46 protein-coding genes and 1 pseudogene (1 of these 47 cut by a window edge) are annotated in these 57,176 nt (G+C 74.4%); 18 read left to right on the top strand and 29 right to left on the bottom strand.

All coding sequences use genetic code 11. The features are described 5' to 3' along the window. The 3 genes from gap to ACH4SE_RS13090 form a co-directional block, all read right to left on the bottom strand. Positions 1–23, bottom strand: partial view of a type I glyceraldehyde-3-phosphate dehydrogenase gene (gene gap, locus ACH4SE_RS13100; RefSeq protein ID WP_398543432.1) — the 5' end (the start) only. The gene continues 976 nt to the left of window position 1, outside the view; the window shows 23 of its 999 coding nt (coding positions 1–23); the start codon lies at positions 21–23; its stop codon lies beyond the left edge, outside the window. Positions 24–148: 125 nt separating this feature from the next. Next, positions 149–1,105, bottom strand: coding sequence for a GlxA family transcriptional regulator (locus ACH4SE_RS13095; protein ID WP_398543431.1), 957 nt, complete (start codon positions 1,103–1,105; stop codon positions 149–151). Positions 1,106–1,167: 62 nt separating this feature from the next. Further along, a complete protein-coding gene (locus tag ACH4SE_RS13090) occupies positions 1,168–2,403 on the bottom strand; it encodes an alpha/beta hydrolase family protein (RefSeq protein ID WP_398543430.1) in 1,236 nt (411 codons plus the stop codon). Between the two features lie 186 nt (positions 2,404–2,589). Between ACH4SE_RS13090 and ACH4SE_RS13085 the strand changes: the two genes are divergently transcribed. From ACH4SE_RS13085 to metE, 6 genes and pseudogenes are all read left to right on the top strand, one after another. After that, complete coding sequence (locus ACH4SE_RS13085; protein ID WP_398543429.1) at positions 2,590–3,576, top strand: oxidoreductase; 987 nt, start codon at positions 2,590–2,592, stop codon at positions 3,574–3,576. Positions 3,577–3,747: 171 nt separating this feature from the next. After that, entirely contained in the window at positions 3,748–4,128 is a 381-nt protein-coding gene (locus ACH4SE_RS13080) for an MmcQ/YjbR family DNA-binding protein (RefSeq protein WP_398543428.1), read from the top strand. A gap of 148 nt (positions 4,129–4,276) precedes the next feature. After that, positions 4,277–4,375 (top strand): annotated as a pseudogene (locus ACH4SE_RS13075) (SAM-dependent methyltransferase); the annotation flags it as partial. A gap of 148 nt (positions 4,376–4,523) precedes the next feature. Next, positions 4,524–5,351: an alpha/beta fold hydrolase gene (locus tag ACH4SE_RS13070; RefSeq protein ID WP_398543427.1), complete on the top strand. Its 828-nt coding sequence runs from the start codon at positions 4,524–4,526 to the stop codon at positions 5,349–5,351. A 76-nt stretch (positions 5,352–5,427) separates the two neighbouring features. Beyond that, the gene (locus ACH4SE_RS13065; protein ID WP_398543426.1) at positions 5,428–6,675 is read left to right on the top strand and encodes an NAD(P)/FAD-dependent oxidoreductase; all 1,248 of its coding nucleotides are present in this window, start codon (positions 5,428–5,430) and stop codon (positions 6,673–6,675) included. 116 nt (positions 6,676–6,791) lie between these two features. Continuing rightward, entirely contained in the window at positions 6,792–9,107 is a 2,316-nt protein-coding gene (gene metE / locus ACH4SE_RS13060) for a 5-methyltetrahydropteroyltriglutamate--homocysteine S-methyltransferase (RefSeq protein WP_398543425.1), read from the top strand. A 70-nt stretch (positions 9,108–9,177) separates the two neighbouring features. Here metE and yicI read toward each other — a convergent pair whose 3' ends face one another. Continuing rightward, the gene (gene yicI, locus ACH4SE_RS13055; RefSeq protein ID WP_398543424.1) at positions 9,178–11,481 is read right to left on the bottom strand and encodes an alpha-xylosidase; all 2,304 of its coding nucleotides are present in this window, start codon (positions 11,479–11,481) and stop codon (positions 9,178–9,180) included. 167 nt (positions 11,482–11,648) lie between these two features. Further along, on the bottom strand, positions 11,649–12,728 hold the full coding sequence (locus ACH4SE_RS13050; RefSeq protein WP_398543423.1) for a LacI family DNA-binding transcriptional regulator: 1,080 nt from the start codon (positions 12,726–12,728) through the stop codon (positions 11,649–11,651). A gap of 347 nt (positions 12,729–13,075) precedes the next feature. On the opposite strand from ACH4SE_RS13050, the gene ACH4SE_RS13045 reads away from it, so the two are divergent. Beyond that, on the top strand, positions 13,076–13,789 hold the full coding sequence (locus ACH4SE_RS13045) for a hypothetical protein (protein WP_398543422.1): 714 nt from the start codon (positions 13,076–13,078) through the stop codon (positions 13,787–13,789). A gap of 78 nt (positions 13,790–13,867) precedes the next feature. Here the strand turns inward: ACH4SE_RS13045 and ACH4SE_RS13040 are convergent, their stop codons facing one another. The 7 genes from ACH4SE_RS13040 to ACH4SE_RS13010 all read right to left on the bottom strand — a co-directional run bounded on the left by ACH4SE_RS13040 (position 13,868) and on the right by ACH4SE_RS13010 (position 21,157). Further along, positions 13,868–15,175 (bottom strand): aspartate aminotransferase family protein, encoded by a 1,308-nt coding sequence (locus tag ACH4SE_RS13040; RefSeq protein ID WP_398543421.1) that lies wholly within the window; start codon positions 15,173–15,175, stop codon positions 13,868–13,870. A 33-nt stretch (positions 15,176–15,208) separates the two neighbouring features. Next, entirely contained in the window at positions 15,209–16,225 is a 1,017-nt protein-coding gene (locus ACH4SE_RS13035; protein ID WP_398543420.1) for a ketoacyl-ACP synthase III family protein, read from the bottom strand. Between the two features lie 41 nt (positions 16,226–16,266). Further along, positions 16,267–17,835 carry an amino acid adenylation domain-containing protein gene (locus tag ACH4SE_RS13030; RefSeq protein WP_398543419.1) on the bottom strand — a complete coding sequence of 523 codons (1,569 nt, stop codon included), beginning with the start codon at positions 17,833–17,835 and terminating at the stop codon, positions 16,267–16,269. Continuing rightward, on the bottom strand, positions 17,828–18,562 hold the full coding sequence (locus ACH4SE_RS13025; protein WP_398543418.1) for a thioesterase II family protein: 735 nt from the start codon (positions 18,560–18,562) through the stop codon (positions 17,828–17,830). The genes ACH4SE_RS13030 and ACH4SE_RS13025 overlap by 8 nt, the downstream gene beginning before the upstream one ends. Positions 18,563–18,597: 35 nt before the next feature. Next, entirely contained in the window at positions 18,598–18,873 is a 276-nt protein-coding gene (locus ACH4SE_RS13020) for a phosphopantetheine-binding protein (protein WP_398543417.1), read from the bottom strand. 11 nt (positions 18,874–18,884) lie between these two features. Further along, positions 18,885–19,829, bottom strand: a complete 945-nt coding sequence (locus tag ACH4SE_RS13015) for a chlorinating enzyme (RefSeq protein WP_398543416.1) — start codon at positions 19,827–19,829, stop codon at positions 18,885–18,887. A gap of 311 nt (positions 19,830–20,140) precedes the next feature. Beyond that, the gene (locus ACH4SE_RS13010; RefSeq protein ID WP_398543415.1) at positions 20,141–21,157 is read right to left on the bottom strand and encodes a LacI family DNA-binding transcriptional regulator; all 1,017 of its coding nucleotides are present in this window, start codon (positions 21,155–21,157) and stop codon (positions 20,141–20,143) included. 521 nt (positions 21,158–21,678) lie between these two features. Here ACH4SE_RS13010 and ACH4SE_RS13005 point away from each other — a divergent pair. After that, entirely contained in the window at positions 21,679–23,025 is a 1,347-nt protein-coding gene (locus ACH4SE_RS13005; RefSeq protein ID WP_398543414.1) for a ricin-type beta-trefoil lectin domain protein, read from the top strand. A gap of 72 nt (positions 23,026–23,097) precedes the next feature. Here ACH4SE_RS13005 and ACH4SE_RS13000 read toward each other — a convergent pair whose 3' ends face one another. Together ACH4SE_RS13000 and ACH4SE_RS12995 are read right to left on the bottom strand one after the other, a co-directional pair. Further along, positions 23,098–23,748 carry a TetR/AcrR family transcriptional regulator gene (locus tag ACH4SE_RS13000; RefSeq protein ID WP_398543413.1) on the bottom strand — a complete coding sequence of 217 codons (651 nt, stop codon included), beginning with the start codon at positions 23,746–23,748 and terminating at the stop codon, positions 23,098–23,100. A gap of 235 nt (positions 23,749–23,983) precedes the next feature. Further along, positions 23,984–24,880: an alpha/beta fold hydrolase gene (locus ACH4SE_RS12995; RefSeq protein ID WP_398543412.1), complete on the bottom strand. Its 897-nt coding sequence runs from the start codon at positions 24,878–24,880 to the stop codon at positions 23,984–23,986. Between the two features lie 111 nt (positions 24,881–24,991). On the opposite strand from ACH4SE_RS12995, the gene ACH4SE_RS12990 reads away from it, so the two are divergent. From ACH4SE_RS12990 to ACH4SE_RS12965, 6 genes are all read left to right on the top strand, one after another. Further along, entirely contained in the window at positions 24,992–27,157 is a 2,166-nt protein-coding gene (locus ACH4SE_RS12990) for a BTAD domain-containing putative transcriptional regulator (protein ID WP_398543411.1), read from the top strand. Positions 27,158–27,380: 223 nt separating this feature from the next. Continuing rightward, positions 27,381–27,875 carry a MarR family winged helix-turn-helix transcriptional regulator gene (locus ACH4SE_RS12985; RefSeq protein WP_398543410.1) on the top strand — a complete coding sequence of 165 codons (495 nt, stop codon included), beginning with the start codon at positions 27,381–27,383 and terminating at the stop codon, positions 27,873–27,875. 175 nt (positions 27,876–28,050) lie between these two features. Next, complete coding sequence (locus tag ACH4SE_RS12980; RefSeq protein ID WP_398543409.1) at positions 28,051–28,254, top strand: cold-shock protein; 204 nt, start codon at positions 28,051–28,053, stop codon at positions 28,252–28,254. Between the two features lie 87 nt (positions 28,255–28,341). Continuing rightward, a complete protein-coding gene (locus ACH4SE_RS12975; protein ID WP_398543408.1) occupies positions 28,342–29,976 on the top strand; it encodes a DEAD/DEAH box helicase in 1,635 nt (544 codons plus the stop codon). Between the two features lie 554 nt (positions 29,977–30,530). After that, a complete protein-coding gene (locus ACH4SE_RS12970) occupies positions 30,531–31,526 on the top strand; it encodes a LacI family DNA-binding transcriptional regulator (protein WP_398543668.1) in 996 nt (331 codons plus the stop codon). Between the two features lie 107 nt (positions 31,527–31,633). Continuing rightward, a complete protein-coding gene (locus tag ACH4SE_RS12965) occupies positions 31,634–33,403 on the top strand; it encodes a beta-galactosidase (RefSeq protein ID WP_398543407.1) in 1,770 nt (589 codons plus the stop codon). 247 nt (positions 33,404–33,650) lie between these two features. On the opposite strand, the gene ACH4SE_RS12960 is transcribed toward ACH4SE_RS12965, so the two are convergent. The 5 genes from ACH4SE_RS12960 to ACH4SE_RS12940 form a co-directional block, all read right to left on the bottom strand. Continuing rightward, a complete protein-coding gene (locus ACH4SE_RS12960) occupies positions 33,651–35,150 on the bottom strand; it encodes an RICIN domain-containing protein (RefSeq protein ID WP_398543406.1) in 1,500 nt (499 codons plus the stop codon). 240 nt (positions 35,151–35,390) lie between these two features. After that, entirely contained in the window at positions 35,391–36,152 is a 762-nt protein-coding gene (locus ACH4SE_RS12955) for a carbohydrate ABC transporter permease (protein ID WP_398543667.1), read from the bottom strand. Positions 36,153–36,211: 59 nt separating this feature from the next. After that, entirely contained in the window at positions 36,212–37,195 is a 984-nt protein-coding gene (locus ACH4SE_RS12950) for a carbohydrate ABC transporter permease (protein WP_398543405.1), read from the bottom strand. A 30-nt stretch (positions 37,196–37,225) separates the two neighbouring features. Then, entirely contained in the window at positions 37,226–38,479 is a 1,254-nt protein-coding gene (locus ACH4SE_RS12945) for an extracellular solute-binding protein (RefSeq protein WP_398543404.1), read from the bottom strand. Positions 38,480–38,607: 128 nt separating this feature from the next. Beyond that, positions 38,608–40,611: a glycoside hydrolase family 127 protein gene (locus tag ACH4SE_RS12940; RefSeq protein WP_398543403.1), complete on the bottom strand. Its 2,004-nt coding sequence runs from the start codon at positions 40,609–40,611 to the stop codon at positions 38,608–38,610. A 336-nt stretch (positions 40,612–40,947) separates the two neighbouring features. Between ACH4SE_RS12940 and ACH4SE_RS12935 the strand changes: the two genes are divergently transcribed. From ACH4SE_RS12935 to ACH4SE_RS12925, 3 genes are all read left to right on the top strand, one after another. Then, positions 40,948–41,970 (top strand): LacI family DNA-binding transcriptional regulator, encoded by a 1,023-nt coding sequence (locus tag ACH4SE_RS12935; RefSeq protein ID WP_398543402.1) that lies wholly within the window; start codon positions 40,948–40,950, stop codon positions 41,968–41,970. 75 nt (positions 41,971–42,045) lie between these two features. After that, positions 42,046–43,047: an MDR family NADP-dependent oxidoreductase gene (locus ACH4SE_RS12930; RefSeq protein ID WP_398543401.1), complete on the top strand. Its 1,002-nt coding sequence runs from the start codon at positions 42,046–42,048 to the stop codon at positions 43,045–43,047. Positions 43,048–43,068: 21 nt separating this feature from the next. After that, positions 43,069–43,443 (top strand): MerR family transcriptional regulator, encoded by a 375-nt coding sequence (locus ACH4SE_RS12925; RefSeq protein ID WP_398543400.1) that lies wholly within the window; start codon positions 43,069–43,071, stop codon positions 43,441–43,443. Between the two features lie 59 nt (positions 43,444–43,502). On the opposite strand, the gene ACH4SE_RS12920 is transcribed toward ACH4SE_RS12925, so the two are convergent. The 10 genes from ACH4SE_RS12920 to ACH4SE_RS12875 all read right to left on the bottom strand — a co-directional run bounded on the left by ACH4SE_RS12920 (position 43,503) and on the right by ACH4SE_RS12875 (position 56,155). Continuing rightward, a complete protein-coding gene (locus ACH4SE_RS12920) occupies positions 43,503–44,015 on the bottom strand; it encodes a hypothetical protein (RefSeq protein WP_398543399.1) in 513 nt (170 codons plus the stop codon). After that, complete coding sequence (locus tag ACH4SE_RS12915; RefSeq protein ID WP_398543398.1) at positions 44,012–44,887, bottom strand: hypothetical protein; 876 nt, start codon at positions 44,885–44,887, stop codon at positions 44,012–44,014. The genes ACH4SE_RS12920 and ACH4SE_RS12915 overlap by 4 nt, the downstream gene beginning before the upstream one ends. Beyond that, positions 44,884–46,497, bottom strand: coding sequence for an AMP-binding protein (locus ACH4SE_RS12910; protein WP_398543397.1), 1,614 nt, complete (start codon positions 46,495–46,497; stop codon positions 44,884–44,886). Before ACH4SE_RS12910 ends, ACH4SE_RS12915 begins: the two co-directional genes overlap by 4 nt. Positions 46,498–46,507: 10 nt before the next feature. Further along, positions 46,508–46,867, bottom strand: coding sequence for a DoxX family protein (locus tag ACH4SE_RS12905; RefSeq protein WP_398543396.1), 360 nt, complete (start codon positions 46,865–46,867; stop codon positions 46,508–46,510). A 110-nt stretch (positions 46,868–46,977) separates the two neighbouring features. Continuing rightward, positions 46,978–47,271, bottom strand: coding sequence for an acyl carrier protein (locus ACH4SE_RS12900; protein WP_398543395.1), 294 nt, complete (start codon positions 47,269–47,271; stop codon positions 46,978–46,980). A gap of 50 nt (positions 47,272–47,321) precedes the next feature. Then, complete coding sequence (locus ACH4SE_RS12895) at positions 47,322–49,067, bottom strand: acyl-CoA dehydrogenase (RefSeq protein WP_398543394.1); 1,746 nt, start codon at positions 49,065–49,067, stop codon at positions 47,322–47,324. Next, positions 49,064–50,932: an acyl-CoA dehydrogenase family protein gene (locus tag ACH4SE_RS12890; RefSeq protein WP_398543393.1), complete on the bottom strand. Its 1,869-nt coding sequence runs from the start codon at positions 50,930–50,932 to the stop codon at positions 49,064–49,066. The genes ACH4SE_RS12895 and ACH4SE_RS12890 overlap by 4 nt, the downstream gene beginning before the upstream one ends. Positions 50,933–50,935: 3 nt before the next feature. Further along, positions 50,936–52,672 (bottom strand): fatty acyl-AMP ligase, encoded by a 1,737-nt coding sequence (locus tag ACH4SE_RS12885; protein WP_398543392.1) that lies wholly within the window; start codon positions 52,670–52,672, stop codon positions 50,936–50,938. A 716-nt stretch (positions 52,673–53,388) separates the two neighbouring features. Continuing rightward, entirely contained in the window at positions 53,389–54,216 is an 828-nt protein-coding gene (locus ACH4SE_RS12880; protein WP_398543391.1) for an alpha/beta fold hydrolase, read from the bottom strand. Positions 54,217–54,631: 415 nt separating this feature from the next. Next, positions 54,632–56,155, bottom strand: coding sequence for a beta-ketoacyl reductase (locus ACH4SE_RS12875; RefSeq protein ID WP_398543390.1), 1,524 nt, complete (start codon positions 56,153–56,155; stop codon positions 54,632–54,634). Positions 56,156–56,606: 451 nt separating this feature from the next. On the opposite strand from ACH4SE_RS12875, the gene ACH4SE_RS12870 reads away from it, so the two are divergent. Further along, positions 56,607–57,035 carry a hypothetical protein gene (locus ACH4SE_RS12870; protein ID WP_398543389.1) on the top strand — a complete coding sequence of 143 codons (429 nt, stop codon included), beginning with the start codon at positions 56,607–56,609 and terminating at the stop codon, positions 57,033–57,035. Positions 57,036–57,176: the final 141 nt, after the last annotated feature.

Below are 57,176 nucleotides of genomic sequence, written 5' to 3'. Positions count from 1 at the left end.
CCGTTGATGGCGATGCGAGTCATGAGTGGTGTCCCTTCGTCCCTTCGTTGCACCACCAGACTCGCCCGACCGCCGCGCTCGCGGCCGTGGCCCGAGCGCCATGGTTCGAAAGGATCGCGCCAGCGGATCGGGCCGGCCGCAGGGGCCGCTACTCGCCCCGGCCGAAGGTCCGCCGGTACTCGGTCGGGGTCGTGCCGAGGATGCGCTGGAAGTGCAGCCGCAGGTTCGCGCCGGTGCCGAGCCCGACGTCGTTGGCGATCTGCTCGACCCCGCGCTTGGAGCGTTCCAGCAGTTCGCGCGCCAGGTCGACACGGGCGCGCATCACCCACTGCATGGGTGTGTAGCCGGTGTCCTCGGCGAAGCGCCGGGAGAAGGTGCGCGGGGAGACCGCCGCGTGCCGCGCGAGGATCTCCAGGGTGAGCGGCTCACCGAGCCGGTGCAGGGCCCATTCGCGTGTCGCGGCGAAGCGCTCGCCGAGCGGCTCGGGCACGCTGCGCGGCACGTACTGGGCCTGCCCGCCGCTGCGGTAGGGAGCGGCGACCAGCCGCCGGGCCGCGTGATTGGAGGCGGCGACGCCGAGGTCGCCGCGCAGCACGTGCAGGCACAGGTCGATGCCGGAGGCGGCGCCGGCCGAGGTGAGCACGCTGCCCTCGTCGACGAACAGCACGTTCTCGTCGACCCGGACGAGCGGGTGCTTGCGCGCGAGGGCGCGGGTGTAGTGCCAGTGCGTCGTGGCCCGGCGGCCGTCCAGCAGCCCCGTCGCGGCGAGCGCGAACGCCCCCGTCGAGATGGCGGCCAGCCGTGCGCCCCGGGTGTGGGCGGCGACCAGCGCCTCGACGACCGCGCGGGGCGGGTCCTCGCGGTCCGGGAAGCGGTAGCCGGGCACGAAGACGGTGTCGGCCCAGGCGAGCGCGTCCAGCCCGTCCGCGACGTGGTAGGCGAGCCCGTCGCCGCCGGTCACCAGCCCGGGCGCGGCCCCGCACACGCGTACCTCGTACGGCATGCTCTCCCGGGTCGTGAAGACCTGCGCGGGGATCCCGACGTCGAGGGGTTTCGCCCCCTCCAGGACCAGCACGGCGATACGGCGCAGGCGGGAGGACGGCACGCCACCAGGGTACGGGCCCGCGGGCGGCGGGCCGGACGCGCTGCGGCGCCCGGCGGGTCGGGTCAGGAGAAGGGGCGGACCTCCGGGTACAGCGGTGAGGGGCCGTCGAAGAGGCCGTGGTCGTCGCGGCCGCGCAGCCAGCGGTCGAAGAAGGCGGCGAGGTGAGCGCGCTGGGCCCGGACGGCGCGGTGCGGCGCGAGCGTGCCGAGGTTCGCGGTGACGGCGCTCGCGGGCAGGTGCAGGCGGCGGGCGATCTGCGGGAGGAGCGTCTCGGCGTCGGTGAAGGCGGCGTGCCCGGCGCCGGCCAGGCTGAAGCCGCGGTGCCAGCCGCGGCTGCGCCGCCACAGCGCGTCCCAGCAGGGCACCGTGGAAGGGGTGTTGCCGTCCTTGCCGGCGAGCAGGAAGGGGCGGTCGAGGCCGCCGGCCGCCACCGGTGAGAGGTAGCCGGTGTCGGGGTCGTCCTGCACGTACGCCGTCACGCCGTCGAAGTTGGCGCCCGCCGCGATGCGCGGGTCGTCGTACATCGCCTGGAGCGCGGTGAAGCCGCCCGCGGAATGGCCGAAGACCCCGGTCCGTCCGAAGTCCGGCACCCCGCGCAGCGCCCGCGGCAGCGCGTCCGGCAGCAGGTCGAGCACCGACCGCAGGTCGGCGACGCGCACCTCCACGACCTTGCGCAGCAGGACGGCGACCCGCGCCGGGTCGGCGTGCGCGGGGTCGGGCACGGCCTCGGCGAACTCGGCGGGCAGCACGGTCCGTTCGACGCGGCCACCGGGGAACTCGACGGCGGCCGCGTCGTAGGTGTGGTCGACGCAGAGCACGGCGTAGCCGCGGGAGGCCAGGTCGTCGCACAGGGTGCTGTTCAGCGAGCGCGGGTCGCCCGCGCCGGGCGAGTACAGCACCAGCGGGAAGCGCCCCGGGAGCGCGGGCGCCCCGGTGCGCGCGAACGTGCGGGTGGCGGCCCAGTCCACCTCGGCGGCCGGCACCCCGGTGTAGCCGGCGAACGCGGCGAAACCGGCCGCCTCCCCCGGGAGCATCTGCGGCGCCCCCGCGCCGCGGCCGCACCGCGCCGGATAGCGCAGGCTCACCATCAGCTCGCGCCGCCGCCCCGGCACCCACGGATCGTCCCGCGCCGCGTCCACCAGCCGCAGCGCGACCGTCCCCACCCCGTACGGTCCGCTCGGCGCGGGCAGCCGGAGCCGCCCCGTCCTCCCCGGTTCCGCGGCCGCGGCGGGCGGCGGGAAGGCGGCGGACAGGGCCGCGGCTGCGGCCCCCACTGCGGCGGAACGGCGTGTCAGCACGATGACTCCCGTCGGGCGAGGCGGATGTGCACCCCTCATCCTGGCCGCCCCGCACCCGGCGCCCCATCCGGCAGGCCCGCCGGCCGCCCCGGGGGAGAACCCGAACACCCCGGGCGGCGGGCGGGACGAGTCCGCCGTCCGCGAACGCACCTGGGCCTGCGGCGTTCACGGTGCTTGGGTGAGGGCATGGAGATCCTGGTGCTGGGTGGAACGGCGTGGCTCGGGCGCGAGCTGTCGCGGCAGGCGGTGGGGCGGGGGCACGCGGTGACGTGCCTGGCCCGCGGGGAGAGCGGGGACGTCGCGGAGGGGGCCCGCCTGGTGGCCGCCGACCGGCGGGACGACACGGCGTACGGGCCGCTGCTCGACCGGGAGTGGGACGCGGTCGTGGAGGTGTCGTGGCAGCCCGGCTTCGTCCGCGGGGCACTCGAGGCGCTCGGCGGCCGTGCCCGGCACTGGACGTACGTCTCCTCCGGCAGCGCCTACGCCTCGCACGCGGTGCCCGGCGCCGACGAGTCCACGCCGCTGCTGGCCCCGACCGGCCTGGACGAGGTCGGCAGGGAGCTCTACGGCGAGGCCAAGGTCGCCTGCGAGCTGGCGTCGGCGGCCGCGGTGGGCGACCGGCTGCTGATCGCCCGCGCCGGCCTCATCGGCGGCCCGGGTGACGCGAGCGACCGCTCCGGCTACTGGGTGGCCCGTGCCGCGCGTGACCCGCAGGGGCCGATGCTGGTGCCCGACATCCCCGACGGGCCGACCCAGACGGTCGACGTGCGGGACCTCGCCGGCTGGCTGCTGGACGCCGCGCAGGCCCGCACCACGGGAACCTTCGACGCGGTCGGGCCGGTCGTCCCGTTCGGCGAGTGGCTGGAGCTGTCCCGCACGGTCGGCGGGCACACCGGTCCGGTGGTCACCGCCACCTCGGAGTGGCTGCTCGCGCAGGGCGTGGCCGGTTACATGGGGCCCGAGTCGCTGCCGATGTGGCTGGCCGAGCCGGGCTGGGAGGGCTGGTCGGCCCGCAGCGGGGCCGCCGCGCGGGCCGCCGGGCTGCGCCACCGGCCGCGGGCGGACATGCTGGCCGACACGCTGCGCTGGGAGCGCGGGGAAGGGCTCGACCGGCCGCGCCGGGCGGGCCTGAGCGCCGGGCGCGAGCGCGAGCTGCTGGCGGCGCTGGGCTGAGGGGCCGCGGCTCGCTCCGGCACGGCGGGCCCGGAGCGGCCCGCGGCCCGCGGTACGGCTGCCGTCCGCGCGGGGACGGGAGCCGGCGGGACCGCCGGTGCCGGGGCCCGCGCGGGGCGGTCCGGCGGCGTCCGGCCGCCGCTGTCGGTGCCCCACGGCACACTGGCTCCCATGACACCCGACGCGCTCAAAGCCATCTGCCTGGGACTGAACGGCGCCGCCGAGACCTTCCCCTTCACCCTGGAGACCTCGGTCTTCAAGGTCGGCGGGAAGATCTTCGCGATCACCGCCCTGGACGCGCGGCCGCTGAGCGTGAGCCTGAAGTGCGATCCGGAGGTGGCGCTGCAACTGCGCGCGGCACACCCGGAGATCACCGGCGGCTGGCACCTGAACAAGCGGCACTGGAACACGGTGCGCCTGGACGGGGCGCTGCCCGACGGCCTGGTGCGGGAGATGATCGAGGACTCCTACGACCTCGTCGTGTCCAGCCTCCCGCGCGCCGAGCAGCTGCGGCTGGACTGGCCCGGGGTCCGCACCCCCGGCGAGCGCTGAGCCGGGGCGGTCCGGCGCGCCCCCGGCCCCACGGGCCGCCGCCCGCGCAGGATGGAGGGCGCGCCCCGCCGCCCCCGTCCCGTGAAGAGGTGCCGCCGTGCCCGACGTCCCGCAGGCCGCACCGTGACCGCCGGCTCCCCCGGCCCCGGCGATCCGCTACCTCGACTCCCCGGACTGCGCCGCCCTCTCGGCCGGCATGCTCACCGCCTGGGGCTGGAAGCCCGAGCGCCGGCAGCGGGGCGGCTGACGCTCGCGTTGCGGGAGCGGCGGACAGGCGCAGCATGGAAGGAGCGGCTACCGGGCGGCGGACGGGGGACGGTGCGCGCCCGGCCCGCGGCAGCGCCGTGACGGGCGCGGCGCGGGGGGAGACGCGAGCGACCGAGAGGACACCTTCCATGCCCTACGTGACGACGCGTGACGGGGTCGAGATCTTCTACAAGGACTGGGGCCGGGGCCGCCCGGTGGTCTTCATCCACGGCTGGCCGCTGAGCGGCGACGCGTGGCAGGACCAGCTCAAGGCGGTGGCCGGTGCGGGCTTCCGCGGCATCGCGCACGACCGGCGCGGGCACGGGCGGTCGACACCGGTCTTCGACGGCTACGACTTCGACACCTTCGCCGACGACCTGAACGACCTGCTCACCGCGCTGGACCTGCGAGACGTCACGCTCGTCGCGCACTCCATGGGCGGCGGCGAGCTGGCCCGCTACATCGGGCGGCACGGCACGGAGCGGGTGCGCTCGGCGGTGCTGCTCTCGGCGATCCCGCCGATCATGCTCCAGGGGCCGGACAACCCCGAGGGGGTGCCGCAGAAGGTCTTCGACGAGATCAAGGCGGGCATCCTCGCCGAGCGCTCGCAGTTCTGGAAGGACACCTCGGTGGGGTTCTTCGGGGCGAACCGCGAGGGCAACAAGGTCACGCAGGGCAACAAGGACGCCTTCTGGCTCATGGCGATGGACGAGACGATCGAGGGCGGCGTGGCCTGTGTGGACGCCTTCGCGGCCACCGACTTCCACGCCGACCTCGCGAAGTTCGACGTCCCGACGCTGGTCGTGCACGGCGACGACGACCAGGTCGTGCCCTTCGCGGCAACGGGTGCCAAGACGGCGAAGCTGGTCAAGGACGCCGAGCTGAAGGTCTACGAGGGCGGCTCGCACGGCATCGCCCTGGTGCCCGGCGACAAGGAGCGCTTCAACCAGGACCTGCTGGAGTTCCTGGCGCGGTGACGCGCTCCCGTCCCCCGGCGGCGCGGCGGGCCCGCGCCACGCCGGGGGACGGTCGGCCCGGCGGACGGAGACGGTGATGGCGGCGAAGGCAGCGGTGGACGCGGTGGTGGTCGGCGCCGGTCTCGCGGGGCTCGCGTGCGCGCAGGACCTGGTGGCCGCCGGGCTGCGGGTACGGGTGCTGGAGGCGTCCGACGGCGTCGGCGGGAGGATGCGCACGGACGTACGGGACGGATTCCGCCTCGACCGCGGCTTCCAGGTGGTCAACACCTCCTACCCTCAGCTGCGCCGCCGCGTGCGGCTCCGCGAGCTGCACGCGCGGCCGTTCAGCCCCGGCTTCCTGATCCACTCCCCGCACGGCACGCTGCGCTTCGCCGATCCGACGCGGGCCCCGCGGCAGGCCGCCGGCCTGCTGCCGGGCCGGCTCGGCTCACTGCGGGACGTGTCCGCGCTGGTGGTGCTGTGCGCGCGGGACCTGCTCACTCCGCCGCGGGCGCTCAAGCGGCGGCCGGACGTCACGACCAGGACCGCGCTCGCCGACGCCGCGATCGGCGAGGAACTGGTGGAACGCCTCTTCCGGCCGTTCCTGTCGGGGGTGTTCCTGGAGGACGAGCTGGAGACGTCCGGCCGCTACTTCCACCTGGTGTGGCGCTCGATGATGCGCGGCACCCTGTGCCTGCCCGAACGGGGCGTCGCCGCCGTCCCCGAACAGCTCGCCGCCGCGCTGCCGGAGGGCGCGGTGGCGCTGGGCACGCCGGTCGAACACCTCACCGGGGAAGGGGTGCTGACGGCGTACGGGGACGAGCAGCCGGCCCGTACCGTGGTCGTCGCGACCGGACCGGCGGCCGCCGCGGAGCTGCTGCCGGGGCTCGCGGTGCCGCCGGCCCGCGCGGTCACCACCTTCTACCACGCCGCCCCGCGGCCGCCGCTGGCCGAGCCGACGCTGGTCGTCGACGCGCAGCGGCGGGTGCTGAACACGGTGGTCGTCAGCGAGGTCGTGCCCGAATACGCACCGCGCGGCCGGGCGCTGGTGGCCACCTCCGTGCTGGGCGCGCAGGCATCCGCCGCGCGGGAGGCGGAGGTGCGCGGCGTGCTGGCCGAGCTGTACGGGACGGACACCGGCGGCTGGGAGCCGGTGGCCGCGTACCCGCTGCCGCAGGCCCTTCCGGCGATGCCGCCGCCCTGGCCGCTCAGCCGGACCACCCGCCACTCCCCCGGCGTCCACGTCTGCGGCGACCACCGCGCCACCGGCTCCGTCCAGGGCGCCCTGGCCTCCGGCGCCCGGGCCGCCCGCGAGATCCTCGCCGACCGCGCCGCGGAGGGGTAGGACGGCGTGCCGACCGCAGGCAAGGGGGGACGGGCGCGGACAGCACGCCCGCGCCTTCGTCGCCCCGCCGGGATCCCGGGGATCCGTCCGGTGTCCGTCCGGTGAAGGAGGTTTCCGTGACAACCGAGCCCGCAGCCGCGCCCGCACGGGCCACCGTGTACGGCTACCCCCGCCAGGGTGCCGGCCGGGAACTGAAGAAGGCCGTCGAGGGCTACTGGAAGGGCCGCGTCACCGCCGCCGAGCTGCACGGCACCGCGGCCGGGCTGCGCCGGGAGAACTGGCGGCAGCTGGCCCGGGCGGGCGTCGACGAGGTGCCCACCGGTGACTTCTCGCTCTACGACCACGTTCTCGACACCACCGTCATGGTCGGCGCGATCCCCGCGCGGCACCGCGACGCGGTGGCCGCCGGCCCGCTCGACGGCTACTTCGCCATGGCCCGCGGCACGCAGGAGGTCGCGCCGCTGGAGATGACGAAGTGGTTCGACACCAACTACCACTACCTGGTGCCCGAGCTGGGGCCCGGCACCGAATTCCGCGCCGACCCGTCCGAGCAGCTCGCCCAGCTCGGGGAGGCCCTGGCGCTGGGCCTGACCCCGCGGCCGGTGCTCGTCGGCCCGGTCACCTACCTGCTGCTCGCCAAGCCCGCGCCCGGCGCCCCCGCGGACTTCGAGCCGCTGAGCCTGCTGGACCGGCTGCTGCCCGTCTACGCCGGGGTGCTCGCCGGACTGCGCGCCGCGGGCGCCGGGTGGGTGCAGCTCGACGAGCCCGCCCTCGTCCAGGACCGGGACGCCGCCGAACTCGGCGCCGCCGCCCGCGCCTACCGGGAACTCGGATCCCTCACGGACCGCCCGAGACTGCTGGTCGCCTCCTACTTCGACCGGCTCGGCGAGGCCCTGCCGGTGCTGGCCGCCGCCCCCGTCGAGGGCCTGGCCCTGGACTTCACCGGCCCCGCGGCCGCCAACCTCGACGACCTCGCGGCGGCCGGCGGGCTGCCCGGCAGGCGGCTCGTCGCGGGCGTCGTCGACGGCCGCAACATCTGGGCCACCGACCTGCGCGGGGCCCTGGCCACCCTCGGCACCCTGCTGGGCCTGGCCGGCCGGGTCGACGTCGCCGCGTCCTGCTCGCTGCTGCACGTGCCGCTCGACGCCGCCGCCGAGACCGGTCTCGACCCGCGGGTGCTGCCCTGGCTCGCCTTCGCGCGGCAGAAGACCGCCGAGATCGCGACCCTCGCCGCGGGCCTGTCGCGCGGCACGGACGCCGTCGCCGCCGAACTGGCCGCCAACCGGGCCGCGCTCGACTCGCGCGCACGGTCCCCGCTCACCCGCGACCCGGCCGTCCGGGCGCGGGCCGCCGCCGTCACCCCCGCCGACTCCCGGCGGGCGCAGCCCTACGGCGAGCGCACCGCGGCCCAGCGGGCCCGGCTGCGGCTGCCGCTGCTGCCGACCACGACCATCGGCTCCTTCCCGCAGACCGGCGACCTGCGCGCCGCCCGCGCCGACCTGCGCGCCGGCCGGATCGGCACGGCCGGCTACGAGGAGCGGATGCGCGGCGCGGTCCGCGAGGTCATCGCCTTCCAGGAGAGGACGGGCCTGGACGTCCTGGTGCACGGGGAGCCCGAACGGGGCGACATGGTGCAGTACTTCGCCGAGCAGCTCACCGGCTACCTGGCCACGCAGCACGGCTGGGTCCAGTCCTACGGCACCCGCTACGTGCGCCCGCCGATCCTCGCCGGCGACGTCTCCCGCCCCGCGCCCATGACCGTGCGCTGGATCTCCTACGCCCAGTCGCTCACCGACCGGCCGGTCAAGGGCATGCTCACCGGGCCCGTCACGATGCTCGCCTGGTCCTTCGTCCGCGACGACCAGCCGCCCGCCGACACCGCCCGGCAGGTGGCCCTGGCGCTGCGCGACGAGGTCGCCGACCTGGAGGCCGCGGGCACGGCCGTCATCCAGGTGGACGAGCCCGCGCTGCGCGAGACGCTGCCGCTGCGCGCCGCGGACCGGCCGGCGTACCTGGCGTGGGCCACCGAGGCGTTCCGGCTGGCCACCGCCGGGGTCCGCGCGGACACCCAGGTCCACACGCACATGTGCTACGCGGAGTTCGGCGACATCGTGCAGGCCATCGACGACCTCGACGCCGACGTCGTCAGCCTGGAGGCGGCCCGCTCGCACATGCAGGTGGCCCGCGAGCTGGCCGCCCACGGCTACCCGCGGGAGGCCGGTCCGGGCGTCTACGACATCCACTCGCCCCGCGTCCCCGGCCCGGACGAGGCGGCCCGTCTGCTGCGCACCGGGCTGGAGGCGATTCCCGCCGACCGGCTGTGGGTCAATCCGGACTGCGGCCTGAAGACCCGCGGCTGGCCGGAGACCCGGGCCTCGCTGGAGAACCTGGTGGCGGCCGCCCGCGCGGTCCGCGCCGAACTGGCGGGCTGACCGGCGGCGGGCGGCCGGTGCCCGCGGCGGCGCGCTTCACCGCGGGCACCGGATCCGGCCCGACCGCCCGTCAGGCCCAGCGCGCCGCGAGCCTGCCGGTCCCGGCCGCGCAGCGGTGCAGCGTGCCGAGCGCGTGCGGCTCGCCGTGCCCGGGGGTTTCGACGCCGGCCAGCAGCACGTTCCAGGGCAGGCCGCTGCCGGTCTCGACGACGATCTCGTCCCCGGTGCGGCTCACGGTGAAGGTGACCGGCGCCGAGCCGTCCGGCGCGGGCACCCGTGTCACGGTCGTGGAGCCGTCCCGCGGCGCGTACACCCGCAGGGTCACGCCGTCGGCCCAGTCGGAGACCGGCCCGTCCGAGGAGGCGCCGAAGGGGATCACCGCGCCGGGCCGGGCGAGCAGCGGCAGAGTGTCGAGCGGGTGCGTCTCGCGCCGCCAGCCCGGGCCCTCGACCCGCTCACCGGTCAGCACACCGGTCCAGGTGCCCGCGGGAACGTAGTACTCCACCGTGCCGTCCTCGCTGAAGACCGGGGCCACCAGCAGGTCGCCGCCCAGCATGTACTGGCGGTCGAGGGTGGCGCAGGCCGGGTCGTCGGGGAATTCCAGCAGCATGGCCCGCATCACCGGCGTGCCCGCGTCCCGCGCCTGCTCGGCGGCCCGGTACAGGTACGGCATCAGCCGGTGCTTGAGCCGGGTGAAGGCCGCGGTGACCGGTACGGCCTGCTCGCCGTACTCCCACGGCACCCGGTAGGAGCGGCTGCCGTGCAGCCGGCTGTGCGAGGACAGCAGGCCGAACTGCACCCAGCGGGCGAAGAGTTCGGGGGTCGGGGTGCCCTCGAAGCCGCCGATGTCGTGGCTCCAGAAGCCGAAGCCGCCCAGGCCCAGCGACAGTCCGCCGCGCAGCGACTCGGCCATCGCCTCGAAGGTCGACTCGCAGTCGCCGCCCCAGTGCACGGGCATCCGCTGCCCGCCGGCGGTCGCCGACCGCGCGAAGAGCACCGCCTCGTCCTCGCCGCGCTCCGCGCGCAGCAGGTCGAAGACCGTCTCGTTGTAGAGCTGGGTGTAGTAATTGTGCATCCGCTGCGGGTCGGAACCGTCGGACCAGACGACGTCCACCGGGATCCGCTCGCCGAAGTCGGTCTTGAAGCAGTCCACGCCCTGGTCCAGCAGGACCCGCAGCTTGCCGGCGTACCAGGCGCGGGCGTCGGGGTCGGTGAAGTCCACCAGGCCCATCCCGGCCTGCCACTGGTCCCACTGCCACACGCTGCCGTCCGGCCGCCGGACCAGGTAGCCGCGCGCGGCGCCCTCGGCGAACAGCGGGGACTTCTGGGCGATGTAGGGGTTGATCCACACGCAGATCCGCAGGCCCCGCTCCTTCAGCCGGGCCAGCATGCCCTCCGGGTCGGGGAAGACCCCGGGGTCCCAGGTGAAGTCGCACCACTGGTAGGAGCGCATCCAGAAGCAGTCGAAGTGGAAGACGCTCAGCGGGATCCCGGCGTCCTCCATGCCCTGGACGAAGCCGGTGACGGTCTCCTCGTCGTAGTCCGTGGTGAAGGACGTGGACAGCCACAGGCCGAAGGACCAGGCGGGCGGCAGCGCGGGGCGGCCGGTGAGGGCGGTGTAGCGGGCGAGGACCTCCTTCGGGCCGGGCCCGTGGACGACGTAGAACTCCACGGACTGGTCCTCGACGCTGAACTGCGCCTTGCCGACCAGCTCCGAGCCGATCTCGTACGACACCCTGCCGGGGTGGTTGACGAAGACGCCGTAGCCGCGGTTGGTGAGGTAGAAGGGGACGTTCTTGTAGGCCTGCTCGCTGCTGGTGCCGCCGTCCTCCTGCCAGACGTCGACGCTCTGGCCGTTCCGGGTGAACGAGGTGAAGCGCTCGCCGAGGCCGTAGACGTACTCGCCGACGCCCAGGGCCGCCCGGCCGACCATGTGGTGGCGGCCTTCCGCGTCCGTCACGAAGCCGAGGCTCTTCTCGCCGAAGGAGGTCAGCGGGGTGCCGCCGGCGCTGAAGCCGAGGTGCCAGGGCTGCTCGGTGTCGATCCGCAGGGTCAGCTCGCCCGAGGTCAGCTCGACCACCGAGTCCTTGCGGACGGCGCTCCCGTACCGGCCCTCGCCGGGCAGCGCGAACTCCGGGAGCCTGCGCACGGCGCCGGCGTGGTGGGTGGACCGCACGCCGATCACGCCCTCGGCCGGCGACCAGCACTCGACCGTCAGCAGCGGGCTGTTGAGGGTGTCGCCGCGGTGGCCGACCGCGCGGACGGCCGCGGACAGCGTGACGCGGTCCTCGGTGACGCTCGCGTCGGCGACCTCGGCCGCGAAGCGGGCGGTGACACCCGGCCGCATCAGCCAGTAGCCGTCGGTGAACTTCATGGAGGTCTCCTGCTCTGTTGCTCCGTGGCCGTTTCGGACGCGCGGCCGGCCGCACTGTCGAATCGATTTCCTGACCGTCCCGGCAAGGTTAGGCACTGCCGGGCGGGTCGACAAGGGCGTTCCGTGCGGGACCGGCCGGACGCGCGACGGCGGCCGGCCGCTAGGGGTCAGGCCGGGGGCGGGCGGAGCCCGTCGCCGCCCAGCAGTACGGGCGCGAGGAGTACCTGCCGGGCCGCCTCGCCGGGCGGCGCCGCCGCCTGGCCGCGCGAGCGCCCCCGGCCCCTGGCGGGGCGGCGCGCGTCGGCGTCCTCGACGGCCAGCTCCACGGCGGTGGCGCTCATCGCGGGCACGGGGAGCTCGATCCGCGGCAGCCGGGCGCACGACGTGTCCTCCGGCAGCGAGCCGATGACGACCACGGCCAGGTCCTCCGGCACCCGGCGGCCGAGCGCGCCCGCCGCCGCCAGCACGTGGCTCCAGGCGGTCGGGTGCTGCACCACCAGGGCGGTCGGCGGCCCTTCGGGGGCGGCCAGCAGGGCGCGCAGCAGCCCTGCCGCCTCGTCGGCGTCGTCCACCGCGTGCCCGACCCGGACCGCGGCGCCGGTCTCCCGCGCGCCGCGCCCGGCGCCGGCGATCCCGTAGAGCGCGGCGCTGCGGCGGGCCCGCACCTCCTCCTCGGCCGAACCGAGGTAGACGACCTCCCGGTGCCCGGCCGCCGCGAGTTCGCGGACGGCGAGCACCGCGGCCCGCTCCCAGTCCAGGTCGATCCACGGCAATGCGGCCTCGTCCGCCGGGCGCCCGATCAGCGCGGCCGGGAAGTCCAGCTCCCCGACCACCCCGATCCGCGGGTCCTCCAGGTCGACGGCCATGATCACGGCGGCGTCCGCCAGCCCGCTCACCGCCACCCGGCGCAGCCCCGACGCCTTGTCGCCGGAGGTGGCCAGGAGCAGGTCGTAGCCCAGCCGGTGGGCGGCGTCGGCGGTCTCGATCGCGAAGCGGCCGTCCACCGCGTGCCGCCCGCCGGCCGTGCCACCCGCCCCGCCCCCGCGGGGCAGTGCCAGCGCCACCACTCCGGTGCGCCCGCTGCGCAGCATGCGCGCCCCGGCCCGCGGGTGGTAGTCGAGCGCCTCGACGGCCTCGCGCACCCGCCGCCGGGTCTCCTCGGTCGTGCTGCGGTCGCCGTTCAGCACGTACGACACGGTGCTCGGGGCGACGCCCGCGCGCCGCGCGACATCTCTGATGCTGGCCATCGTCGGCCCTCCGGTTCGCCCTGGCCGGCAGTGCCGGGAGAGAGCCGTCATCGTAACCGCGGCGGGGCCGGCCGCCCCGGGCGCGTCGCCTCCGGGCACCCCTGGTGCCGGTGGGGCGGGAATTACCGGTGCACCGGGTGTTGCGCTTCGATTGTTCGACTGTCATCTTGAAGCCCATCCCCCCAACGGCAGCGGCGGACCTGACGCATCATCCGTCGAAGCGCTTCGAAGACGGCGCCCGGGGCGGGCTGTTCCCTGCCCGCCCACTCCCCGGATCCCCGCACGCGCCGCCCTCCGCTTCGGCGTGACGGCCGCGGCTGCCCCGGAGCTCGGATTGGAGCCCACCCATGCGCACAGCCCTGCGCAAGAAGCCCCGCATGCTCCTGCTCGGCCTCGCCGCCTCCGCGGCCGCCGCGGTCGGGCTGGCCGCCGCCCCGGCGTACGCGGCCACCTGGTCCTCCAGCGACCAGTGGGCCACGTGGTCCAACGGCGGCTACACCCTCTACAACGACATCTGGGGCAGCGGCGCCGGCCCGCAGACGATCTGGGCCAACTCGTACAGCAACTGGGGCGTATGGGCCAACCACCCCAACACCGGCGGCGTCAAGTCCTACCCCAACGCCACCCGCTACGTGGGCGCGAAACTCAGCACCCTGCACTCGGTCAGCTCCAGCTTCAACGTGACCGTGCCGTCCGCCGGCGCCTACGAGACGGCGTACGACATCTGGGACACCGGCAACGCCTACGAGATCATGCTCTGGATGAACAAAACCGGCGCGGTCGGCCCGCTCGGCACTTCCCAGGGCAACGTCACCGTGGGCGGCAGCACGTGGACGGTCTACCGGGGCAGCAACGGCGCCAACGCCGTCTTCTCCTTCGTCCGCACGTCCAACACCAGCTCCTCCACGGTGGACGTGCTGGCGGTGCTGAACTGGATCAGGAACACCAAGAAGTGGTTCGGCGACATCACCCTCGGCAACGTCCAGTTCGGCTACGAGATCACGTCCTCGTCGGGCGGCCTGGACTTCGTGACGAACTCCTTCTCCGTGACGTCCTCCTGAACCGCGCGCGGCGGCCCCACCGGAGCCGCACCGGTGGGGCCGCCGCGTGTCCCCGCGGGGAGCGGGTCCGGCGCCGCCTCAGACGGCGGCCGGACGCAGGCCGGAGACGATGCCGGCGAAACGCTCGGCCGCGAACTCCGCCTCGTCCGTGGCCATGGTCAGCGGGGGCATGAGCACGACGGTGTCGGGCGTGTAGTGGACGAGCAGTCCCTGCCGGCGGCACGCCCGCTCCAGGTCGGCGCGGTCCGGCATCGACAGCGGGCTGCCGTTGTCGTCCACCAGGTCCAGCCCGACGTACGCGCCGACCGTCCGGACACCCTTGACCGCGGGCGCCCCGGCGAGCAGCTCGCCGAGCCGGTCGCCGAGGTAGGTGCCCAGCGCACGGCCGCGCGCCACCAGGTCCTCGGCGGTGTACGCGCGGATCGCCGCGAGCGCCGCGGCGCAGGCGACGGGGTGCCCGTCGGTGGTCGAGGCGTGCGCGAAGACCGTGCTGCCGGTGTCGAACGCCGCCTGGACGGCGCTCGTCGTGAGCACCGCGCCCAGCGCCGCGTAACCGGCGGTGATGCCCTTGGCCAGGCACATGATGTCCGGGGACACCCCGGAGATGCCGGCCGCGAACATCTCGCCCATCCGCCCGAAGCCGGTGAAGGCCTCGTCGAAGACGAGCAGGATGCCGTGCCGGGTGCAGTAGTCGCGCGCCGCCCGCAGGTAGGCGGTGGGGAGCGGCTGGCCGTTGCGTCCCTTGACCGGCTCGACGATCATCGCGGCGATGTTCTCCGGGCCCAGCGCGTCGAGCTGCCCGGCCAGGCCGGTGCCGGGGTCGTCGGCGGCGGGCTCCGGGACGTGCCGGAAGCCCTCCGGCATCGGACCGAAGGTCCAGTGCATGATGCGCTGCCCGCTCGCCGCCATGGCCGCCGTAGGGCTGCCGTGGTAGCTGTCGCGCAGCCCGACGATCAGGCGGCGGTCCCGATGGCCCGTGTTCCGCTGGTAGGAGCGGGCCATCAGGATCGCGCTCTCGACGGCGGCGCCGCCGGTGTGGCAGAACCGCACCCGGTCGAGCCCCTCGGGGGCGATGCGGGTGAGCTCCCGTGCCAGGTCGACGACCACCGGCGCCGGCAGCTCCCACCGCACCATGCAGACGTACGGCAGCTCGCGGGCCTGCCGGCACATCGCGTCCACCACGTCCGCCCGGCCGTAACCGAGCATCATGTTGCCCACCCCGGCACGGGCGTCGAGGGCGCGGTTCCCGGCCGCGTCGATCAGCCAGCTGCCCTCCCCCCTGACCCACAGGTCCTCCGGGGCGTTCCGCTCCAGGATCGTGGACGTGGGGATCGTCCCGTGCCAGAGGGGGTAGTCGTCGCGGTCCCAGCTGCTCGGCGTCGTCATGGCCGTCTCTTCCGGTGTCGGCGGTGCCGGGCGTTACTTGGCGGGAGCCTGGACCACGGCGCAGGTGAAGGTGTAGCCGCCGGTGCCCTGGATGAGCATGCCGTACTCGCCCGGGTTGAGATCGGCCTCGATGTCGACCAGGTTCGCCAGGAAGTCACCGGCGCCCAGGCAGCCGGTGGTGCACTCCAGGTAGCGCGGGTCGCCGCCGATGAACTCCTTGACGGCGGGCTTGAACATCCCCTCGCGCATGTTCCTGGTCAGCCGCGGCAGCGCGACGGAGCTGATGTCCGCAGGACCGATGCCGGCCTTGGCGAGCACGCCCATGACCAGGTCGTACAGCTTGGGCACGGTGAGCTTGACCATGCGCCCGGCGGCGCCGGACTCCCGGAAGACCTTGTTGGCAGGGCGCAGGTCGATCGGGGTCCCGTGGGCGAGCGGGACGGAGGTGAAGTCCGCCTCCCCGCGCATCTGGCTCTCCCACTGGGAGTCCGTGAGCATGTCCATCGACAGCAGGTGCAGGAAGTCGTCGCCGCCCTCGCCCGTCCGGCCGAGGACGACCGCGGTCGCCGAGTCGGAGTACGTCGCGTCGTCGTCGCTGGCCCAGCGGTCGAAGCCGGGCAGGCTGAAGCGGTCGGAGCTGGTGACGAGCACCGCGCCCTGCTCGGGCGTGGCGGTCAGCCACTTGGCCGCGACCTGCAGGGCGACGGCGCCGCCGTTGCACAGCTGGTGGACGTTGATCGGCAGCGCCTCGTCGATCCCGGCCTGGTGGGCGACGTAGTGGGCCGGGGACCACATGTCGAAGCCCTGGTGGTAGCTGTGGGCGTGCACCACGCAGCCGATCGCGTCGCGGTCGACGCCGCTCTTGTCCAGCACGGTGCCCGCGGCCTGCACGGCCATCTGGGGCGGCGCCAGGTCCTCCGGCGCGACGTGCAGTTCCGAGATGCCGATGCGCTCCATGTCCGCTGCGCTGAGCGCACCCTCGGCCGGGCCTTCCTTGCCTTCCGGAAGCCAGAGGGTCGCCGCCTTGATGCTCAGCCCCGTCGCAGTCACTGTGTTCTCACCCTTCGTTCGTTTCTCACAGGTGTTGTCGTTCAGGCTTCCGCGTGCCGCTGAGCCAGCAGCGCCCGCTTGTCCACCTTGCCGGAGCCCGTCAGGGGGAAGCTCTCCCGCACGTGGATCTCGCCGGGCAGCATGTAGCCGGGGACCTTGGTCGCCAGGTGGTCGGTGCACGCCTTCGGCGTGAAGTCCTCGCCCGCCGGTACGACGAACGCCACCACGACCTTCTCCCCGTCGTCCTTCTCGGCGACGGTGACGAAGGCCTGCTTGACACCGGGCGCCTGGTTGAGGTGGTGCGCGATCTCGCCCAGCTCGATCCGGAAGCCGTTGACCTTCACCTGGTCGTCCAGCCGCCCCTGGAAGACGACGTTGCCGTCCTCCCGTACGAAGGCGCGGTCGCCGGTGTGGTAGAGCCGCACCTTCTCGCCGTCGATGTCGTACTCGACGTACTTCTTCTCCGTCAGCTCCGGCATGCCCAGGTACCCCGGCGACAGGCCGGGGCCGGCCAGGCAGACCTCGCCCGGCTCACCGGGCGCGCACAGCACGCCGTCCTGGACGACGTACAGCGAGGTGTTCTGGATCGGCAGGCCGATGGGCAGCGCGGACTCGCCCAGGACGGAGTCCACGACGGGGTAGTAGGTGGCGAAGACGGAGCACTCGGTGGGCCCGTAGACGCTGACGACCCGCCCGTCGCCGTAGTACGTGCGGCCCTTCTCGATGTGCCGCAGGGAGTGCGCCTCACCGCCGGTGAGGATGGTCTGCACCCCGTCGAAGACGGCGGGCGCCTCGTCCACGATCACGTTGAAGAGGGCGGTCGTGACGAAGACGGCGGTGACCCCGTTGTCCTGCACGATGCGCTTCAGCTCCGACAGCCGGACGTAGTCCGACGGGTAGAGCACGCATGTGCCGCCGTGCAGCAGCGTGCCCCAGATCTCGAACTCGGCGGCGTCGAAGGCCACCGCGGCCAGCTGCGGGACGACGGCGTTCTCGTCGAGCCGGACGAAGCGGGAGTTGAACACCAGCCGGACGATGCCCTCGTGGCGGATCGGCACGCCCTTGGGGGATCCGGTCGAACCCGAGGTGAAGACGATGTAGACGACCGAGTCCTGCGCGACCCGCAGTTCGGGGTCCGGTGCGGAGGTGTCCAGCCCCGCCGGGTCGGCGGAGATCACCTGGGCCTGCGGGAAGCGGGTCCCCATCTGGTCGGGCGCGTCGGTCAGCAGCGTCGTGCAGTCCGCCTGCCCGAAGATGCCGCCGAGCCGGTCGTCCGGCCACTTGCGGTCGAAGGGGAGGTAGGCGGCGCCGCACTTGATGACCGCCAGCATGGCGGCGAGCATCTCCGGCGAGCGCTTGACGCACATGCCCACGACCTGGCCGGGTTTCACCCCGGCCGCGCGCAGCCGCGCGGCCAGGCCGTTGGCGAGGCCGTTGAGTTCGCGGTAGGTGACCTTGCGGTCCTGGTGGACGACCGCGACGGCGTCCGGCCGGCGTCCGGCCGCGGCCTCGAACAGCTCCTTGAGGCTCTCCGCCGGGTAGTCGGCGTCCGTCCTGTTGATCTTCTCATGAACGGCGAGAGCCTCATCCGAAAGGGCGATCTTATCCATTCGAATTCCCCAGACGTGTGTTGACGACTCTGGTGACGTACTCTGGGTGGCTGTCCACGAAGAAATGTCCGCCAGGAATCTCGACCAGCTCGCAGTGGCGCCTGGAGAATCTCTTCCAGCCGTGCATCGTCTGCCGGCTGTCAATAGGGTCTTCCAGGCCGTAGAGCGCGGTGATGGGAACGTCCACGCCGTCCGCGTGGCGGTGGTCCCATATCTCGGCGAGCCGGATCTCGCTGCGCACCGTGGGCAGGAGCAGGCGCAGCAGCCGCTCCTTCTCGAACAGCTCCGCCGGCGTGCCGCCCATTCCTGCGACAGCGCCGCGGAAGTCACTTTCCGTCATTTCGTGCATGTAGGGCCGCGCCTGCGGCGAGTCCGGGCTCCGGCAGCCGGAGACGAACAGCCTGCGCGTCATTCCCGGATGGGCGGCCGCGGCCCGGTGGGACAGCTCGTAGGCGAGCCGCCCCCCGAAGCTGTGGCCGTAGAAGGCGTGGTGGCGCTCCAGCCGCGGCGACAGCGCCTCGAAGACGTCGTCGACCAGCGGCTGCCACTGCTCGTAGCGGGGCTCCTTGAGGCGCCGGCCCCGGCCGGGCAGGATCACGCACACCAGCTCGACGTCGTCCGCGATCCCGTCGCACCAGCCGCGGAAGGTCTCGGGACTCCCGCCGGCATAGGGAAAGCAGAACAGCGTGCTGGCGGGTTCCGCCGCCGCGGCCTTGAGGGTCGTCACCCACTTGTCGTCGGTCGCCGCCACGCCCGGGCCTGCTAGTCCGCTACCGCGTCGGTCTGCTTGGCGTTGCGCTGGATGCTGGCCACGATCTCCGTGATCCGGCTCTCGGTGAACAGCTCGTCGGGCGGCAGCGAGTCCTCGCCGAACTCGCGCTCCGCGCGCTCCATCAGCTTCACCGCGCTCAGCGAGGTGCCGCCGGCCTCGAAGAAGTCGTCCTCACCGGCCGACACCCGAAGACCCAGCTGCTTGCACTCGTCGATGACCCATGCCAGCAGGGCGTCCGGTGCCATGCGGTCGTCCGTCTCGCTCATTTTCATCTCTCCTAGTGCACCGGGAATCGGAATCCGTTGAGGTTGGTCTCGACGAAGCGGTTGTGCCCGTACTTGTCCTCGCCGGAGGTCAGGACGCAGCCGAACTTGTCCAGGCTCGCGCGGGCGCCGAACTCCAGCAGCTCGTCGGAGTACGGGTAGACGCGGACCTGCGTCGGCAGGTAGCGGGAGGCGAAGCCGAGGCGCATCTTGGTGTCGCTGCTGTTCGGGTGCGACGCGTGCATGAGCGTGGACCAGAACAGGATGAACTGGCCCTGGCGCATGACCTGGGAGACGGCCTTCGACTCGTCCGGGCGCCAGTCGGGGTCCTTCTGCAGCTGCCGGTAGTCGTAGCCGAACAGGCCGCGCTTGACGCCGTCCTTGTCCATCTGGTTGATGATCTCGGGGTTGTACTCCATGACCTTCGACTCGTCGTAGTTCATGGAGGTGTGCGTGCCCGGGATGAACTGCAGGCAGCCGTTCTCGACCGACGCCTCGGTGAAGGCGGTCCAGGCGGTGATCGTGCCGCCGAACTCCGCGTCCTCCGGCCACACGATGTGCGGGTGCTTGGCGCCGTCGACGCTGGAGAAGTTGTCGGCCTGGTGCCAGTCGGTGCCCTCGTCGCCCGGGTACTTCGGGAAGAGTTCGGTGCGCCAGCACAGCGTGTCGGGGCCGAGCAGGCTCGACACCCGGTCGACGATCTCCGGCCGGGTGATGTGCTCGGCCAGGAAGTCGACGTCCAGGTGCCGGTCGTAGCTGGCCGCCAGGTTGGTGTTGCCGGACACGGTCTGGCCGTCCGCGTACGCGGAGTTACCGGTCTTCAGCAGCTTCGGCCGGGTCTGCCGCAGATATCCTTCCATTTCCTCTTCGGAATAGAGGTCGAAAGGACCGATGTAACCGTCACGGGCGAACTTCTCGAGCTCTTCGGCACTCAGCGCGAACGTTTTCGTACGAGCCATGATTTCTCCCCGATCCTCTATCGCGCTCCAAGACGGAACTCGGAGCGGCACAAGGCTGGATGATTCGGCCGCCGGCAACTCGCGGTGCAGCGCCGGAAAACTGGACGAAGAACTGAATGCGACATTAGCTGCGGAATACGTCGAGCGACAACCCCTATCCGGAGCGCCCGTACCCCTATCCGGCCAGGTGAACCGGGCAGGGGTACGGGGCGCTTCGGAACAAGCCCGTGCAGGTGGCCGCCGCCGGAAGACTTATGCGGAACGGCCTTCCCAGGGGGGCGGTGGCCGTCACGAACCCGGCACCGCGTCCCTCATGCGGGGCGCGGGACCGGGCCGGTGGACTCGCGGACGACGAGCGGGGTGGCGAGTTCGACGTGCAGGGTGTCGACGGCGTGGCCGGCGACCAGGCGCATCAGGAGGGAGACGGCCATCCGGCCCATCTCCTCCAGGGGCTGGCGGGCGGTGGTGAGCGTCGGTGTGGTGCTGTCGCTCAGCTCGCTGTCGTCGAAGCCGGTCACCGAGAGGTCCTCGGGGACACGCAGGCCGAGGTTCCTGGCGGCGCGGAGGGCGCCCGCGGCGGTCTTGTCGTTGAAGGCGACGATCGCGGTGGGCGGCTGCGGGTGCTCCAGCAGGGAGAGTGCGGCGCGGCGGCCCTCGTCGGCGGTGGGTTCGGTGACGTGCCGGACGAGCTCGTGGTCGGGCAGGACGCCGGTCTCCGCGAGCGCGGAGGCGTACCCGGCCAGCCGGTTGCTGCTGGCGAGCCAGTCGACGGGGCCGCCGACGAAGCCGATCCGGCGGTGGCCGAGCGCGGTGAGGTGGCCGGTCAGGCGCCGGGCGCCGGCGGCGTGCGCGGCGGAGACCGAGGCGACGTCCTCGGGGAGTTCGGCGCGCGGGTCGATCACCACCAGCGGGTAGTGCTGGGCGTGCAGCGCCCGGAGGTCCTCGGTGGAGCCGGGCGGCAGGACGAGGACGGCGCCCGCGAGGCCGGGGTGGCGGGGCAGTTCGAGCAGCGAGCCGCGGCTGCCGCCGGCCTGGACGACGGCTCCGCGGCCGTGCAGGTCGAGCGTCTCGATGACGGAGGTGACGATCGTGCCGAAGTAGTCGGTCAGCTTGTACGGGCAGGACACGAGGACCGGGAGCGCGGCCGCCTCAAGGCCGCCGGGCATTGCCGCCCCGCCCAGCCGCCGGGCCGCCTGCCGGACCATCTCCTGCGTGGCGGGCGCGACCGTGTCCCGGTTGTTGACCACCCGGGAGACGGTGGCGATCGAGACCCCGGCCTCGGCGGCGATGGCCCGGATGGTGACCCGCGACCCCGGCCGCCTACCCAACCCGGACAGAGCTCCGCTTCATGACGCGGCAGTCTATAGGGCCGCTGACGCACCGCGGGAGTCTCCCGGCCCGCCCGGCCGCGGCCCCCCGGCGCTGGCCACCAGCCGTGCCCGCGGCGGCCGACAGCCCGCTGCGGCGTTCCCGCGGGGCGTCAGCCGCTGCCGCGTTTGCCGTGCCCGATGACGTGCCGCGGGTCCGCTGTGCCCGCCGCCCGCCCCGCGCCGCGCGGGTCGGCACCGGGGCGGGCGGGTGGGCGCCGGCCGCGGCCCGGGGGTCCGCCCGCGGCGGACGGGACGTCACCTCCTGCACACACGAGAGCCTCCGGCGCCCCCTGCCGGCGTTCATCACCCCTCGCCCTGAACACGCAGGTCAGCGCATCAGCCGTGGGAGTGGAGGCAGTGAGGGCATCAACTGCCAGTAAAGCTTCCTGACAGATGTCTTGACGTGGCGTCATCAAGACGCGCACACTCCCGTCTGCTCGGCCGAGAACACCCCCACCCCCGGCCCCTACGGAGCACTCATGCGCGTCAAACACTGCATCGCCACCGCAGCAGCCCTGGGCCTCGCCGCCACCGGCGCCGTCATCGGCGGTGCGGGCAGCGCCCAGGCGGCGGGCCCCGCGCTGCCGGCCCACTTCGCCGCCCCCTACCTCCAGATCGACGGCAGCACCGCCAACGACATGGCGGCGGACATGAACGCCACCGGGCTGAAGAACTACACGCTCGCCTTCCTGATCCCGCGTTCCGGCTGCACCCCCTACTGGGAGGCGAGCGGCGAGGGCATCGGCGCGTACGCCTCGCAGATCAGCGCGCTCCAGGCGGCGGGCGGCAACGTGATCATCTCCTCCGGCGGCGCGGAGGGCGGCGAGCTCGCCCAGACCTGCACCTCGGTGTCGTCACTGACGGCGGCCTACGCCGCCATCGTCAACACCTACGGCGTGAACCGGCTCGACTTCGACATCGAGGGCGGCACGCTCGGCGACACCGCCGCCAACCAGCGCCGCAACCAGGCGCTCGCCGCCCTCCAGGCGCAGAACCCGGCGGTGCAGGTCGCCTACACCCTCGCGGTCGACCCGGGCGGCCTGCCCTCGCAGGAGTACAACGTGCTCAGCGACGCCAGGAGCAAGGGCGTCAACGTCAGCGCCGTCAACATCATGACGATGGACTTCGGCAACGGGCAGAACGCCCTCAACGACGCGCTGTCCGCCGCGCGCGGCACCGCGAGCCAGCTCGCGGGCCTGTACGGCATCTCGACCTCGGCCGCGTACAGCCGCATCGGCCTGACGCCGATCGCCGGGCAGAACGACGACGACGAGTACTTCTCGCAGTCCGACGCCCAGACGCTGGAGAGCTTCGCGGCCGCCAACGGCGTGCAGGAACTGTCCTTCTGGGAGGTCGACGCCTACGACAGGCCGGCCGGCTACGCGTACTCACGGATCTTCCGGCAGATCACCGGCGGCACCACCACCCCGCCGCCGAGCGGCGGCACCGGCCAGATCACCGGATACGGCGGCAAGTGCGTGGACGTCGCGGGCGCCAGTGCGGCCAACGGCACGGCCGTCCAGCTCTACGACTGCAACGGCACCGCCGCCCAGCAGTGGACGGTGGGTGCGAACGGAACGCTCAAGGCACTCGGCAAGTGCATGGACGTGACCTCCGCCGGCACCGCCGACGGCACCCCCGTGCAGCTCTACGACTGCAACGGGACCGCGGCGCAGTCCTGGCAGAAGCAGTCCAACGGGGAGCTGGTCAACACCGGTTCGGGCAAGTGCCTCGACGCCACCGGGCCCAGCTCCGCCAACGGCACCCGGCTGCAGATCTGGACCTGCTTCAACAGCTCCAACCAGCACTGGACGCTGCCCTCCTGACGCGCACGTGCCCTCCGCCCCTCCCCCGTCCCTGTTCCCCGCGCCCCCCGCGGGGAACAGGGACGCCCGGCGTCACGGGAGATTCTGGGGCGCGTCGGTGAAGGCGCCCGCGACCGCGGCGACCGCGGCGGCCGCGGCGGCACGGTCGGCCAGCCCCGGCTCGGGGGGCATGCGCAGGAGCACGAAGTGGTGGTAGAGCGGCGCGGTGGCGGCGACCAGCACGTGCCGGGCGTGGGTGGCCGCGGGGATCTCGCCGCGCTCGGCGGCGCGACGCACGAGGACCTCGAAGCGGGTGTAGCGGTCGTCCCAGAAGCGCTGCAGTGCGCGGGAGGCCTTCCCCGAGCGGAAGGACGCGGCGATCAGGGCCGCAGTGACCGGCGGCTCGCCGGTGAGGGCCGCCTCGATCTGCCGGTTGAGGGCGGTGAGGTCGCCCCGCAGCGAACCGGTGCTCTCCGGCTCCCAGTCGGTGCCGGTCGCGGCATCGACGACATCGGCGAGCAGTCCGCCGACATCCCGCCAGCGGCGGTAGACCGTCGTCCGGTGGACACCGGCACGGGCCGCGACGGCGTCCACGGTGAGGGCGTCGTAGCCGGACTCCACCAGTTCCAGGAGCACCGCCTCGATCACCTGTAAACGGATACGCTCGGTACGGCCGCCGGGGCGGCGCCGGGCGCCCGCACGATCCACGGTTTCTGATGCACTTGCTGAACGCAAATGTGTCATGACGCTATGTTAATACAACTCATATCGCCATAAAGTGGCATCACTTGGCGTGAACACGCATCCGCGTCCCGCCCGCCCCTCCGGCCGCGTGGCGCCGCGGGCCGGTGACGACCCTACGTGTGCCGGTCACCCGCGGCCAGGAGAGGGCGGGGCGCGGGGCGCGGCAACGCCGGGACGTCGGTGCCGCGGGCGGAGCCGTTCGACGGTGTCACCGCGCGGGCCCGCGCCGCGCGGTTCAGCGGGCCAGCAGGTCCCGGAAGGCCGCCGTGACCTCGTCGGGTGCCTCCTCGGCCATGAAGTGCCCGGCCCGCGTCAGCCGGTGGTCGAGGTCGGGCGCCCAGGCCCGCCACACGGCCGCGGCGTCGTAGCCGAGCTGCGCGCCCCAGTCCTGCTGGATCACCGTCACCGGCATGGCCAGCTGCGATCCGGCGTCCAGGTCGGCCTGGTCGTGCTCGACGTCGACACCCGCCGAAGCGCGGTAGTCCGCGACGATCGACGGCACGGCCGCCGCGCTCGCCCGCAGGTAGGCCGCGCGCACCTCGGGCGGCATCGCCGCCGGGTCGGCGGCCCAGGCGTCGAGGAAGGAGCCGAAGAAGGCGTCCGCGCTCGCGGCGATCATCGTCTCCGGCAGCCCCGGCGGCTGCGCCATGAGGAAGAGGTGGTAGCCGACCGCCGCGGCCGCGCCGTGCAGGACGTTCCACATGTCCAGGGTCGGCACGACGTCGAGGATGCCCAGGTGGGTGATGGTCTCCGGATGGTCGAGACCGGCCCGGAAGGCGACCAGCGCGCCCCGGTCGTGGCCGGCGAGCGCGAAGCGGTCGTGCCCGAGCGCCGCCGCCAGGGCCACGACGTCGGCGGCCATCGCGCGTTTGGCGTACGTTCCGGGGCCGGCCGCCGCCGGCTTGCCGCTGGCGCCGTAGCCCCGCAGGTCGGGGCAGATCACCGTGTGCTCGGCGGCCAGCCGCACGGCGACGTGCCGCCACATCAGGTGCGTCTGCGGGAAGCCGTGCAGCAGCACGACCGGGCTGCCGCTGCCGCCGACGGCGGCGGCGATCTCCACGCCGTCCGCGCCGGGCAGGCGGACGTGGTCGAAACCGGGGATGGCGGGACTGGCGGGGACGCCGGGTGTCATGGGAACCGTCCTTCACGGAGAGGGGCTGACCCGGCCGAGCGTGGGCGACGCCGATCAGCAGCCGATCAGTACGGCGCCGCGGCGCGCGCCGCGGGCACGCAGGATGGGGGTATGCGCATCGACGTCCTCGGCACCGTGCGGGCATTCCACGACGACGGCGGCCCCGTCGCCCTGGGCGGGCCCCGCCACCGCGAGGTGCTGGCCCGGCTCGTCGCCGCCGAGGGGCGGACGGTCGGCACGGACACCCTCGTCGACGACCTGTGGCCGGACCCGCCGGCCCGCGCGGTGGGCGCCCTGCGCACCTTCGTCGCGGCCCTGCGCCGGGCCCTCGAACCCGACCGGCCGCCCCGCAGCCCCCCGCGCCTGCTCGTCACGGAGGGCCCGGGCTACGCCCTGCGCCTCCCCCGCGCGGACGTGGACGCCCACCGTTTCGAGGACACCCTCGCCACCGCCCGCCGCACCCCCGCGGCTCCCGGCACGGCAGCCGCCCTCACCGCGGCACTCGCCGACTGGCGCGGGCCCGCCTACTCCGACGTGACCGACTCCCCCTGGGCCGAGCGCGAGCGCGCCCGCCTGGAGGAGCTGCGCCTGGAGGCCGTGGAACTGCGCGCCCGCATCCTCCTCGGCACACCCGCCGGGGACGGGGCCCCGGGCGGGGCGGATCCGTACGCGGCGCCGGCCGCCGCCGCGGAGGAGGACACCCCGGACGGCACCGGGCCGTACGGCGAGGACATCGAACCGCACGGCGCCGGACCGGCGGCACGAAGCGCCCCCGCGGGCGGCGGTCCGGGGGGCGGCGGGGCCGCTCCCGCGCCGCCCGGCCCGGACGGACGGAGCGGCGGGCCCGGCGGCGCGGGGCACCCCGGCGCCGGACCCGGCGTGGGCGGGCTCGTCGCCGAGTTGGGGGCGCACGTCGCGGCGCACCCGTGGCGGGAGCCCGCATGGGGGCTGCTCGCCCGGGCGCTGCACCGGGCGGGGCGGCAGGCCGACGCGCTGGCCACCCTCCGGCGGGCCCGCACCATGCTCGCCGACCGGCTCGGCCTCGACCCCGGCCCGGAGCTGCGGCAGGTGGAGGCCGAGATCCTCGGCGGTGACACTCCCGCCGGGTGGCAGGCACCGGGCCTGCGGCTCGGGCCGCGCACCACCGTGGACCTGGCCCGTACCCTCGCGTTCGCGGGCGGTGACGCGCTGGTCCACTCCCGGCGCGACCGTCTCGCCGCGATCCGGGCGGCGGAGCGCACCCGGGACCCGGCGCTGACCGCGCGGGTCATCGGCGCCTACGACGTGCCCGCGCTGTGGAGCCGGGCCGACGACCCGGCGCAGTCCCGCGCGGTGGTCGCGGCCGCCGAGCGCACTCTCGCCGCGCTCGGTCCCACCTCCCCCACCGCCGTGCGGGCCCGCCTGCTGGCCACGGTCGCGGTCGAGAGCCGCAGCGCGGACCTCTCCGCGGCCGGGCGGGAACGCGCCGGACGGGCGGCACGGCAGGCGGAGGCGCTGGCGCGGGAGGCGGGCGACCCCGCCGTGCTGGCCTTCGCCCTCAACGGGGTCTTCCTGCAGTCCTTCACCCGCCCGGGGCTCGCGGGGCGGCGGGACGGGACCGGCGCCGAGATCCTGGGCCTGGCCACGCGGCACGACCTGCCGGGCTTCGCGGTGCTCGGCCGGCTCGTCCGGCTCCAGTCCGCCTCGGCCCTCGGCGACCTGGACGCCGCCGCCGTGCACGCGGAGGCCGCGGAACGGCTCGCCGCCGCGTCCGAGGCGCTGCTGGTGCCCGTCCTCACCGGCTGGTTCCGGGCGCGGGCGGTGGCCGCCCGCAGCGCGGAGCCGGGCGGCCCGCCGGCCGCCGATGCCGCGGCGCGCTACCGCGAGGCCGAGGGCGCGCTGCGGACGGCCGGGATGCCGGGGCTGCACCGCGGCCTCTTCGCGCTCGCGCTGCTGGGACTGCGGCTGCTGCACGACAGGCCGGCGCCCACGGACCCGCGCCTGGACTGGGGCCCCTACCTGCCGTGGGCACGGCCGCTGCTGCTGCTCGCGCAGGACCGCGCGGACCAGGCGCGTGCCGCGCTCGCCGCGCTGCCCGAGCCGCCGTGCGACCACGTGCAGGAGGCGCTGTGGTGCCTGACCGCCCGCGCCGCCGTACTCCTGGGAGAGCGCGCCCCCGCCGCCCGCGCCGCGGCCGCCCTGCGCGGCGCCCGCGCGGAGGACGCCGGAGCCGCGAGCGGCATGCTGACCCTGGGGCCGGTGGCCCGGTACCTGGCGGAGGCGGAGGCCGCCGCCTGACCCCGCTCCCCCGGCCGGGGACCGACGACCGCGGGCACGTACACGGAGACGGCTGCGCGCGTCACCGAGCCCGCGCCACCGCCCCCCGCCGCACGCGCCGCCCCCGCCGCCCTCGCCGTACGCGGCCGCATCGAACGCCGACGGCGCGGCACCAGGGCGGCACGCCGCCCGTGTGCAGGCCGGTGCCCGGAACGCGCGGGAGCCCGGCGGCTAGGATGCGCGCATGGCCGAGAGCGACCCGGGCGACCCCACGGAGCAGAGTCTCTGGCGGCCGCTGCGGCTGCTCCAGGCCGCGATCGACGCCGACATCGCGCGGTTCTACGCCGACCAGCGGATCGACGGGCTCAAGCCCGCCTTCGTCATGGAGCTGCTCCGGCTGCACGCCCGCGGGCCCATGACCATCGCGGAGCTGGCGGAATCCGTGCAGCGCACCCACTCCGCGCTCAGCCAGAAGGTCGCCGCGATGCGGAAGGCCGGGTGGGTCACGACGGTCGTGGGGGACGACGCGCGGACCAGGAAGGTCACGCTCACCGCGAAGGCCCGCCGGGTCGTCGGCCGGCTGGCGGCCGAGTGGCGGGCCACCGAGGCCGCCCTCGCGGAACTGGAGACCGAGATCCCCTACCCGCTGTCCCGGGCCGTCGCCGACATCGAGCGCGCCCTGGAGCGCCGGAGCTTCCACGACCGGCTCACCGCGCAGCTGGCCGCCGACGCCGGGTGAGCGGCACCACGGCCGCCGGTGAGTCGACAGCGGGGGGTGGTGCCGTGCTAGGATGAAATCGTTGCAGTTGTGGTACCCATGAACCTATGTGCGCCTGACGGATATGTTTCCTGCAGGCGCATTAGTTTTTTCCGGCATCTCCGGATGGGGCCTCTGCCTACTGAAGGAGAAAGTCATGGCACAGGGAACCGTGAAGTGGTTCAACTCCGAAAAGGGCTTCGGATTCATCGAGCAGGACGGTGGCGGCCCCGACGTCTTCGCCCACTACTCGAACATCGCTGCCCAGGGCTTCCGTGAGCTCCACGAGGGCCAGCGGGTCAGCTTCGACGTCACGCAGGGCCAGAAGGGCCCGCAGGCGGAGAACATCGTTCCCGCCTGACGCCGGAACGCGGAATAGCTCACCGGGATCCGCACCGTCACGGTGCGGATCCCGGTTTGTGTTGTATCCAGGAAGGCAGACAGCCACATGTCCCGCAGGTCCCAGAAGCCGACCGGCCGCGCCGCCGCGCCCGCGCAGGCCTCCTCGTCGCCCAGGGAATTCCACGTGCCGGAGGGCACGACGCCCGCCCTTCCCGCCGTCGAGGAGTTCGCCGACCTGGACATGCCCGCGGGCCTGCTCGCGACCCTCACCGCGCAGGGACTGACGAGCCCCTTCCCGATCCAGGCCGCCACGCTGCCCAACTCGCTCGCGGGCCGCGACCTGCTGGGCCGGGGGCGCACCGGCTCCGGCAAGACGCTGGCCTTCGGACTCGCCCTGCTGGCCAGGACGGCCGGGCTGCGCGCGCAGCCCAAGGCGCCGCTGGCCCTCGTGCTCGTCCCCACCCGCGAGCTCGCCCAGCAGGTGACGGACGCGCTGGCGCCGTACGCGACGGCGGTCAACCTGCGGACGGCGACCGTGGTCGGCGGACTGTCGATCACCAAGCAGGCCGCGACACTGCGGCGCGGCGTCGAGGTGGTCGTGGCGAGCCCGGGCCGGCTCAACGACCTCGTCGACCGCGGCGACTGCGTGCTCGACGACGTCCGCATCACGGTGCTGGACGAGGCCGACCAGATGACCGACATGGGCTTCCTGCCGCAGATCACCAAGCTGATCCGGCAGGTGAGGCCGGACGGCCAGCGGATGCTCTTCTCCGCCACCCTGGACCACAACATCGACCGTCTGGTGCAGCGGTTCCTGACCGACCCCGTGGTCCACTCCGTGGACCCGTCCGCCGGGGCGGTGAGCACGATGGAGCACCACGTGCTCCACCTCCAGGACGAGACCGACAAGAAGGCCGTCACCGCGCGCATCGCGGCCCGTGACGGCCGGGTCATCCTCTTCCTGGACACCAAGCGGTCCGCCGACCGGCTCACCAAGCGGCTGCTGGCCGTCGGGGTCCGCGCGGCCGCGCTGCACGGCGGCCGCTCGCAGCCCCAGCGCAACCGGACCCTGGAGCAGTTCCGCAGCGGCCAGGTCACCGCGCTGGTGGCGACGAACGTCGCGGCCCGCGGCATACACATCGACGACCTCGACCTCGTGGTGAACGTCGACCCGCCCACCGACCACAAGGACTACCTGCACCGCGGCGGCCGCACCGCCCGCGCGGGCGGTTCGGGCAGCGTGGTCACGCTGGTGCTGCCCGAGCAGAAGCGGGACGTCACCCGGCTGCTGTCACACGCGGGCATCCGCCCCCGGATCGCCCGCGTCACGTCGAGCGACACCGAACTGGCCACGATCACCGGCGCCCGCGAGCCGTCCGGTACGCCGGTCGTGATCGAGGTCCCCCAGCCGCCGGCCGCCCCGGCCAGGACCCGGCCGCAGCGCAAGCCCGGCGCGAGGCCGGGCGGCCAGACCGGCGCGAGGTCGGGCGGCCAGACCGGCGCGAGGTCGGGCGGCCAGACCGCCGGCAGGTCCGGCGCCAAGGCCGCCGCGCAGACGGGCCGCCGTCCCGACCGCAGGGCGGCGGGAGCTGCCGCGGGAGCCACCGCGGGAGCCGCGCCCGCCGCGCGCAAGCCGGCCGGCGCCACCGGGACCGCGGGGCGGGCGGCCGCCCAGGGCGCGGGCGGGGCCACCGGTCGCGGCCCGCGCCGCCGCGGCGGCCGCCGCAACCCCGCCGCCTGACCACCCGCCCCGTTCCGCCGGGCACCGGCGGAACGGGGCGCGACGGGTGCCGGAGCACGGACCGGTGCCCCTGCACCGCCCGCCGTTCGGACCGCACCGCCGCGCGGGCAGGGCGCGGAGGTCCGGGCCGGGCGGCGGCGCGCGCGCTGCCGTCGAGGGCGAGGGCAGGCGGCATGGTGTCGGCGGTGGTGGCCCTGCTGCCGGTGAAGCCCACCCCCACCGAGCCGCCGCCGGAAGGCGCGCGCTGCACGCGGCAGGGGTGACCGTCACCGCCGTGCCAGGACACGTCCGCCGCGTACGGCACGCAACAAGCACGGGCTGACCTGCGCGCGCCTATGATTGCGCAATCACGCAGGGGTCGCCCCCGCCCTCCCGGCGATCGGAGGACGGCCCGTACGGAGGACGACCACCGCCGCGCCGCCCCCGGCGGGGCGCCAGCAAGGGGTACGACGGTGAGCGACAGCACGAAGACCGGTCCGGTCCCGCCGGCCACCCCGCCCGAGCCGTCCTCCCCGTCCGCCGCCGAGGCGGGCCGCCGCCGGCGCGGGGCGTCGATGGCGGACGTCGCCAGGCTCGCCGGGGTGTCGGCCCAGACCGTCTCCCGGGTCTCGAACGGCTTCCCCGGGGTCGTGGAGGCGACCCGGCAGCAGGTGCTGGCGGCGATGAAGGAGCTGGGCTACCGGCCCAACAGTGCGGCCAGGGCCCTCAAGCGCGGCGATTTCCGGACCCTCGGCGTCATCCTCTTCAACATGTCGACGACCGGCAACATGCGCACCCTGGAGGCGGTCGCGACCTCCGCCGCCGAGGAGGGTTACGCCACCACGCTGCTGCCGGTGACCGTGCCCACGCAGGACGAGGTGCGCGGGGCCTTCACCCGGCTCGGGGAGCTGGCCGTCGACGGCATCGTGATCGTCATGGAGGTGCACCTCCTGGACACCGCCACGGTGTCGCTGCCGCCCAGCGCCCAGGTCGTCGTGGTCGACTCCAACGCCGGCGACCGCTACAGCGTGGTCGACACCGACCAGGCCGGCGGCGCGGCGGCCGCCGTCCGGCACCTGCTCGACCTCGGGCACCGCACGGTGTGGCACGTGGCCGGCCCCGCGGAGTCCTTCGCCGCGGAGCGCCGCGTCGCCGGCTGGCGGGACGCCCTCGCCGCGGCGGGGCGGCTCGGGCCCGTGGTGCTGCGCGGCGACTGGTCCGCGGAGTCGGGGTACCGCGCCGGCCGGGAGCTGCTGAAGCACTCCGGCTGCACGGCCGTCTTCGTGGCCAACGACCAGATGGCGCTGGGCGTCCTGCGCGCCCTGCACGAGGCGGGCCGCCGGGTGCCGGAGGACGTCAGCGTCGCCGGCTTCGACGACATCCCGGAGGCCGCGTCCTACACGCCGCCGCTGACGACCGTGCACCAGGACTTCGCGGAGGTCGGGCGCCGCTGCGTGGCGTCCGTGCTGCGGCAGATCCGCAACGGCGAGGCGGAGCGCGGCACCGACCTGGTGCCCACCCGGCTGGTGGTGCGTGCGAGCACCGCTCCGCCGCCCGCGTACAGCGACTGACCACCCGCCGGCCCGCCCCCGCGTCGCCGGTGGCACATGACGGCGGGCCATGTTTGCGCAACCATCAACCCTGTCATCCACCCCACTCCCCCGGAGGACCGCGACCCATGCCCGTACTGCAGAGCGACCAGGACGAATTCCGGCTCGACGGCGAGCCCTTCCGCATCCTCTCCGGGGCCCTGCACTACTTCCGCGTGCACCCGGCCCAGTGGCGCGACAGGCTGCGCAAGGCGCGTCTGCTCGGGCTCAACACCGTGGACACCTACGTGCCGTGGAATCTGCACGAGCCGCGGCCCGGCTCCTTCACCTGGGCGGACGGGCTCGATCTGGACGGCTTCCTGCGGCTGGCCCGCGAGGAGGGCCTGTACGTGCTGCTGCGCCCGGGCCCGTACATCTGCGGCGAGTGGGAGGGCGGCGGGCTCCCCGGCTGGCTGCTGGCCGAGCCGGACATCCGGCTGCGCAGCACCGACCCGCGCTACCTGGGCGCCGTCGAGCGGTTCTTCGCCGAGCTGCTGCCGCGGGCGGTGCCGCATCTGGCCCCGCGGGGCGGGCCGGTCCTCGCCGTGCAGGTGGAGAACGAGTTCGGCGCCTACGGCGACGACCAGCCGTATCTGCGCGGCCTGGTGCAGCTGCTGCGCCGGCACGGGGTGGACGTCCCGCTCTTCACCTGCGACCAGCCCGCGGACCTCGCGCGCGGCTCGGTGCCGGGCGTGCTGGCGACCGCGAACTTCGGCAGCCGGGTCGCGGAGAACCTCGCCGCGCTGCGCGCGCACCGGCCCCGGGGCCCGCTGATGTGCGCGGAGTTCTGGAACGGCTGGTTCGACCGCTGGGGGGGCGTGCACGCCGCGCGCCCGGCCGCCGCGGCCGCCGCCGACCTCGACCGGCTGCTCGCGGCCGGCGCGAGCGTCAACCTCTACATGTTCCACGGCGGCACCAACTTCGGCTTCACCAGCGGCGCCAACGACAAGGGCACCTACCGGCCGACGGTCACCTCGTACGACTACGACGCGCCGCTGGACGAGGCGGGCGACCCGACGCCGAAATTCGCCGCCTTCCGCGAGGTGATCGCCCGCCACGCGCCCGTCCCCGACGCCCCGCTCCCCCCGCCGTCGAAGAAGCTCACCCGGCTCGGCATCACCCTCACCTCCCGCGCCCCGCTGCTCGCGCAGACAGCCGCGCTCGGCGACGCCGTACCCGGCGAGCGGCCGCTGACCCTGGAGGAGCTGGCAGCCCGGCACGGCGCCGGGAACGGTCTCGGATTCGTGCTCTACCGGACGCGGCTGGCGTCCGCCGGGCCGGTCCTGCTGCACGCACCCGGTGTACGCGACCGCGCCCAGGTTTTCGTGAACATGCAGCCCGCGGGCGTCCTGGAACGCGAGAGCCACGAGGAGGCGCTGACCGTCACCGTCCCGGCCGCGGGCGCGGAGCTGGCGCTGCTGGTCGAGAACCAGGGCCGGGTCAACTACGGTCCCGGGCTGCACGACCGCAAGGGCCTGACCGGCCCCGTGACGGCGAACGGCGCGCCGCTGACCGGCTGGACGTCCACCGCGCTGCCGCTGGACGACCTGTCGGGCCTGGACTTCGCGGACTCGGGGCCGCTTCCGGTCGCCGGGCCGGCCTTCCACCGCGGCGAGTTCGACGTGGCCGAGCCCGCCGACACCTATCTCGACCTGGCCGGCTGGACCAAGGGCTGCGCCTGGGTGAACGGCTTCGCGCTGGGCCGCTACTGGTCCCGCGGCCCGCAGCGCCGGCTGTACGTGCCGGGCCCGGTGCTGCGCCGCGGGCGCAACACGGTGGTCGTCCTGGAGCTGCACGCCACCGCCCGCCCCGCCGTGGACCTGCGCGACACCCCGGACCTCGGGCCGACGCAGGAGTGACCGGGCGCGCCGACCGCCCGGGCCCGCGCGGGCCGGGGCGGGCCGGGGCGGTCGGCGGGCAGCCGTACGGGCCGCCTCGGGAGAGTGTGGTGCCGTCCGGCCCGGCGTACGCGGACGGCGGCCGCGTTCCCGGCCTCCTGGGGGTGCCGCCTGGCCGGCGCGCCGGGGGCGGCAGGTGGCGGCCCCTCGCGTCCGAGCGGGGGGAGGGTCCCCGGCATGCGCCGGGGACCCGGGGCACCGGTCGTGCTCAGCCGAGCGACCAGGTCTGGTTGCCTCCGCCGTTGGCGTTCCACTGCTCGACCAAGGCGCCGTCGGCCGTCGACCCTCCGGCCACATCGGCGACCAGGCCGCTGCCGAGGTTGACCAGGACGTACGAGGTGTTGGACGAGGACGTGTAGCCGCCGGTGGCCTGGAGGACCCAGCGCTGGCCCGCCCCGCCGTCGGCGGTCCGGATGTCCAGGTGGGTTCCGGCCGCGGTGGAGCCGCCGGGCACGTCGAGGGGCTTGCCGCTGCCGGCCCCGGTCACGGTGTAGGTGCTGCCCGCCACCCTGTGCAGGATCCACTGCTGGTTGGTGCCGGAGTTGGCGCTCCACTGCTCGACGGCGGAGCCGTCCGCGGTCGCGGCGTCCTTGACGTCGAGCCGCTTGCCGCTGTTCGCGGCGGTGATCCGGTACGTGGCGTCGGCGGGGTTGCTCGTGCCGGTCCAGGTGCCGGCGGCGGTGTCGAGGCTCCAGGAATTCTGCCAGGAGACCGCCGCGGTCCCGCCGTTCAGGGTCAGCGGGAGCCACACCTCGGGCGACGAGCCGAGGTCGGCGGTGGTCCAGCGGTCGGCGGCGAAGACGTAGGCCGTGCCGCCGGTGCCGGCGACCGGGATCACGTTGGCGGTCTGGGAGTTGTACGTGTGCGTGCCGACCGGCGCGACGGGGCGGAAGGCGGACCAGGTGCCGGTGAGGGAGGTCGCGGTCGTGTAGACGTTGTCGTTGGTGGACCAGCCGGTGAGGCTGGAGGCGAAGAGGTAGTAGCGTCCGTCCGCCTTCACCATCGCGGGGGCCTCGTAGTCGCCGAAGAGGTGAACGGACGAGACGACGGAGAGGTAGTCGGCGGACAGGCGGTCGATCCGCAGCCCGTTGGCGCGGTCCTCGGTGAGCAGGTAGGCGGTGCCGTCGGTGTCCTGGAAGAGGCCGATGTCGCGGCTCTGCTGGCCGAGCGGCTGGAAGCTGCCGCGGTAGCTGTACGGCCCGCAGGGGGTGCTGCTGGTGGCGACGCCGACCTTGGCCTCCCCGTAGGAGCTGTTGTCGATGTGCAGGTACATCACGTAGGTGCCGGTGGAGGCGTTGTAGAGGACCTTGGGACGCTCGACGACGCGGTTCGGGCCGAGGTCGCCGCTGCTCTGCCGGGTCAGGGCGTCGTTCTGCCGCGTCCAGTGCGCGAGGTCGGACGAGCTGTAGCAGGCGACGGACTGGAAGGCCGCGTTGGAGGACGACTCCCCCGCCTTGTTCTCGCCGAAGCCGTACCAGGTGGAACCGGACCTGACGATGCCCAGGCCGTGCAGCTGCAGGGCGCTGCCCGCGGTGTCCTGCCAGGCGGCGCCCGGGGTGAACGTCGCCGTCCCGGCCGCGGCGGCGGGGCTCGCGCCGGTGACCGCGGCGCCCGTCGCCGCGAGCAGGGCCACGACGAGGAGCAGCCACAGCCGGCGCAGGGACCCGCGGGCAGGCGACGCGGATGCGGACCCGGACGCGGAGGGCACCGGGGACAGGGACGGGAACGCAAACAGCTGCAAGAACCGGGGGCGGTGGGACGGTGTGCGCAGAGCCGGTGGGGCGGACATCGCGTCACCTCTCAAGGGGGTCGAAACGGGAGGAAACACCTAGGTTTGCGTAAACATCTCGCCGCGGTGAGTCTCCCCGCCCCTCCCGGGGCCGTCAAGGCTTTCCGCGCCGGGCGGTCCGCCGCCGCGAGGCCTCGCGGCGGCGGACCGCCGGCGCGGTCAGTCCTTGACCGCGCCCGCGGTCACCCCCGCCGCGACGTAGCGCTGCGCCAGGACGAGCAGCACGGCGGCGGGAACGGAGGCCACGACGGCGGTGGCCATGATGGCGTTCCACTCCTGGTTGTTGTTGCCGATGTACTTGTAGATGCCGAGCGTGATGGGCCGCATGCCGCCTCCGCCGTCCAGGGTGTTGGCGAAGACGAAGTCGGACCACGCCCACAGGAAGCTGAACAGCGAGACGGTGACGACCGCGTTGCGGCTGACGGGCAGCACCACGGAGGTGAAGGTGCGCCAGACGTTCGCCCCGTCGATCCGCGCCGCGGAGATCAGCTCCTCCGGGATGCCGGACATGAAGGCCGCGAAGATCATGACGCCGAAGGGCACGGCGATGGTCGAGTCGGCGATCACCAGGCCCCACCAGGTGTCCATGATGCCGAGGTTGAGGAAGATCCCGTAGAAGCCCATCGCCATGACGATGCCCGGGATCATCTGGGCGACCAGCAGGAGCAGCCCGAGCGCCCCCGCCCCGCGCGGGCGCAGCTTGGCCAGCGCGTAGCCGGCCGGGGCGGCGAGCACGAGCGTCAGGGCGACGGTGCCGAGGCCGATCAGCAGGCTGGTGCCGAGGTTGGGCAGCTGGTCCCGGACGACCGACCGGTAGCCGCTGAAGGTGGGGTGCAGCGGCAGCAGGTCGGGCGGGTCCTTGCGCATGTCCTGCTGCGGGGTGAGGGAGACGTTGATCATCCAGTAGACCGGGAAGAGCATGATCGCGGTCAGGACGACGCCGATGACGGTGTACCGGCGGGAACGCCGGGCGCGGGAGCTCACGCCAGCCTCCTCTGGACGCGGATGTAGAAGAGGCCGAAGAACAGGGCGATCAGGATGAGGATGTTGCCGACCGCGGCGCCCGGCCCGAACTCCGGCAGCAGCGAGCCGAACCCGAAGCGGTAGGACCATGTCGCCAGGGTCGACGAGGAGTTGCCGGGGCCGCCCTTGGTCATGATCCAGATCAGGTCGAAGACCTTGAGCGTGTAGACCAGCCCCAGCAGCAGGGTGATGGCCGAGACCGGCCGCAGCAGCGGGAAGGTGATCCTCCGGAACTGCTGCCAGCCGCTCGCCCCGTCCAGGCTCGCCGCCTCGTACAGCTCGGCCGGGATGTTCTGCAGGCCGCTGTAGAGGATGACCAGGTTGAAGGGGATGCCGATCCAGATGTTCGCGATGATCACGGAGGTGAGCGCCCAGTGCGGGGAGGCGAGCCAGGCCACCGGGTCGACGCCGGCGAAGTGCAGGGCGTAGTTGACGACCCCGGACTCGCTGTTGAACATCCAGGACCACGTGGAGGCCGACACGATCAGCGGCAGCAGCCAGGGGATGAGGAACAGCGCGCGCAGTGTGGGCGCGAGCCGGAAGCGCCGGTTGAAGAACACCGCGAGCGCCAGGCCCAGGGCGTACTGGAAGAGGATCGACACCAGGGTGAAGACCATCGTGTTGCGCAGCGTGTCGGCGAAGGCCGGGTCGTCGACGACCTGCCGGAAGTTGTCCAGCCCCGAGTACGGCGCGCCGCCCTGGACGAAGGAGCGGACGGTGTAGTGCCGCACCGACAGGTCGACGTTGCGGTACAGCGGGTAGGCGTAGAAGGCTCCCAGGTACACGACGACCGGGGCGACGAACGCCCACGCCACCAGCTGGGAGGGGTTCACCCCGCGCCGGCGGCGCCGGGCGGGCGGGCGGTCGGGACGGACGCCGGCCGGCTCCGTCCCGGGGACGGCCGGTTGCCGCTCCAGGCTCCCGGCGCGGGTGGTGACCATGCGCGTGACTCCTCGGTCTGCCGTCGTGGCTCAGCTCTGGTGGTTCTTGACGGCCTGCTGGGCCGCCGCGAGGGCGTCCTGCGGGGACTTGGAGCCGGACAGCGCGCTCTGCACCGCCCCCCACAGCTGCTCCGAGATGACGGGGTAGCGCGTTCCGAGTCCGTCGCTCGTGCGCCCGCGGGCAGCGGCGAGCGCGGACACCCAGGGCTTGAGGCCGGGGTCGGCGGCGACCTGCTGCGCCTGGACGGCGGCGACCGGCGCGATGTAGGAGAGCGTGGTGTCGGTGCTGAGGTAGTTGGCGTTGCTGGTCAGGCACTCGACGATCTTCTTGTCGACGGCGTAGCGGCCGTCGTCCTTCTGCACGGGCACGGTGACGAACTCGCCGCCCGTCGGCACGGGCGCCGAACCGCCGTTGACGCCCGGGATGTTGATGATCCCGTAGTGGAAGCCGGCCTTCTTGGCGTTGGCGAGCTGCCAGGTGCCGTTCTCGCCGAAGGCGTACTGCCCGGTCGCGAACTCCTGCCACGCGGTGGTCTGCGTGTTGGTGAGGACGTCCTTGGGGGCCAGGCCCTTGTCGACCCAGTCCTTCCAGAGCGTCAGCGCCTTCACGCCCTCGGGGCTGTCGAGGGTCTTCAGATCCGCGCCCGAGCCCCAGAACCACGGCAGGAACTGGAAGCTGCCCTCCTCCGTGCCGATCGCGCCAAAGCTGATGCCCTTGGAGCCGCCGGCCTTGACCTTCTCCAGGGCCGCCGTCAGCGAGGCCCAGTCCTTGATCGAGGCGGGGTCGACGCCGGCCTTCTTCAGGACGTCGGCGTTGTAGTACAGCGCGAGGGTGTTGGCCCCGATCGGGACGCCGTAGGCGGAGCCGTCCACGACGCCCGCGCCCACGATGTTCTTCTGCAGCGCGGCGGTGTCGAGGCCGACGTCGGCGGTCTTGTTGAGGATGCCGGCCTCGGTGAGGGTGGAGACGATGGGGTTGTCGACCATCATCAGGTCCGGCAGATTGCCCTTCTGGCCCGCCAGCAGCGCCTTGTTGTTCAGGTCCGTGGTGTCGAGCGCGGTCCGCTTGACGCTCACCCCCGCCTGCTTGCCGCAGGAGGCGACGAGCTTCGCCCAGGCGTCGGAGGGCCCGAACTGCGGGTAGGGGTCCCAGAAGGTGTACGTGCCGGAGGCCGCGGAGGAGGAGCCGCCGGAGCCGGAGCCGGAGCCCCCGCAGGCGCTGACGCCGATCAGCGCGAACGATGCCGCGGCCGCGGCGACGAGGGCGGTGCGCGTGTGTCTCATGGTCGTGTCGTCCTTGACTTTCCTGAGGGCCGGCGGCGGCTGCGGGCCGCCGCCGGGAGGGGTGGGAATGCGCTCGGGGCGGGAGGAGGGGGAGGGAGGGAAGGGAGAGGGAGGCGGCGGCCGCCGGGTCAGCCGGCGGGGGGTGCCGTGGGGATCCAGACGCGCATGCTGCCGTCGCGGCGGTTCGCCCACGCGTGGTAGGGGATGGCGGTGAGCGCGACCGTCTCACCGGGGTCCGTGCCGGCGGCGGAGTCCGCCTCCCGGTAGGGCCACCACCCGGCGCCCGCTGCGGCGGGGGCGGCGACGCGGCGGCCGGTGGCCCGGACGGTGACCACACCGCCGAGCAGGTCGGGGCGTTCGGCCGCGGTCAGCGGCCGGGAGAGGTCGAGCACCAGGTCGTCCAGGCCGCCACCGTCCTGATCGATCTGTTCGAGGCAGTAGACCAGCGGGCCGCGCTCGATGGCGACGCAACCACGTACCGCGTCCGCCCGCGGGTCGGCGGCCGTGCACCGTACGTCGAGCCGGAGGTCGAGCACGACCTCGTCGCCCGGCGCCCAGGCCCGCTCGACACGCAGCCAGCCCTCCTCGACCACCGGATCCGCCAGCCGCTGCCCGGCCACCGTCACCGAGTAGTGACGGCACCACTGGGGGATGCGCAGCGAGAGCGTCCACGGCCGGGCGGCGGCGTTCGCGTCACCGTCGGCGTCCTCCACCGTGACCGTGACGGCGCCGTCGTGCGGATAGGAGGTGTTAACGCTCACACTCAGTGCGGTGCCGCCGGCGTCCACGGTGTAGCGGCCGGTGGCGTACTGGTGGAGCTGGAGGCCGGCGGCGCTGCCACTGGCGACGTAGTGCTCCAGGCTGGCCAGCAGCCGCATCACGTTGGGCGGGCAGCAGGCGCAGCGGAACCAGCGCGTGCGGCGGGCGGACTGGTCGCCGCCGGTGTCGGTGTGGCCGTCGCGCACCTGGAGCGGGTTGACGTACAGCCAGCGGTCGCCGTCCAGCGACACCCCGGCGAGGAGGCCGTTGAAGAGGGTGCGTTCGATGAGGTCGCCGTAGCGGGCGTCACCGGTGAGCAACGCCATCCGCCAGCTGTAGTGCACCGACGCGACGGCGGCGCAGGTCTCGCAGTAGGCGCGCTCGGTGGGCAGCTCGTACGGGTCGCCGAACTCCTCGTGGTGGTGGTGGGCGCCCAGGCCGCCGGTGATGTGCGTCTTGGTCGCGACCATCGCCGACCAGAGCCGCTCGCACGCCGCCCGCAGCTCCGCGTCACCGGTCTCGGCGGCCAGGTCGGCGGCCGCGGCGAGCAGGTAGAGCTGGCGCACGGCGTGGCCCTCGACGTTCTCCTGCGCGCGCAGCGGCACCCGGTCCTGGCAGTAGGCCTCGCCGCCGAGCACGCCGTGGCCGTGGCGGTCGACGAAGTAGCCGGCGAGGTCGAGGTAGCGGCGCTCGCCGGTCTCGCGGTAGAGCTCGACCAGCGCCGTCTCGACCTCGGGATGGCCGTCGAAGCCGTCGACCGGCTTGCCCGGGCCGAAGGTGGCGTCGATGTGGTCGGCGAACCGGACGGCGACGTCCAGCAGTTCGGTGCCGCCGGTGCTGCGGTGGTGGGCGACGGCGGCCTGGATGAGGTGCCCGGCGCAGTAGAGCTCGTGGCCCCAGCGCAGGTCGGCGTAGCGGCCGCCGCCCTTGCCCGCCTGGACCCAGGTGTTCAGGTAACCATCGGCCTGCTGGGCCGCGGCGACGAGGGCGACGATGCGGTCGACGTCCTTCTGCAGTGCGGCGCAGTCGGCGGCCCGGGTGTCGCCGGGGCCCGCCGGTGCCGCCGGGCCCTCCTGCCCGAGCTGCCAGGCGGCGGCCTCCAGCCACTTGTAGACGTCGGAGTCCATGAAGGGGTAGTCGCCCTCGAAGGCGCCCTCGGCGGCGCCGGCGACCAGGCGCAGGTCGTGCAGGTTGCCCGCCGACTCCAGGAGCCCCGGCCCCTGCGGGACGCTGACCGTGGCGTTCACCGCGCGCCGGGCGTGCCAGAAGCCGCCCAGGATCGCCGCTCCGGTGGCCGGCGTCAGGGCCGAGTGCGCCTCTGAGCCGGGGCGTACGGGTCCGCGTGGGACGGGTATCCGGCGGGTGCGGGACATGGATCTCCCCGGGTCGTAGGTGCGGCGAGGGACCACAGGCGAAAGGGCGGAGGTGGACGGTGGGTTCACCGGCCCGTGCCACGCGCTCCCCTGCTGTGCGCAAAGGTTTTCTTGGCCGGTAACCTAGGGCGACGGGGTGGACGCGTCAAGCCTGTGAACAACAGGAAAAAGTTCCTGCCTCCCGGCGGCGCGGGCCGCCTGACGGGGTGTGGAGCGTCCGCGCACGGCCCCTCACGCCACGGCACCGGACGGCGAAACCCCTGCTTCCCGGACTTGGGACATGCGCCGGGTGCTGGCAGGATGAACGCTGCCGTGGAAACGAGCAAAGGATTGCCTGTGACTGAGACCGACCGTCGTCCCGCCGCCGCCGGACGCGTGACGCTCACCGACGTCGCCGCGCTGGCCGGGGTCAGCGTCGGCACCGCCTCGAAAGCGCTGAGCGGCAACGGCCGGATGCGGCCGGAGACCCGGGAGCGGGTGCTCGCCGCCGCGCGGCGGCTGGACTTCCAGCCCAACGAGGCCGCGCGGATCCTGCTGGCAGGGCGCACATGGACGGTCGGCCTCGTCACGACCGACGGCATCGGCCGCTTCAGCACCCCCGTGCTGCTCGGCGCCGAGGACGCGCTCGGCGCGGGCAAGATCTCCGTACTGCTGTGCGACACCCGCGGCGACGCGATCCGCGAACGCCACTACGTCCGGACGCTGCTGGCCCGCCGGGTGGACGGCATCATCGTGACCGGCCGCCGGACCGACCCCCGCGACCCCCTCCAGGGCCTGCACGGCGTCCCCACCGTCTACGCCCTCGCCCCCTCCACCGACCCCGCCGACATGTCCGTCACCTCCGACGACGAGGGCGGCGCCCGGCTCGCCGTCGACCACCTCATCGCCTCGGGCCGGCGCCGCATCGCCCACGTCACCGGCCCCGCCCACCACGCCGCGGCCAGCCGGCGCGCCCACCTGGCCGAGACCCAGCTCGCCGAGGCCGGCCTCGAACTGTCCGGCGGCCGCGTCCACTTCGGCGACTGGAGCGAGGCGTGGGGCCGCCGCGCCGCCCACGCCGTCCTGCGCACCGCCCCCGGCACCGACGCCTTCTTCTGCGGCAACGACCAGATCGCCCGCGGCGTCACCGACACCCTTCGCGAGTCCGGCCGCGCCGTCCCCGAGGACATCGCCGTGATCGGCTACGACAACTGGGACACGATGGCCCTGGCCGCCCGCCCGCCCCTGACCACCATCGACATGAACCTCACGGAGATCGGCCGCATCGCCGCCCTGCGCCTCCTCGACGCGATCGACGGCCACCCGTCCCAGGGGGCGCAGACGGTGCCGTGCAAGCTCATCATCCGCGAGTCGACCTGACAGCGGGGCCGGCGGGGGCGCGGCGGGCCCGGCGGGCTTGCCCCTGACCCGCGGGGCAGGGCTTAGCGTCCGGGCATGAACGCGACGCATCGTCTTGTCCGGCTGGTCCGCCGCCCCGAAGGGCTGCCCGCCACGGACGACTTCGACTTGGTGGCGGAGGCCGTGCCCCGCCCGCAGGCGGGGCAGGTCCTCGTCCGCAACACGCACTTCCTGGTCTTCCCCGGCCTGCGCACCCTCATCGGGGGTGAGACCCGCGACGTTCCGCTGCCGCCCCTGCACCCGGGGGACGCGCTGTTCGGGCCCGCCGTCGGGGAGGTGGTCGAGGGACCGCTGGAGAAGGGGCGGCTGGTGCTGCACCTGCAGGGGTGGCGGGAGTACGCGGTGCCCGCCGCAGCCGAGTGCCGGGTGCTGGACGGGCCGCTGCCCGATCCGGTGGCGTATCTCGCGCAGGGCTCCGCGGCGTACGGGGCGCTGACCCGGCTGGCCCCCGTCCACGAGGGCGACACCGTGCTGGTGACCGGCGCGGCGGGAGCGGTGGGGACGCTCGCGGGGCAGATCGCCCGGCTGCTGGGCGCCGCCCGCGTCGTCGGGAGCACCGGCTCGCCGGCCAAGGCCGCGCGGCTGCGGGAGGAGCTGGGCTACGACGCCGTCGTGCTGCGCGGGGAGGGCGATTTCGGCGAGCGGCTCGCCGAGGCGGCCCCGGGCGGCGTCGACGTCGTGCTGGACACGGTGGGCGGCGAGCAGCTGACGGCCGCCGTCCGGGCGGCGAACCGGCGCGCGCGGTTCGCCCTGGTGGGCGCGCTGGCCGGGCAGCTGGACCCGGACCGCGCGGGCGGCAGCGCGCCGGCGGTGCTCGACACCTACCGGCTGCTGACCCGGGGCATCACCGTCGCCGGCTACAGCGGCGTGGACCACCCGGACGTCGAGGCGGAGTGGGAGGCGCGCTTCGGGGAGTGGCTGCGGGCGGGTGCGATCCACTTCCCCTACACCCCCGTCCGCGGAATGGAGGGCGCCCCGGGAGCGTTGCCCGCACTGATCGCCGGCCGGTCCTTCGGGGCGGCGGTCGTGGAGTTGTAGGACGCGGCGGGCGGAGCGGGCATGCGGATCGGCGAGGCGGCGGCAGCGGCAGGGACGACACCGCGCGCGCTGCGCCTGTACGAGGCCCGCGGGCTGCTGCCGCCCCCGCCGCGCAGCCCGTCGGGCCAGCGCGAGTACGGGCCGGCGCAGGTGGAGCGGGTCCGCGCCATCCGTGAGCTGCTGGCCCTGGGGCTCACGCTGGAGGACGTGCGCCGGCGCGCCGACCGGCTGGACGCGCTCGCGGGGGACCGGCCCGGTGAGTGCCGCGGGGAGGGCGCCTTCAGCGACGTGGTGGCCGCACGGCTGGCGGCCCTGGACGCGGAGATCGCCCGCCTGACGCGGCTGCGGCAGGAGCTGGCCGCGGCCGCGGGAGCCGGGGAGCCCGCACCGCGGTGACCCGTGCCGCGGACCCGGGGCAGTCGGGCCCGCGGCACGGGACGTGCGGGGTGTGCCGGTCAGGCCTGGCCGTCGAGGAGTACGGCGAGGGCGTCCAGGTCGCGTACGACCCAGGTGGACACCGACATCACCGCGAGGTTGTCGACCAGGGACGTCACCGCGGCGATCGGGACGCCCGCCGCGAAGGCGGCCTGCATCTCCATGGCCGTGCCCATGCTCAGGGTGCGGCCGGGGAGGTAGGCGACGCACAGGTCGCACGTCGCCGCCTCCGCGGTCATCGCGTTGAACGTCGCGCGCAGCGCGCCGAGTTCGGGCGGGAGCGACCCCAGGTCGAGGACCGGGGGCGGATCCCCCATGAGCGTGCCGACGAGCGCCAGGGTCTCCGGGTCGGCGAGCCGGCGGGTGACCTCGGAGCTCGGGTCGAAGCACTCCGCGGCGGGGAAGCGGGCGCGGACCAGGGCCGAGATCTGCTCGCGGTAGGACTGGTCGTCGATCCGCAGGCCTTCGTTGGAGCCCTGGATGGTGCCCGCGACGAAGACCCGCCGCAGGTTGGTGAGCTGTGGATTCGTCATGCGTCCTGCAGGTGGTAGTCCGGGAGTTCCGTCCGGTGGTCGGCGATCTTCTGGTAGACCTGCGCGGCCGACACGAGGTGCTCCTCGATGTCCTCGCGGCCCAGGCCGGTGGTGCGTTCCAGATCCGCCCACACCGCGTCCGACGCGGGGCCGTCGCCGTTGCGGGTGGCGACGCCCTGGCCCGAGCGCAGCCAGATGTCGCGGGCGGAGAACTCGCACTCGGCGAAGTCCTTGAGCGGGATGATGGCCTCGGCGGTCACCGCCCTGGCCGCGGTGTCCGTCACGATCGCCCGGATCGACACGCTGTTCTGCTCGGGGTGGGTGAGCAGCGCGAGCATGTCGGCGGAGAAGCGGGCGAAGTCGAAGCGGTTCTCGGAGCGCAGGGTGAAGTGCCGGCTCAGGAAGTAGGCGCCGTTCTGCACGCTGTACTTCGCGTAGCTCAGCCGGATCCGGTAGCCGTCCCCGGAGGACCGGTAGACGGCGGTGAGCCGCGCGGGGTGCTCCCCGCCCTGCTCGTCCCGCCGCACCGGCGCGGCGTCGACCTCGACCTCGCAGTGGCCGCGCGCGACCGCCTCGGCCGGGAAGACGATCGGCGTCAGGTGCATCAGGTACGGGTCGAGGACGACGACGGCGCCGTCGTCCTCGAAGACCGCCGCGATGTGCCGCATGTCCTGGAGGATCACGGCCTGCGGGGCGCCCAGTGCCGCCGCCCGCTCCGCGACGTACAGCGTCTGGTGGATGCACGCCACGCCGTGCCGGGGGTCGGGGTCGCTCTTGTCGTACCAGTGCAGGTACTCCGTCGCGCTGTTGTAGGGGACGCCCCGCAGCACCGACTCCAGGGCGGTGGCGTACGGGTCGGTAGTCGGGGTCACGTGAATCGCTCCTCCAGCACGGTGGTGTCGGGGCTGTCGGCGAAGACCATCGACCGCAGCTCCTTGCGGCGCACCTTCCAGGTGGAGGTCCGCGGGAGGCGGTGCCAGGGGATGAACACCGGCTCGGCCATGGCGGGCAGTCCGCGCGCCACCTCGGCCCACTCGTCGGCACCGAGGTCGGGCCCGTCGAGGCTGACGACGGGGACGGGGGGCTGCTCGCCGCGGGTCAGGACGATGACCTCGACGGCGTTCCCGATCCGCTCCAGGAGCTTGCTCTCCAGCTCCGTGGCGCTGCCGCCGGGGATGGCGTCGACCGCGCGGTCGACGAAGTGGATACGGCCGAGGGCGTCCTTGTAGCCGACGTCACCGGTGTTCCACCAGTCGCCCTTCCACTTCTCGGTGAAGCGGTCCGTCTCGCCGACGTAGTCGACGCAGATCGACTTGGCCCTGGCGAACAGGACACCGACCTGGCCGCGCTTGACGGGCCGTCCCGTCTCGGGGTCGGCGGCCTTGATGCTCACCAGACCGGGCCACGGGTTGCCCATCATGTTCATGTCCCCGCCGGCGGCGGCCCGGCGGTTGATCTGGCCGCGGGTGTAGCCGAAGCCGGCCATCGGGCCCACCTCGCTCTGGCCCCAGCTGTGGCCCCACAGCAGGAACCGCCGCTTGGAGGCGTTCACGAAGGGCCGGGCGATCGACGGGTGCATGAGGTCGAAGGTGTTCATGTAGTACCGGACCCGGGCGAACAGCTCCGGCCGCCGGCGTACCAGCGGCACCCAGGCCTGGAAGACGTTCGGGGTGGCCTCGATCGTGGTCGGCTGCACGCGCTCCAGCAGCCGCTCGACGTCCCCGGCCTCGTGGCTGCTGGCGATGAGCAGGGCCTTCGGGGCCCACCGCAGCTGGGCCATGGCCCAGGCGTACGCCCGCGAGTGCGCGAAGGATATCGAGCTGAGGCAGACGTCCTTCGGCCCGTTGACGGCGATGGGCATCGGCAGCAGCTCCAGCTTGGTGCCGGCCCGGCAGGAGTCCGCGGTGTGGGCGACGAGCTTGGGTGTGCTCGTCGTGCCCGAGGTGTGCGTGATCATCATCTGCTCGCTGTCGGCCTTCAGGTCGAGCGCCGGCACGGGACTGCCGCGCAGCCCGTCGAGCGCCGGCAGGCCGGCTCCGGCGTCCCCTGCACCGCCGTCGATCAGCACCGTCTTGCCGTAGGACGTGAGGTCGACCCCCGCGCGCTCGGCGGCCTGGAGCACCTGGGAGGTGATCAGCGTGACCGCCGGGTCGAGCCGCCCGAGCATCTCGGCGAGGTGCTCGGGGTAGTTCGCGCCGGAGATCGTGGCCGCGGTGGCCCCGATGCGCGCGGCGGCGGCCGCGAGCAGGACCATGTCGAAGTGGTTGCGCTTGACGACGGCGATCCGGTCGCCCCTGCGCGCGCCGGCCGCGTACAGCCAGCCGGAGGCCTCCTGCACCAGGCCGGCGAGCGCGGCGGCGTCGTACTCGGTGCCGGCGTCGGGCGCGATGTCGAACGGCCGGTCGAGGATCATGGTCGTGGTACGTGACTGCTCGGCGTGCCAGTCGAACAGCAGGCCGAGGTTCTTCGGCGGTTTCTTCATGGACTCTTCCTCAGACCGCGAAGGAGATGACGAAGGCGGCGACCGCCACGGCGAGGAATCCCAGGCAGTTGACCCAGAACTCCTGCTTCGTGAAGCGGGCCCGGATGTGCGCGATCGACGCGCACACGAAGTACACGATCACCCCGACGTTCGCGCTGAAGCCGATGCCGTCGTGCTTGATGCCGACCAGCAGGCCCACGATCGCGAGGGTCTTCACCACGAGGAGCACCCACCACCAGTCCCGCGGCAGCTTCACGCCGTCGAGGCAGGCCTGGATGAACGGGAGCGGGCGGACGGACATCAGGACGTCCGAGGCCAGCAGTACGGCCAGCACGATCTGCGGCCAGGAGGGGCTGGGGCTGAGGTGCATTGTCGTTCCTTAGGTGAAAGAGGTCGGCATCTGCCGGCGCCGGGGTCCCTCCGGCCGGGGTGCCGGCGGCCGGAAGGGGGACCTTCGGGCCGGCGGTGGCTGGGTGCCCGTCACGCGCTTTCCGGCCGCTGCCCGAGCTCGCCGAGCAGGTGGCCGACGAGCGCGTCGACGGTGGGGTGGTCCCAGGCGACGGTGGGCTCGACGATCAGGTCGAACTCGTCCTCGATGTCGCCGCAGAGGCTGAGGGCGGCCACGGAGTCGAGGCCGTAGCCGGTCAGCGGCGCGGCCGGGTCGATCTCGGACTCCGGCAGCCTGGTGTACGCGGCGACGCGGCCGATGAGCCAGGCCGCCAGCGACTCGGCGGTGTGCGGCTGCGCCGAACTGTCGGTGGTGGTGTCGGTCACGGGTTCCTCCAGATCCGTATGAGGGTTCGCGGGCGGGCCGGCAGGATCCGTCAGCCGGCCGGCGCGGTGGCGTAGAGGTCGAAGCTGCGCCGCCCGGCATGCCGGCGCAGCAGCTCCTCCTGCACACGTGCGGCGCAGTCCCCGGGCAGCGCGTCCGGGTGGCGGCCGAGCCGCCGGACGAGCCGGTGCAGGGCGGCGGCGGCCCAGGCGGGGTCGGCGAGGAAGGCGTCGGTCCCCCGGTCCCGGGCGCGGCGCCACACGCCGAGCACGGCGGCGCCGGCCAGCACCACGGCGTAGCGGTCGGACAGCGCGAAGCTCGCCGGGGAGGCCAGCGCGGTGCGGTCCACCGGCGCGAGCGCGAGGCTCTCCTGCTGGATCAGCCGCAGCTCGGCGGTGAGGTGCCCCGCCAGGGCGCGCACGGCCGCCTCGTGCGGGGTGCCGTCCGGCAGGGTGTCCGCGGCGGCGACCAGCGAGGCGCTCAGGCTGTCCCGGTCGGCGGCCAGCGAGAGCCGGCCGAAGGGGATCCCGGGCAGGTCGGTGTGCGGCTCGAACAGCGTGTCGGGGGCCGGGGCGGTGCGGAACCAGGAGCGCCGGGCGAGCCGCGGCAGCTGCGGGATGACCGTCGCCTGGCAGGCGGCGGCGCCGGCGTGGCCGAGGCTCAGCACCGGGAGGTCGCGCAGGTGCTTCTGGAACACGCCGGTCTCCCCCTCGCGCAGGTAGAACCGGGCGCCGAGCACCACGGACAGGTCCTGCACGAGCTGCTGGAGCAGCGCGGGCACCAGGTACTTCACCACCGAGGCGTAGACGCTCGCCTCCTCCGGCAGCAGGTGCACGGCGCGGGTGCCGGCCAGGCACAGGCAGTCGGCGGTGAGAAGGTCGAGGAAGGCGCCGCCGAGGGTGTCCCGGGCCTGCGGGATCTCGGCCACGGTGCGCTTGTACAGGCGCCGCCCGGCGGCGAAGGAGACGACGGTGCGCAGCGCGCTGTCCGCGGCGCCCAGGGCCATGCCGGGCAGGGCGCTGCGGGTGAGCTGGAAGGAGCGCAGGGCCACGTCGGCGCCGTGGCCGAGCGCGCCGACGAGCGCGGTCGCCGGGACGGCGGCGCCGTCGGCCTCCAGCCCGGACAGCAGGCAGCCGCGTACGCCGGAGGTGCCGTAGCGGGGCAGGAACGCCAGCCGCTCCGGCGCCACCTGGGCGCGCTCGACCATCAGCACGGAGTGGCTGCGCGGCCCGGGTGCGGGGTCGGTGCGGCTGAACAGCAGCCACGCCTGCGCGCGGGCGGCGTTGTTGATGACCTGCTTGGCGCCGTGCAGCACGAACGAGCCGTCCGGCTGGACGCGGGCCTCGAAGTCGTTGCGCAGGAAGTCGTTGCCGTGCGCGAGCTCGTGGTAGGCCACGGAGACGCGGCCCCCGTCGAGCAGGATCCGCGCCAGGCGGGCCTGCTGGCGCGCGTCGCCCTCGGCCCACACGTTGACCGAGGCCATGAAGGACGTGACGCCGTAGCCGAGGCCGAGCGCGACGTCGCGCCGGAAGACCTCGCGCAGGACGCGGGTCAGGCCGTCGAGCCGCTCCAGCCGGCCACCGAGGGCGGCGGGGACGAACTCGGCGTTCAGGCCGAAGGCGTCCAGCAGCTTCTCGCCGGCCGCCGGCAGCTCGCCCGCCTCGTCGGCGGCCAGGACCGCGGCGTCGCCGACCGGGTTGGCCGGGTCGGCGGGATCGCCGAAGGCGGCGCGCAGCTCCGCGACCCGGGCGGCGACGAGGGCCTCCTGGTCGGTCCGCTCCACCTGATGGGCCGTCATGACGCCCTCCCCGCAGCCGGCGCGGTGGCGGGGACGGCGGGGGCCGGCCGGCCCGTCCCGTCCGCGGCTGCGGCGCCGGGCCGCAGCGACAGGGGCAGCAGCGAGACCAGCCGGCCGCTGTCGTGCAGAGCGGTGACCGCGTCGAGGACGGCGTCCAGCGCCTCCGGGTCGGCCGCGTCCGGTACGTCGAGTGCGCCCAGCAGCCGGGCGAGCGCGGCCCGCAGCCACAGCGCGTCCCGCCACAGCGGCGCCGTCGCACCCGCCTCCGCCTCGGCGTGGCTGTACGTCCACAGGCCGACGCAGGCCGCGGCCGCGAAGCACAGCGCGAACCGTCGGGCGGCGTCGAAGGCGGCGGGCGGCACCTCGGTCTGCGCGTCCTGCAGCGCCGCCATCTCCGCGTGCACCCCCTCCACCGCGTCCACGAGCCGCTCGGCGGCGCGCAGCGCGGGCACGAGCGCGGTGTCGCCCGCGGCGAGGGCGCGCAGCCGCGCGACGCAGCCCGGCAGCGCGGCCAGCACCCCGCTGCCCTGCCGGGCGATGAGCGAGAGGCGGCCGAGGTCGGCGGGCGGCAGCGGCGCCCCCAGCCGGAAGGCCGCGGCCGCTCCGCCCACGTCGCCGGCGCCCCGCCGGAAGGCACGGACCAGCAACCGGAACTGGCTGATCAGCGAATTCAGGTTGACGAGGGTGTTGCCGTCGAAGAGGCCGACGATCCGGTGGTCCCGGTCGACCTTCTGGAAACGGCCCCCGGCGTAGACGTCCTTGAGGAAGGCGCGGGCGCCGAGCAGCCGCGTCAGCGCGGTGACGACGCCCTCGGTACGCGTCGGCACCAGGTACTTGGTGACCGCGGAGACGACGGACAGCTCCGCCGGAAGGGTCTGCACCGCGCGGGCCGCCACGAGTGCCAGGGCCTCGTCCGCCAGCACGTCGGCGGCGGCCTCGGCGAGTGTGCGGCGGGCCTGCGGCAGTTCCGCGAGCGGCCTGCCGTACAGGCTGCGCCCGGCGGCGAAGTCCAGGCCGAGCGCGAGCACGTGGTCGGCGGCGCCCAGCGAGAGCGCCGCGCACATGGTGCGGGTCAGCTGGAGCGCCTTGAGCACCGTCTCCAGGCCGCCGCCCACCTCGCCGACCACGGCGCCGGCCGGGACCGGGGCGCGGTCGAAGGCGATGCCGGAGATGTCGGCGCCGCGGATGCCGTGCGTGCGCACCTTGTCCAGGTGCCGGTACGTGCCGGCCGGCAGCTCGCGCTTGTCGACCAGCAGCACGGAGTAGCCGCGCGGGCCGCCCGCCGGGTCGGTGCGGGAGAGCACGGACAGCAGGCTGCCGCGGGTGGCGTTGTTGATCAGCCACTTCTCACCGGTGAGCAGGTAGCCCGCGGCACCGCCCGCGTCCGGCTCCGCCAGCACGTCACCGGCCAGCAGGTCGCTGCCGTGGGCGCGTTCGGTCAGCGCGAGGGAGACCCGCGCCCGGCCTGCGACGGCCTCGCCGAGCCGGCGGCACTGCTCCGCCGAACCGCCCACCCAGACGCAGACGGCACCCAGGTACGTCTTGCCGTGGGCGACCGCGACCGTCAGGTCGCGGCGGGCGACCGTGCGCATCAGCTGCATCAGCTGCTCGTAGTCCGCCAGCCGCCCGCCGTGCGCCGCCGGGACGTAGAAGCCGTGCAGGCCGAGCTCGTCCAGCCGGTCGCAGGGTCCTTCGGGGAAGTCCTCGCGCTCGTCCAGCGCCAGGCTGCGGGCGTGGCTGAGCACCGTCCCCGGATCGTCCGGGTCGCCGAGATCCCACTCCAGCTGCTCGGCCAGGCGGTGGGCCGCCGGGTACGGGGCGGCGTGGGTGAGGGGCGCGTGCGGCGCGGTGGTCGTGTGGTCCACGGCTCAGCCCACCGGGGTGGCCAGCGGGCCGGTGACGAGGCGGGCCACCTGGCGGTCCAGGTCCTGGTGGACGGGATCGAGCCGGTCCTCCAGCAGGAGCGCCCGCATCAGGGTGCGCTGGATCTTGCCGCTGGTGGTCTTGCGGACCGTGGCCGGGCGGACCAGGACGACGCTGCAGCTGGCCTGGAACTCGCTGCGGACGTGGGCGCGGATCTGCGCGCAGAGCCCTGCCGGGTCCTGCGCCGCGGCGCGGCGGAACTCCTGCACCAGGACGAGGTGTTCCTCGCCGCCGTCCACCGAGAAGGCGGCGCCCGCGCCGCCGCGGAAGGCCGGGTGCAGGGCCTGCACCGCGCGCTCCACGTCGTGGGGGTAGATGTTCCGCCCGTTGATGAGGATCATCTCCTTCAGGCGGCCGGTCACGTAGAGCTCCCCGGCCTCCAGCACGCCGAAGTCGCCCGTGCGCAGCCAGCCGGTGTCCGTGCCCGCCGCGGAGACGATGCCGGCGTCGAAGATCCGGGCGTTGACGTCGGGGCGCTTCCAGTAGCCCGAGGACACGCTCGCGCCCTTGACCCAGATCTCGCCGACCTGCCCGTCGGGCTGCTCGGTGCAGGCGTCGGGGTCGACGATCTTCACGCTGTAGTCGGCGGGGTCGACCACGCCGCTGCTGACCAGCGTGCGGGTGCCCGCGTCCGGCGCGGCCCCGGCCAGCCGGCCCTGCTCCAGCGCCGCCGCGTCCACGGTGCGCAGGACCGGGCTGCGGCCGGCCGGGGTCCCGGAGACCAGCAGCGTCGTCTCGGCCATGCCGTAGCAGGGGAAGAAGCTCTCGGGGCGGAAACCGGCCGGGGCGAAGCGCTCGGTGAAGGCGCGCACCGTCTCGGCGCGGATCGGCTCGGCACCGTTGCAGGCGTGCCGCCAGCTGCTCAGGTCCAGGGTGGCGAGCTGCTCGTCGGTGATCCGGCGCAGGCACAGGTCGTAGCCGAAGTTGGGGCTGCCGCTCACGGCGACGCCGTGGTCGCCGATCATCTGGAGCCAGCGCACCGGCCGCATGAGGAAGGTGACCGGGGCCATCAGCACCGTCGAGCCGCCCGCGTAGAGCGAGTGGAGTATGTGCCCGATCAGGCCCATGTCGTGGTAGGCGGGCAGCCAGCAGCCCATCCTCACGCCCTCGCCGGTGCCCAGGGAGTGGGAGATGGCCAGCTCGTTGGCCAGCAGGTTCCCGTGCGAGACCATCACGCCCTTGGGCTCGCTGGTGGAGCCGGAGGTGTACTGGAGGAACGCCAGCGAATCGCCCGTCAGCAGCGGGCGCGTCCACTCCCCCGCCGCGCCCTGGGCGGGGTCGTCGCTCGCCAGGACCTCGATCCCGGTGGCGCCCGACGCGCGCAGCCACGCGCTGACGTCCGGCTCGTCGGCGGAGCCGGTGAGCACCGCGCGCACCTCGGCGTCCCGCAGGATGCCGGTGAGCCGCGCGGCCTGGTTGTTCTCGCCCGGCAGTGGGGCGGGCACCGCGACGCTGCCCGCGTAGAGGCAGCCGACGAAGGCCTTCACGAATTCCAGGCCGGAGGGGTACAGCAGCAGCACCTGACCGCCGGCCGCACCCCTGCTCTGCAGCCAGGAGGCGATCCGCCGTGCCTCGGCGTCCAGTTGCGCGTACGTCAGCCGCTGCGCGGCGGCGTCCGGCGAGTTGCCGGGCAGGAAGACGTAGGCCTCCTCCTCCGGCCGCTCGGCGGCATGGCGCAGCACAAGCTCAGTGAAATTTTCCTGCCCTCGCAAGACCGTCCCCCGATCTCCACATGCGCGTACCACGCGCCCGCCTGCGGCCCGATGCCCGGCCGGCGGCGCGCGAGAGGTGCTGTCCCCCGCCGGGACGGCGCGTCCCCGATGCCGGATCAGCTGTTTCCGGGCGCGGCCGGCCACGGCGGCGACACGGGAATCAATGGTGAATTCATTCCGCCCTGCCCGTGAATACCCGGGAACCACCGCGGCCGGATCCCTATTCCTGTCCTATTGCCCTCAGTGCGGACCGCGCCTTTCCGTGCAGCCCTTTGCTGATTGACGTTTTCGACAGTATCAGACACCCATGACACGCGCGGCTGCCATTGCGCTGGCCCCGTTCGGCCCGGTGTTATGGACGCTCGCTTCACGGCATTTCACACCGTACGGCCGACTCGCCCGGACCGCACCCACTCCTGCCGTTATCACCCCACCCACGCGGCCTGGTACCGCCCGCCGGGGCGGCGATTTGCGGCGGATCGTGAGGATTTCACCGGTGGCAGTGCAGAATTCACGCGCCCGGCGGCGGGCGGCGGCGCCAAGCCGGCGCCAAGTGCATTGTCAGAAAAAGCGGAGCAATGGGCGCCGGCCCGGTGGTTCGCCCGCCCGGGCAGCACACGGCGGGGCCTGACCGCCGATTACTCCCGGTCGGGACGGAACGAATCACCGGGCGGCACGCACCGCTTTCATTCCGTCACCGGGGGCAGTCCGCGCAGCCATGCCTCCAGTTCGCGGACGACGACTTCCGGGCGCTCCTGGTGAATCCAGTGGCCGGTGTCGCGGACGGCCAGCACCCTGGTCGCGGCGGTGGCGTGGGAACGTTCGAGCGCCTCGCGCCACGGGTCGCGGTGGAAGGCGAGGACGGGCTGCCGCCGCCTGGCCAGCAGCGGGCCTGCCTGCGGGGCGAAACGGAGGGAGCTCGGGGCGTCCAGGTTCCGCAGCAGGCTGCGGGCGACGACGAAGGGCGGCATCCGCTCGATGTCGCGCCGGTGCCACTCGCGCAGGTGGTCCGGCCCGGTGGCGGCGTCGATCCGGGCCACCAGACCGGCGGCGTCCCGGGACACCCGGGCCGGATCGGGCTGCCGGGCCATCGGCAGCAGCCGCTCGCGTTCCTCGGGCCTGCCGCCGTAGTCGGGGTCGACCAGCACGAGCGCGGCCACCAGCTCCGGGTGCCCGACGGCGAGGAGGGAGGCCAGCGAGGCACCCATGGAATGGCCCAGGACGACCGCGGGCCCCGGTGCGAGCCGGGCCAGCACCCGCGCGAGGTCGCCCGCGAACTCCGCCGCGTCGTAACGGGAGTCGGGGGCCTGGCTGGCCCCGTGCCCGCGCAGGTCCACGGTCACCGTCCGGCACCGCCGCCGCAGCGCCGGCAGCAGGTGGATCCAGCTGTCCGACGTCCCGAGCCAGCCGTGGACGAGCACGGTCGGCACGCCGAGCCAGCCCGGCGCCGGGGCGCCGTCCGGCAGGTCGTCGGTGTAGAAGAGCCGGACGTCGTCGAGTTCGAGGAAGGGCATGCGCGGATCTCCTGGGCCCGGTGGGCGGGGTGTCGGTGCTTCGGGGGCGGGTTGCACGGGGCGGTGTCGCTTCGGAAGCCGCGGGCGGCGTCCCGGTGCGCCGGAGCCGGGGCGGATACCGCGGGCGGGCGTCGCGGGCGGCGTACCGGTGCGCCAGAGAGCCGGGGCCCGGTGCGGCGTGCCTCTCCTCCGGAGACAGGGGCGGGCGTCGGGGGCGGTGGCGCTTCGGGAGCCGGGTGCCGCGGGCGGCGTACCGGTGCGCCAGAGAGCCGGGGCCCGGTGCGGCGTGCCTCTGCTCCGGAGACAGGGGCGGGTGCCCGCGCGTCCGGCTGTCCGCTCTTCGGCTGTCCGTTCCTGCTGCCGTCCGGCGGTCCGGACGGCCGGCCGCGCTCGTCGGGGCCTGGCGGCCCGGGCGTCACGCCGGGGCCCCGGACGCCGCGGCGTGCGGCGCCGGCGGGAGGGGCCGCAGCAGTGCCCGCAGCACTCCCGGCACTCGCGCCGGGTCCGCGGTCGGGGCGTGCAGCCGTGCGGTGTCCAGCCGCACCGGTACGAGAGCGGGCCGGCCGGCGCCCAGGGCCGCGTCGAGCAGCGTGAGGCCCCGGCGGGGGGTCAGGCCCAGGATGCCGCTGCGTGCCGACCGGTGGAGTTCCAGCGGGTCCGCCATGCCGCCGCGCTGCGCCCACGGTCCCCAGGCCAGGGACAGCGCGGGCATTCCGCGCGCCCGCCGATGGTGGGCCAGGGCGTCCAGGAAGGCGCTGGCGGCGGCGTAGTTGGCCCGGCCCGGCGCTCCCAGCACCCCGGCCGCGGAGGAGAAGAGGACGAAAGCGGTCAGGTCCAGGTCCTGCGTCAGTTCGTGGAGGTGGCGGGCGGATTCGGCCTTGGCGGCGAGGACACCGGCCATCCGGCGCGGCGTCAGCCGGGTCAGGACCGCGTCGTCCACCGTGCCCGCGCAGTGCACGACGGCGGTGATCGCGCGAGTCCCGGGCGTGGGCGCCAGCAGGGCGGCGAGGGCGGCCCGGTCGGTCATGTCGCAGCCCGCCGGCACCGCCGAGGCGCCCAGCCGCCGCAGGCCCGCGGCCAGGGCCGTGAGCCGCGCGTCGGCGGCGTTCCGCCCGGCGAGCACCAGCCGCCGTACGCCGTGGGCGTGGACGAGGTGCCGGGCGACCAGCCCGCCGAGCGCGCCCGCCGCACCCGTGACGAGGACCGTGCTTCCGGGGCCGAACCCGCTGCCCTCCGGCGCACCGGCGGGCGGCGCGGGGACCAGCCGGGGCACCCGTACGACGCCCTCCCGCAGCGCCTGCTGCGGCTCGCCCGAGGCGACGGCCGCGGGCAGCGCCCTCCAGGACGCCTCCGTCCCGTCGACGTCCAGCAGCGCGAAGGCGTCCGGGTGCTCGGCGAGGGCCGAGCGCACTAGGCCCCACAGCGGTGCGTGTGCCAGGTCGGGTACGTCCTCGGTGGTGGCGCCGGCGACCGCGCCCCGGGTGACCACGACCAGCCGTCCACCGGTGCGGCCGCGTCCTGCCAGCCAGGACTGCAGCAGGGCCAGCGCGGCAGCGGGCGCCCCGGCCGCGCCGGCGCGCGCGCCGCCGGGAGGGGGCAGGAAGGGGGCGAGCACCACGGGGTGCCGTGCGGCGGCGGCCGCGTCCGGGTGGACGGCGACGCGCGCGCCGGACGCCCGCAGGGCGGCCACCAGGGATGCGCCACCGCCCAGCACGTCCGCGGTCCGCCCGGCGGGCGGCGCCGCCGCGGCGGGGCGGGGCCGCCACTCCAGGTGCAGCAGCGCCCTTGCCGGGTCGGCGGACCTCGTCCCCGTGCCGTGCGTCCGCGCGTACGGGACGGCGGACGGGCCTGCGCCGGGCAGTTCGCGGGCAGGGCGCCCGGCGGCCTCCCGGACCCCGGCCCCGGCCCCGGCCTCCGGAGCGGCTGGCAAGCGGTCCATGGGCTCGTTTCCTCGTCGTCGGGAGCGGAAGTCGATTCGCCTGCGCGGAGGTCCCGGCCACGCCCGGCGGAACGGGCGGCGCCGTACCGGACAAGGGAATCCGGCCCCGCCCCGTACGGTCCGGACATTCACGGGGAGGCGGTATCCGGCACAGCAATTCTGCATCCCGCGGGGATTCGCCGGACACCGGTCGAACGGCCGGGGGGAACCTGGTCCGAGGACCAGGAAAGCGCACGTCGGCCGTATCCCCGGCATCCGCCGGGTGTGCCGCGGGGCGGCCGCGGGCACTGTTCCCGCACGGCGGTTCTGCGCTAGCGTCGGGGCGGAGCGGGAGACGCGCTCGGCGGTTTTCACCCCGCGCCGAAGGCACCGCCGCTGCGTTTCCGCCGAATTCTCCGGAAAACCGGGCACGACGAAAACGACGAACCGACGAAGGAAGCAGAGGCGCACGATGACCGCGTTATCCCCCGCCGACCGGACCGGTGTCATCGAGGAGGCCCGAGCAGCTCTGGACGCCTTCCTCGACGGGCTCAACAGCCACGACATGGAGCAGTGGACCGCGACCCTGCACTTCCCGCAGATCCGCGTGCACGAAGGCGCGGTGACGGTCTGGCAGACCGCGGAGGAGTACCTCAAGGAGTCGCAGGACGATCTCACCGCGCTGCTGGCGTCCGGCTGGCGCCGCAGCGGCTGGCTGGAGGTCGGGTATCCGCAGGTCTCGGCGGAGCAGGTGCACGCCACGGTGCGGTTCGGGCGGTACGACGCCGGGGGCGGGCTGCTCGGCGTCTTCGACTCGGTCTACGTCGTGACCCGGGAGGAGGGCCGGTGGGGCGTGCTCGCCCGCATCGGCTTCGACTCGGGTACGGACGCGCAGGCCTGACGGGAGGTCCGTGGCGGCGGGGGGGGGGCCGGGGGCCCCCCCCCCCCCCCCCCCCCCGCCGGGGGCGCCCCCGGCCGGGGGCCCCCCCCCCCCCCCCCCGGCCCCCCCCCCCCCGGGCCGAACCGGGCGGCCCGCCCCGGG

The organism is Streptomyces sp. NPDC020983 (assembly GCF_044333485.1).
GTDB lineage: Bacteria > Actinomycetota > Actinomycetes > Streptomycetales > Streptomycetaceae > Actinacidiphila.
Note: the sequence above shows the minus strand (reverse complement) of the source record. Positions and strands in the feature narration are given on the sequence as shown.

Excerpts from the sequence above, each read along its gene's own strand:
- ACH4SE_RS13085 (WP_398543429.1), top strand. The coding sequence starts at position 2,590 with ATGGAGATCCTGGTGCTGGGTGGAACGGCGTGGCTCGGGCGCGAGCTG.
- ACH4SE_RS13080 (WP_398543428.1), top strand. The coding sequence starts at position 3,748 with ATGACACCCGACGCGCTCAAAGCCATCTGCCTGGGACTGAACGGCGCC.
- ACH4SE_RS13070 (WP_398543427.1), top strand. The coding sequence starts at position 4,524 with ATGCCCTACGTGACGACGCGTGACGGGGTCGAGATCTTCTACAAGGAC.
- ACH4SE_RS13065 (WP_398543426.1), top strand. The coding sequence starts at position 5,428 with ATGGCGGCGAAGGCAGCGGTGGACGCGGTGGTGGTCGGCGCCGGTCTC.
- yicI (WP_398543424.1), bottom strand. The coding sequence starts at position 11,481 with ATGAAGTTCACCGACGGCTACTGGCTGATGCGGCCGGGTGTCACCGCC.
- ACH4SE_RS13050 (WP_398543423.1), bottom strand. The coding sequence starts at position 12,728 with ATGGCCAGCATCAGAGATGTCGCGCGGCGCGCGGGCGTCGCCCCGAGC.
- ACH4SE_RS13045 (WP_398543422.1), top strand. The coding sequence starts at position 13,076 with ATGCGCACAGCCCTGCGCAAGAAGCCCCGCATGCTCCTGCTCGGCCTC.
- ACH4SE_RS13040 (WP_398543421.1), bottom strand. The coding sequence starts at position 15,175 with ATGACGACGCCGAGCAGCTGGGACCGCGACGACTACCCCCTCTGGCAC.
- ACH4SE_RS13030 (WP_398543419.1), bottom strand. The coding sequence starts at position 17,835 with ATGGATAAGATCGCCCTTTCGGATGAGGCTCTCGCCGTTCATGAGAAG.
- ACH4SE_RS13020 (WP_398543417.1), bottom strand. The coding sequence starts at position 18,873 with ATGAGCGAGACGGACGACCGCATGGCACCGGACGCCCTGCTGGCATGG.
- ACH4SE_RS13015 (WP_398543416.1), bottom strand. The coding sequence starts at position 19,829 with ATGGCTCGTACGAAAACGTTCGCGCTGAGTGCCGAAGAGCTCGAGAAG.
- ACH4SE_RS13005 (WP_398543414.1), top strand. The coding sequence starts at position 21,679 with ATGCGCGTCAAACACTGCATCGCCACCGCAGCAGCCCTGGGCCTCGCC.
- ACH4SE_RS13000 (WP_398543413.1), bottom strand. The coding sequence starts at position 23,748 with ATGACACATTTGCGTTCAGCAAGTGCATCAGAAACCGTGGATCGTGCG.
- ACH4SE_RS12995 (WP_398543412.1), bottom strand. The coding sequence starts at position 24,880 with ATGACACCCGGCGTCCCCGCCAGTCCCGCCATCCCCGGTTTCGACCAC.
- ACH4SE_RS12990 (WP_398543411.1), top strand. The coding sequence starts at position 24,992 with ATGCGCATCGACGTCCTCGGCACCGTGCGGGCATTCCACGACGACGGC.
- ACH4SE_RS12985 (WP_398543410.1), top strand. The coding sequence starts at position 27,381 with ATGGCCGAGAGCGACCCGGGCGACCCCACGGAGCAGAGTCTCTGGCGG.
- ACH4SE_RS12980 (WP_398543409.1), top strand. The coding sequence starts at position 28,051 with ATGGCACAGGGAACCGTGAAGTGGTTCAACTCCGAAAAGGGCTTCGGA.
- ACH4SE_RS12975 (WP_398543408.1), top strand. The coding sequence starts at position 28,342 with ATGTCCCGCAGGTCCCAGAAGCCGACCGGCCGCGCCGCCGCGCCCGCG.
- ACH4SE_RS12970 (WP_398543668.1), top strand. The coding sequence starts at position 30,531 with ATGGCGGACGTCGCCAGGCTCGCCGGGGTGTCGGCCCAGACCGTCTCC.
- ACH4SE_RS12965 (WP_398543407.1), top strand. The coding sequence starts at position 31,634 with ATGCCCGTACTGCAGAGCGACCAGGACGAATTCCGGCTCGACGGCGAG.
- ACH4SE_RS12955 (WP_398543667.1), bottom strand. The coding sequence starts at position 36,152 with ATGCTCTTCCCGGTCTACTGGATGATCAACGTCTCCCTCACCCCGCAG.
- ACH4SE_RS12950 (WP_398543405.1), bottom strand. The coding sequence starts at position 37,195 with ATGGTCACCACCCGCGCCGGGAGCCTGGAGCGGCAACCGGCCGTCCCC.
- ACH4SE_RS12945 (WP_398543404.1), bottom strand. The coding sequence starts at position 38,479 with ATGAGACACACGCGCACCGCCCTCGTCGCCGCGGCCGCGGCATCGTTC.
- ACH4SE_RS12940 (WP_398543403.1), bottom strand. The coding sequence starts at position 40,611 with ATGTCCCGCACCCGCCGGATACCCGTCCCACGCGGACCCGTACGCCCC.
- ACH4SE_RS12930 (WP_398543401.1), top strand. The coding sequence starts at position 42,046 with ATGAACGCGACGCATCGTCTTGTCCGGCTGGTCCGCCGCCCCGAAGGG.
- ACH4SE_RS12925 (WP_398543400.1), top strand. The coding sequence starts at position 43,069 with ATGCGGATCGGCGAGGCGGCGGCAGCGGCAGGGACGACACCGCGCGCG.
- ACH4SE_RS12920 (WP_398543399.1), bottom strand. The coding sequence starts at position 44,015 with ATGACGAATCCACAGCTCACCAACCTGCGGCGGGTCTTCGTCGCGGGC.
- ACH4SE_RS12910 (WP_398543397.1), bottom strand. The coding sequence starts at position 46,497 with ATGAAGAAACCGCCGAAGAACCTCGGCCTGCTGTTCGACTGGCACGCC.
- ACH4SE_RS12905 (WP_398543396.1), bottom strand. The coding sequence starts at position 46,867 with ATGCACCTCAGCCCCAGCCCCTCCTGGCCGCAGATCGTGCTGGCCGTA.
- ACH4SE_RS12895 (WP_398543394.1), bottom strand. The coding sequence starts at position 49,067 with ATGACGGCCCATCAGGTGGAGCGGACCGACCAGGAGGCCCTCGTCGCC.
- ACH4SE_RS12880 (WP_398543391.1), bottom strand. The coding sequence starts at position 54,216 with ATGCCCTTCCTCGAACTCGACGACGTCCGGCTCTTCTACACCGACGAC.
- ACH4SE_RS12875 (WP_398543390.1), bottom strand. The coding sequence starts at position 56,155 with ATGGACCGCTTGCCAGCCGCTCCGGAGGCCGGGGCCGGGGCCGGGGTC.
- ACH4SE_RS12870 (WP_398543389.1), top strand. The coding sequence starts at position 56,607 with ATGACCGCGTTATCCCCCGCCGACCGGACCGGTGTCATCGAGGAGGCC.